The sequence below is a fragment of the Bifidobacterium breve DSM 20213 = JCM 1192 genome (assembly GCF_001025175.1).
Taxonomy (GTDB): domain Bacteria; phylum Actinomycetota; class Actinomycetes; order Actinomycetales; family Bifidobacteriaceae; genus Bifidobacterium; species Bifidobacterium breve.
In genome coordinates, this window is sequence record NZ_AP012324.1 from 1,837,901 (window position 1) to 1,895,571 (window position 57,671).

The following is a 57,671-nucleotide window of genomic DNA, read 5'->3' on the forward strand; positions in this document are numbered from 1 at the left end:
GAGCTTGAGCTGCGCGAAGCACTCCGCATCATCGAAGCATCGAGCGTGAACCCGGACGAGGATATCGATGTGGCCAGCTCGCATACAAATCTGGCGCTGACCTTGCTGACCGAGCACAAGCTGGAAGGCGCCCACTGGCACGCGGCCAAGGCATTGGATATCTATAAGACCGGTCATCTGGAGCATTCCGCACATTACGCCTCCGCATTGGCCGGCTACGCGCAGGTATGCTTTGCCGAAAAGCGATATGCAGATGCCGTCGCCGGGTACCGTCATGCGCTGGACGTGATCGAGGAATGCTACGGCAAGGACACCGATTACTGGCGTATCACCGAAGACAATCTGCGGCAGGCCGAGTCTCAGGCACAAGCCGCGGGTATCGATATCGTTCCGAATGACACTACGGATGCAACCACTGCGTCCGCACAGGAAGCGACCAACGCCGGCACCTCTCGCCAAAATTCCACCGATGCACCAGTCATGCCGACTGCCTTGGTATCCGATTCCGCCGCAACCGCCACTTCTGTAGTTGGAATTTCCGGCCTGAAACTGGCCCGCGCTTTCTGGACGCAGGTCGGCAAACCGATGATCGCAGCCAAATACCCGCAATACGTTGCTCGTATTGCCGTCGGTCTGGTGGGGCACGGATCGGAATGCTATGGGTTCGATGACGCATATTCGCAAGACCATGACTTCGGCCCGCGATTCTGCTTGTGGCTTTCCGATGAGGATTACACCGCCATAGGCGAGCAACTGCAGACCGATTATGACGCGCTGCCCCGAGACTTCAGCATTGACGCACAAGGGCATGCGGTATTCTCCACGAATACCTCGGCTATTGCAACAGACCATGGCACTCCCTCCCCCGCCACTCCACGCGCACAGGGCGCAAACCGACGCGATGGCGTGTTCCGTATCGGTGATTTCTTCGAGTCGATCACCGGATACCGCACCGCTCCGGCACAGACTTCGCCTCACGAATGGTTGATGTTGGATGAGGCCACACTGGCCGCCGCCACTAATGGCGAGGTGTTTGCAGACCCCACCGGGCAATTCTCCAAGACCCGCCAAGGATTCAAAGATATGCCGGACGATGTGCGACTGGCACTGATTTCCAAGCGTTTGGGCATGATCGCACAAGCCGGTCAATACAATCTGCCACGTTCGCTGAAACGTGGCGATGGCGCCGCCGCATGGCTGTCCATCCACGAGTTCGTGAATGCCGCCTCCTCATTGGTGTTTCTCATCAATGTGCCGATGGTGGCCGGCTATCTGCCGTACTACAAATGGCAGTTCGCGGCACTGCGCAAGCTGTCCAAATCGATGTTCGCGCTGCTGCCTGATGTGGCCGAACAACTGGAAAGCGTAATGCGTCTGAGCTCAGCGGCTTGCTACGGCGGCGCCGGTTTCGGCGAGGGCGGCAAGGGTTCCGCCCCGGCGATTGACCAAATCAACGGGATTGTGGAACATATCGCCGCAGAGATTGTCAAGGAACTCCAGAGGGAACACCTGACCACGTCAACCGAAACCTTCCTGGAATGGCAACGGCCTTACATTGAAGATCACATCGCCTCCGACGATCCAGTGCTCAAGAGTTTGTGAGGCTCGAAGATGACCGACAACCTTACCACCGACGAACTGCGTGAAACCATTGTGCACCATGAATGGAACCAATTTCAGCACACCAATAACGAGGGCGGCCGTGCCGCCTGCCAAGGCAATTGGCCGGTTTTCCACCAGATGCGTTTGGCCCAGTTCCTCACATGGGAACGGCCACTGCTCTCCAGCTACGCCGCTGATTTGGACGAAGCCGACCACGTTGGCCGCAATCTCGTCACCGAAAAATACGGCCGCATGATGGCCTCCACCGCACCCGACGACTTCGCAAAGAACATCGAACCGTACATTCCGCGCCTGACTGAATCTCGTGTGTCCAGGCAAGAACAGGTAATCGCCCAGCAAGTGGCGTGGGCCGCCGATTTCCGTTCGCGGTACCCAAAGCTTGGCGAGGCGATGCGCGTGCTGACCACCGCCGAGGACACGCCAACGACCACCTCATTTGAAACATATCTACGCGGCGAACTCGGCACATACTCCGACATGACTTTTGACCTCTATGAAGCGATGATCCGCGAACGAGCCGACACAACCCCTCAGCACAACATCACCGAAGAAACTTTGCTGAACACCGTGCAACTCGGCGGGTTCAGCACTCTTGACGAGGCCGAGGCGGCTCAACGCTGACGCTGCGCGCACCACAACTACAGGCTGAATAGACCCCAGAATGCCAGTGTAGTGCATGTAGCGAGCGCTGCCACCACCATGATGATGCCGGCCGCACAGCGAGCGCCCATGATGTCTGCGCGGTGACGCCATAACCGCTCCGCGACCACGGCGAACAGCAGTACCAGCACCACCGTCAATGCCTGCAATACCCGCCATCCGATGCCGAAAAGCCGCGGATGTGGCATAACATATACAGCCGCCACCCCTACGGCACCCATATACCCGTACAGCAGTACGGTAATCACCATTATCGCAACGCCTAAGCCGGCAATAGGCCCTGCAACACTACGGGGCATGGCCCGCCACGCCAACACAGGATTGGCATGCATCGCACGCCAATCGCGCAACGTGTACAGGCGGTTACCGTCAACAACTATTGCATTACGACGCCGGTGACGGTTGCCATCATCGTCAACATGCGTACCGGCATCTCTCCGATACGGCTGATTCCATCCGGCAGGCATGTTTCGTCCTGGTACACGCCGACCCAACGCACCGCGCATGCGCAGCCAATCCACAATATCCATGGCAATACCAAGTATGACCGCAATCAGCATAAGCACCGGCCCTGCAATCATGATGCCCGCCAACACACCAAGCGAGCCGATAATACCCGACTTGGTTTGCTGCGGTGCCGCAAACTGCTGATGAGGATGCACTCCGGCGATCTGTGGCGTGGCCCATCCGTCAGCCTGAGCGCCTGCGGCAATACCATTCACCCAGTTCTCCAACGCCTGCGTATACCCTTGCGCCAACGGTAGATTCAGCGTGAACAGTCCCTTGCCGGCCCGCATCTGATGGTTGCCGACAAAGTACCGCACAGTAACGTTCTCATTGCCTGCGCTGCGAGCCGCGTCAATGATGCGCTGCGCACCTTGCTCAATGGGCATGGCGGTGTCAGAAGCGCCGTAATTCACCAGAAGCGGCATGGTCAAAGAACGCAGGTAATGATCGGCATCGAAATCGGCATAGGCAAGATCAAAAGGAGCGTAGTTGAGCGACATGAGTTTGGCCGTGTCTTTGACCACAGGAGCGGGCGCGCCGGCTTCATGCATATAGGCGCTGACGGCCATGGCCATTTGCTCGCGACCTTTAAATACTGGTGCCGAAGTCAGGACGGCAAAAGCGATATCCTGCCGCTTGGATGCCAGAATCGTGGATATCCATGTGCCTTCGGATTCGGCGTAGATGCCGGTTTTTGCCGGATCGACGCCTGCAGTGCTACGCAACACATCCAAAGAACTGCTGTATTCGCGGGCGAATCGCTGGTAGTCGCGATGCAGCACGGTGTAATTGTCATTGCGCTTGGCCGGAACCAGCGTCACAATACCGGCGGATGCCATAGCGTTGGCAATGTCGCCGAAGTCCTCGGCCCCGCTGGTGCCGGATCCATGGATGAACAGGCAGGCCGGGCGACTGCCAGGCGCATCAATCGGCTCCCGCAAGATGGCCGGCAACGTGACTCCATCGTCCACTTCAATAGACAACTTCGTTTCACGAGTGCGATATCTGCCCTCATGCGGAATGTCCGCATGAGCAGGAGCAATAGCGGGATCAGGCGAGGAAACGGCAATATGATCGCTATAAGGCCGAGTGCTCCACTGCGGCATCATCGCCCAGCCAAGCAGGGAGAACACTAACGCAATCACCACCGCAATCGCAGCGATATTCAGCACTCGCCGCACTGTGATCCGCGTCATCCGTTCTACCTCCCCCACAAGCATAGAACGCCTTACTTCAGATATCGCATAGTACCGAAGTATGATTTCTTAGCCCCTCAGTCAGCTGTGCTCGCAAAGGGGCTTGCCAAACAATACGAGTTATTTTTTCTTCACGGCGCCCATAATGGCCCACACGATAGCTATGGCCACCAAGACCACGCCCACTATTGCGCAGACAATAGCCACCAACACCTGCGGATCAGCGGCGAACTGTGTGATCAGCATATCGGGGAACGTCACGCCGAAGAACAACCCCAGTGCGCCAATCAATACGCCCAATAGACCGAAAACAACGGTCAGTGTACTGATGCTGCTTTTCTTGGCAGGTTCCATCCTTGTGCTCGACTGAGACTGAGCATCCACATGCTGTGCGGATGAGGCGAATTCCGCATTAGGCGAAGTTCCAGATGCAGTCTGTTCATTCCCCGAGGAAGCGTTGCCCGCCGCATAGAGCGGAATGTCGCTTGCGGGCGGAATTGACGTATCGGCAACCGCCTCCAGAGGAATCGTCTTCTCGTGGTCGTCCGACACGATATCTTCAGATTCCTGATTGTCGTCAGCAGCCGGAATCACCGTCGTTGCCGAACCATCAGCCGCCGTAGTCATTGGCCGAGTCTCATCAATACTGCCGTCAACCACGGGCAGGGCCGAGGTCTCCACCGCATCTGCAGCTGTTGGCAGCACCTCGGTCTCAGCCGCCGTTTCATTATCGGGCGAATGCAGCACCTTGGTCTCGTCTGCATCGTCGGATACCGACAGCGGACGGGTCTTGGCCTGGTCTTCGATGGTCTTCAGTTCCTTGGTGTCGTCGCTCATCATTCTGCCTTTCCTGAGTCCTCGGTGTATCCGTTCGTCGTATCGAAGTTGTTCCTGAATTGCATATACGTCGACCCTTCCCAATCCGAGATATAGATCATATTCACCCGGGCGCCGGCCGAGAAGGGGATGTCTACGAGCAGCTCAGGGCCATTTGCCGGCATTTTGCTATCGTCCGTCATCCAGGCATAGTTGGTGTCATAGCTGTCGATGGAATACCCCTGATCGGTATCGGAAAACCCGATAAGGTCCACCGTGTCATATATCACCGCATACTTGCCGCCCATGCTGTTGCTGTACGTGTACCCGCGCCACGCACTGCCAATGCCGTAGGAGCACCCGTCAGGAAGAATGATGTGAACCTGAGCCTGAACCGCGGATATGGTGATGGTTCCCGCCGGGCAGTTGCTGATGGACGTATTGCCATTCGACAATTCCAGCTTATGAGGCGCATGGCTGCTTTCCCAATCCGACAGGTCAAGCACAGCCTGGCTGGAGTCGTAGTCGTCACCGGAGAACCATACGCCCCTCACGAGTTTATCGAATGTCCGTTGGCTGGAATCCGCATAAAACTGGTCGTTGACCTGCACCTGGTTCATACCATACGCGTCCACCGACGCATGGCCGCCAGCACTGGACAGCGTGATATCCGTGTAACTGATATTGGTATGCGTCGCATCGTAATGGCGGATGGCATACGTACCGCTCGCGATAATCATGCACATCGCGCAGGCTCCGGCCATCAAGCCCAGCGGAATCAGTCCACCTGCACGACGCCCCTTGAATCCCAGCACAATGACAATCAGACCCATCACCACGCATACTGCGGAAATCCATATGGTGCCCACGCGCACGATGCCACTGACGTCCATGTCATATTCCCAAATCACCGCCATAACGGCAGCGAAAGAAATGAAGGACAGTCCCAATACGCTCAGCACCACAACCGGGCCGGCCGGCTTGCGGCGGGTGGAGGAACGCGGCGCCGCAGCCGCGACAGGATTGGGCATTGCATACTTGCCCGCAGGGATGCCATCTACCGGCATCGCCGCAGAGCCGCTTGTGGGATTATACGGCCGCTGCCCCGCCTGCGGAACAGGCTGTGAAACATATGGAACCGACTGTGAAACAGGTTGTGAAACATATGGAGGCATCGTTGCAGACGGTTGCATAGAGGGGTTCGGTGCAAGGTTATTCGGATTATTCGGTCCGTTCGGATTATTCGGCGGCGCGGTGGACTGACCACCGTGGTACCCGAAACCGTATCCTTCCTGCTGACGAACACCGCTTTGCGCAATCAGCCACAGCACCAGAGCGGCGAGCGCAATGCACACCCAGCCGGCGCCTGGAATCAGCACAGCCACAGCCATAAACAGGAAGCAGCCAAGACAATTCCAATCCCACTGGCCTTCAATCAAATCTTCGGCGAGAATCTGCCCGCTGCGCACATCGGGAATGAGAAACCATCCCATTGCGTATAGCGCCGCGCCAAAACCAAAGAACAGCGTGGCCACAATCATCAGCGCACGCACTAATGTCGGACTCCAACCGAGACGCTGCGCGATACCACTGCATACGCCGCCAATCCAACGATCATTGCCGCGGATTAATCCGGAAGAACGCACCCATGTAAAGAAACGCCGCGGAGCTTTGCCCGGCTGCGGCTGTTGATACGAATTCATATGTGGACTGCTCATGCTTCCATTACACAGCCCGAACGCAACCACAAGGCTCGGGGAACACCCTGATTGTTCCCTGAACACCATGTAAAACCCCGGTTCCAAAGCCCTGAACGCGGCACAATAGAGATATGACATCAATTCCCGAACCGCTGCTGCCCGCGCGTATGCCGTTGACGCGACCCAAACGAGGCCGCTGGCTCACCGGCGTCTGCAAAGGCATCGCACTACATCTCGGCATTTCTGTGATGTGGGTTCGGCTGGCATTCATTGCACTGACCTGCTTGTATGGTGCCGGCATTATCGCCTATGTGTTCCTATGGATTTTCATGCCGGCCGGCGATCCTCAGGCTGTGGCAAGTGCGGAACATATACCAGTGGAGCAAGCTCCGCTCGCGCGGGGCAACCAGCCCGCACAGGCCGGCGTTGAAGACACGGCCGTCTCGGCTGAGTCATTATCCGAAGCCATCCAGCGCGCCCCGAAACCTGCGTTAGTGGCGTTGGCCGGGTTCGTGTTGCTGACCATCGGCCTGCTGCTGGTCGGCACCGGCGCTGATAGCCAACTCATCATTCCGCTGCTGCTTGGACTGGCCGGCATAGCCTTGGCCTGGATGAATCTAAGCCCGAACGGCACACAGCTGCTCTCCATGCTGGGTGGCATCGCACTCATTTTCATGGGATGGGCCATATATGTGTCGAACGTGACCTACGTCGGGTGGGGCACCTCGCCACGTCGCATCATGCTCAGTGGATTCATTATGATTGCGTGCATTGTACTGGCGGTGATGCCATGGGCGAATGCCATGCTACAAAGGCTTTCCCGCGAGCAGGCGTTGAAGGAGCGCGAGGAAGAGCGCGCGGACATGACCGCCCATCTGCATGATGGCGTGTTGCAGACGCTGGCGCTCATCCAACTGCATTCCGAAGACCCCGCCACTGTGTTCACCCTGGCGCGCGGGCAAGAACGCGAGCTGCGCGAATGGCTGTATCAGGAACGTTCCACATCGGATCGTTCCGTCAGCGCCGGGCTGAAGCAGATCGCCGCCGAGGTTGAGGACGAACATGGCAAACCGATTGAGGTGGTCACTGTGGGCGATGCCCATCCAAGCGCCCAGACCGATGCGCTGTTGGACGCCACGCGTCAGGCGCTGGTCAATGCCGTCACACATGGCAGCGAGCCGATCTCCCTCTACTGCGAAGCTACAGATACGACGGTCGAAGTGTTCGTGCGCGACCACGGCGAAGGATTTGATATCGATACAATACCGCCAGACCGATTAGGCATCCGTGAGTCGATTATCGGGCGTATCAAACGCCGCGGCGGTACAGTGGAAATCGTATCCAGAGCCGGCTGGGGCACCGAAGTGAGAATGCATATGCCGATTGCATTGAAATCGACACAAGGAGAGCATCGATGAGTGAAGCTGCAGCAGACCGCATTCGCGTGGCGGTAGTGGATGACCACGAAATGTTTCGCGCCGGCGTGATTGCCACACTGCGAGACTCTTTTGATATCGTCGGCCAGGCGGCGGACGTGCCCGGCTCGGTGGCGATGATTGCCCAGACCAAACCACAAGTGGTATTGCTGGACGTGCACGTGCCGGGCGGCGAAGGTGGCGGCGGTGCCGAGATCCTTACCAAGTCACGCGCCTACTCCCCCGCTACTGTGTTTCTTGCGCTGTCGGTTTCGGATGCGCCTCAGGATGTGGGTTCGGTGATTCGCGCCGGCGCCCAGGGGTATGTGACCAAGACGATTACCGGAGCCGATTTGATTTCCTCCATCAAGCAGGTGCATGAGGGCTATGCCGTGTTTTCGCCGAAGCTGGCCGGATTCGTGCTTTCTGCATTCCAAGGTGTGCCGGCCGCCGGAGCCGATGGTGCCGCGCCTGTGCATGACGAGGAACTGGACAGACTTTCCGCCCGCGAACAAGAAGTCATGCGATTGATTGCCCGCGGATACACATATAAGGAAGTTGCCGTGGAACTGTTCATTTCGATTAAGACGGTCGAAACGCACGTGAGCTCGGTGCTACGAAAACTTCAGCTTTCGAATCGCACCGAGCTCACGCGCTGGGCCGCCGATCGGCGGATTGTATGAGATATAAGAGAGCTCCCGTTGGCGGGAGCTGTCGGCGTAGCCGACTGAGGGTGGTCAACGTCATGCGGCACAAACCACCCTCAGTCTCACTTCGTTCGACAGCTCCCGCCAGCGGGAGCTAAAAATCACTCGGCGTCGCGGAAACCGTTGGGGTTCTTGGTCTGCCAGTTGAGGGAGGAAGCGGCCATATCGTCGATGGTCAACTCGGCCTTCCAGTCCAGCTCCTTTGCGGCCTTGGAGGCATCGGCATAGCATGCAGCAATGTCACCGGGGCGACGAGGCTTGATCACGTACGGAATCGGGTGGCCGGCAGCCTTCTCGTAGGCCTTGATGACCTCGAGCACGGAGTAGCCGTGGCCGGTACCCAGGTTGTAGACGAACACGCCTTCCTTGTCGATGTGGTCGATAACGGCCACGTGGCCCTTGGCCAGGTCGACCACGTGGATGTAGTCGCGCACGCCGGTGCCGTCAGGGGTGTCGTAATCGTCGCCGTAGACCTGAACGGCCTTCAGCTCGCCAACCGCGACCTTGGCCACGTACGGGGTGAGGTTTGCCGGAATACCCTTCGGATCTTCGCCAAGCAGGCCGGACTCGTGAGCGCCAACCGGGTTGAAGTAACGCAGCAGCACGATGGTCCAGGACGGATCGGCCACGTGAACGTCGCGCAGGATCTGCTCTTGGAACAGCTTGGAAGTGCCGTACGGGTTGGTGGTGCCGCCAGTCGGCGTTTCCTCGGTGATTGGCAGCTCCTTCGGGCTGCCGTACACGGTGGCGGAGGAGGAGAAGATGATCTTCTTGACGTTGTGCTTCTTCATCACCTTGAGGAGCACGAGCGTGGAGTACAGGTTGTTGTCGTAGTATTCGATCGGCTTGGCTACGGACTCACCCACGGCCTTGAGACCGGCGAAGTGAATGACCCAGTCGATGTTGTTTTCAGTGAAGACGCGCTCCATCAGAGCCTCGTCACGCACGTCGCCGTCGTAGCGCTTGACCGGCTTGCCGGTGATTTGCTCGACACGCTCAAGTGCCACCGGAGACGAATTGCCGTAGTTGTCCACGGAAATAACGTCATAGCCCTTGTTGAGCAGTTCGATGTCGGTATGGGTAGCAATAAATCCAGCGCCGCCCGTAACCAGAACAGTGGTCATGTTTCCTCCTTGGGAAGGATGTTGCCTTCGGTTTCCTTCGCTGCCAACTTTATCACAGATTGTGCCAAAATCGAACTTTTGCGCAAGTTTTCTGTTCGCTCGTGTTCATAAATGTGAACTATTGGCCGGGACTACGTTCTATTTCATGATGTCCGCAACGATGGCGTGCGTCTCATCAACCTTCTGCTCCATCTCCTGCACCAGCTTGATCTGGGTACGGGTACGTACCAGATTGTGCTCAGGATACTTCGTGGCAAAGTACACGTCGCCCTCCAGATAATCGGCGAGGAAACGCATGCCGCATTCCATGGTGAGCAGGTTGCCGCTGAAAGCCAACAGCTCGGCCTCGCGCTCGGTGATGCTGCCGCGCAGCTCCCCCACAAAACCTTCGGCGTAAGCACGGAACAGCTCGGTGCTGAAATGCACTTTGTCCAAATCTTTCTCATCTTCCAAAGCAGTGGAGGCTCCAAAGCGAATCGAATCACCGAAATCGAACAGCATTGAGCCCGGCATGATGGTGTCGAGGTCGATGATCGCACGCGCCTTTCCGGTGGTGGCATCCATGAGAATGTTGTTCAGCTTGGTGTCGTTATGAGTCACACGCAGCGGAATCGAGCCGTCCTTCAATCCATCCATCACGGTGGCGTACTGATCAGCATGGGCCAGATAGAAGTCAATCTCCGGCTGGCAGCTTGCGGCACGGCCGAGCTTGTCCGCGGCAAGGGCGGCCTTGAAATCCTCAAAACGATGAGGGGTGTCGTGGAAGTGCGCGATGGTCTCGGTCAACTGACCGGCATCGAACCCGGACAGGAAATTTTGGAAGTCGCCGAATGCCCTGCCGGCCTCACGGAATACATCTGGATTCGGCACGAGATTGTAAGACACGGTGTGCTCGATGAATTTGTATACACGCCATGCACCGCCATCGATCTCTTCCCACGTTGCGCCGGAAGTGGTGGGCACGATATCCAATGTCTCCTTGCCCCGAGCTTTGAGGGCAGAAGTAACTAGTTCGACATTGCGCATCAGATTTACCGTATCGGGGAAAATGCTGGTGTTCATCCGCTGCAGGATGTAACGGGGGCCATCAGTGACCACCAGATAAGTGGTGTTGATGTGTCCGTCGCCATAAGGCTCGACGCTGACGATATTGCCCTCCAGTGCGAAGTGTGAGGCGATGTCAAATAGTGTTTCCTGGTTTGCGGCCATGATGAGGTCCAATCTCCCTATAAAGCCGCAATAAGCGGCATTGCTTATTTGTTAAGTATATATACATAAATAGACATTGATATGATTTGCAACACCCGAGAACGAGCCACAACACCGTGGACGAACGCGCATACAGGGGTATCTGTTTTCAAAGATGCACATTCTGGCCGTTGCAGAATGCTATCTGCTTTCAAAGAGGTACCGCGATGCGGAAAACCCAAGTATAGATGTTGATATTTCAACGCCCATACTTGGATTTTCGACGAACTGGCACCCCTTTGAAAGCAGATAGCATTTTGCATGGGGACCGATGTACCTCTTTGAGGGGAGAAAGCCCTCTATTTTCCGCATTTCTCCCCTCAGTGGACTAACTTTGTCAGTCGTTGCGCCAGGCGATGCCGCTGGGCTGGAGGTCGAAGGTCTCGCTCGACCCGTCGGCCAGGGTCACGGTGGTCGTCTGCGGCTGGTCGGTGTTGTTGACCACGCAGTACAAGCCCTGTCCGGGGAAGTGGGCGACCTCGCACTCCGGGTTGCTGGAGCTCCACGCCGCGTACCGGTCCTCCTTGTGGCTGGCCCAGAACAGGGCACGTTCCAACAACCTGGCGTTGGCCGCCGAATACGGCAGGCCGGAGATATAGACGCCGCGGCCCTTGCCGTATTCGTTGGCCGCGAGCTGCACCTGGCCGTTGTCCGCGCGCAACAGGGTCACATCCTCGCTGACCGGATACGTATTCGCCACGGCTTCGCCGAAGTCGATGCCGCCCAACGGGGCGATGCCCTGGCCGCCGCCGCAGCCCGACAGGGGCGCACGGTAGCCGGCCCGCTCCCAGGCCCCGCGGGCCGCCGGGTCCACGGGCACGTCCGTGGTGATGAAATGCTCGGGTGTGACGGGCGGGAAGTACTTGTCCACCGACAGGGTCTGGAAGCGCTCCTCGTCCACGCCCAGCACGTCCGCCAGCTGGAAGAAGCGGCCCGCCTGGAAGCGCGGCAGCGAGCTCGGCTCGCCGACGCCCACCAGCGCGCCGCCGTCACGCACCCATGCGCGCAGGGTCTCCACGAGCTTCGGATTCGCCCACACGTCGCCACCGGTGAACGCCGTGTCCACCGGGCCGCCGTTGATGATCACGTCGACGTCCGGGTCGACGCCGTGCTCGAGGATGTCATCGAAGCTGACGAACCTGACGTTGACGCGCATGCCGGACAGGGACTCCAGGATCCCGTAATACGAGTACGTCTGCTTGTTGGGCAGCGCGTGCGCCACGGTGAACGCCATCCAGGAGCGCATCCTGCCCCACGAGTTCAGGATCGCCACGTTCAATTCGCCCTCGGCGGCCACCCCGTCGGTGCGATCGTGGATGTCGCGGAACTCGTCCGCGATGTGCGTGACGGTGTCCACGAACTTCGGGAACTTCGCGGCCAGGGACAGGTAGCCGCCGTAGCCCATGCGGGAGATCGGGGACCTGAGGATCGCGCGGCGGGCTTTGCGCCAGTTGTCGAGCCCCTCGATGCTCGGGTCGTTGCCCTCATAGAACGTGTCCGGGAAGAAGTACGGCAGGAAACGGCCCTCCGTGTATTTGACGCCGGGAATGTCCGCGATCATGCGGGTCGTGGTGCCGTCGCCGATCGAACCCACCACCGCATCCAAGCCCAGCTCGTCGAACCCGTCCTTGTAGGGTTCAGTGCCGATCCATTGGTCGCCCAGGAACATCATCGCCTCCTTGCCGGCCGCATGGGACATGTCCGCCAGCTGCTTGACGTTCTTGCGCACGAAGCCAGACAGGAAGTCGATCCAGTCGCGCTGGGCCTTTCTGGGCACACGCCATGCGCTGTTGTAGGCGCCACCATCCACAAAGTCCTCAGGACGCAGACGATATCCATATTCCTTCTCGAAGTCGTCCAAGGCACGCGGGCTCACGGTGCAGGCACAGCCGAACCAGTCGACCACCTTTTCGCGACGCTTGGCGTCGAACAGCAATGTGAACTGGTAGAAGAACGTGGTGAAACGCACCACATCAGTCTGCGGGCTGTCCTTCAGCCACCTCGCGAACGTGTCGAACACGAACTTTCGGGTGGCGGGATGGTAGATGTCGAACGGGATCTCGTGTTCCTTGTCGCCCCAGTCGTTGGTCAGATGGTTGTACATCTCGACCGGATCCCAGATGATGTAGGCCAGGAACGAAACCGTGTACTCGTGCATCGGCACGGCAGCGGTCACGTGCACGGTATCCTCGCCCGCGTCCAGCGTCCACTGTTCGGGCGGCACGACTTCGCCCGTCGTGCGGTCCACGACCTCCCAATACCTGTGCGAGTCCGCGTCACGGTTCGGCTTGAGCTGCTCCTCGAAGAAACCATCCATCAACGGCACATCCACCGCATCCGACTCCGCCAGGATACGATCCGTCAGCAGGTACACCTGTGGCGTCTCGTCCATATGCAGAGTGATCCACTCGTTATGCGCACGCGTCGGGAAATACGCACTGTATATCTTCTTGCCAAGAGCGAGCACATCCTCATCAAGATGCGTGCCATCCGAGTTGCGGATAGCATCTGCGCCCCACAATTCGGCAAGCTCCTTGGTCTTCTCAGCAAAATTCTCCTCACTCGGCAAAGTGAAGCGGCCAGTACTCATGAGTTCTCCTCTATAGAACGGTCGAATGGGAAAGCATGGCGACGAAATGCCACAACAAAAAATGGCCGGCGTCATCGCGGATTCTAGGGCCCTGACTGCGTAGATCCTTGACGCTACGGTGACGCCGGACGATTGCAATAATGTCACTCCGATAGAGAAGGGGCGTCGCCCGGCATCGGAAGGAGTGACATGTTATGCCGGGCGGTGGATTAATTAGCCCTTGACCGCACCGGCAGCCAAACCGGACTGCCAGTAGCGCTGGAGGCCGAGGAAGAGCACAATCACCGGCAGCACACCGAGCAAGGCACCCATCATCAGGGCACCACGATCGGTGAACGTAGACAGCGAGACCATGCCATACAGACCCAAGGTCACCGGCTTCAGGGTGTCGGAAGACACCATCATCAACGGCAGCACGAAGTTGTTCCACGTGGCCACGAACAGGAACAGGAAGATTGTCACCATTGCCGGAGCCAGCAGGCGCAGCACAATAGTGAAGAAGATTCGTGCCTCGCTCGCACCATCAATGCGGGCCGCCTCGAGCAACTCATCAGGCACCGAGCTCTGCGCGTACGTGCGGCCCAGGAAGAAGCCGAACGGGGAGACGCAGCACGGGATGATGATGGAGAGCATCGTGTTGGTCAGGTGCAGGGTGTGGAAAATCGAGTACTGCGGGATGGTCAGCAGTGCGGCGGGCATCAGCATGCAAGCCATGATGACGCCAATAGCCGCGTTCTTGCCGCGGAAGTTGAACTTCGCAGTGGCGTAGCCAGCCATCACAGACACGATGGTGCCGATCAATGCCGAGACGCCCGAATAAATCAGGGAGTTCAACACCCAGCGCCAGAAGTTGCCACGAGTCCAGCCAAGCAGCTTGGAATAGTTAGTGGCGATGGCATTGGGCAGCTGGTCAAGCGGCACAGCAAACCACATGCCGTTGCTACCGGTCATCTGGGCCGGCGTCTTGGTGGACGCGATGATGGCCCAGTAAATCGGGAACAGGAAGTAGATCAACACCAGTACCAGCAGCACCACGGTGAGGGTCTTCACGGCCGCGGACGGTCGCATGGAGCGAGGCAAATCGTGTTGCGCAGCCTGACGCTGCTTTTCGAGCTTGCGCTCGGCCTTTTTGCGGGCGCGTTCTTCAACGGTTGCGGAGCTCATTACTCGTTCACCTTCCTTTCGGCCAAGGTGTACAGCACGGCAAGCACACCTGCGATCAGAGCCATGACAATGGCGATGGCCGAAGCCGGACCGTCACCAGACGGGGTAATGCTGCCCTGAGAAGTGCTCATAGCCATCATCATCGGTGTATACGACTTGGAAATACCCGGATCAGCCGTAGACATGATCTGCGGTTCGTTGAACAGCTGAATGGTGCCGACGATGGAAAGCAGCATGGCCAGCAGGGCCGCGCCACGCACGTTCGGCAGCTTAATCTTCGTGGCGATCTGCCAACCATTGGCGCCGTCGATACGGGCAGCCTCATAGAGGTCATGCGGGATGGCCTGCAATGCGGCGAGGAAGATCAGCATGTTGTAGCCCGTGAAGGTCCATGTGGTGATGTTGGCCATCGAGCCGAGCACGATGTTCTTGTTGAAGAAGTCCACATTGACGCCGATGGCGGCAAGTCCCTTGACGATCGGCGAGATTTGGCCGTTGTACAGGTAGACCCAGATAATCGAGGCCACGACGCCGGGGATGGCGTAGGGCAGGAAGTAGCCCAGACGGAAACCGGTGACATGCTTGACCACGAACGAGTCGATGACGATGGCCAACGCCAGTGCGGCGATGATCATGATCGGCACCTGAATCAGGGTGTAGACCAGCACCCTGCCGACGCCGGACCAGAAGTTGCCGGAAGTAATAACATACTGGAAGTTCTGGAATCCTACGAATTTATTGACCAGCTCGCCACCGCCGTATGCGCCACCGCCCTCGGTGACCTGACGGAAGAAGCTGGAATAGATGGCCCAGATGATGGGCAAGATGAACACGAAAGCGAACAGGACGGCGAACGGTGCCATGAACGCCCAGCCGGTGCGGTTCTCGCGCTTCTGAGCGCCGGACCGCTTCGGCTTGGCGGCGGCACGCCTAGGTGCTTTGCCCTTCGCCTGAGTAGTGGATGCAGTCATAATACAAAACCTGTCTTTGCAAAAACAGTAAAACAAATAACAAGGACCACAGCGCCCTTGCAGCAATACCCCCAAACAATACGGAAGGCCGGAGTATGTGCCCCGGCCTTTCGCTATGATGATGCGAGGCATCGGAGGTCTTGGATGGCCGGCTATTTCAAGCCGGCCCGTTGACAAGACCTAGTGAGGTCACTCCTTGACGGACAGACCGAGGTTCTTCAGCGTATCCACCGAGGTCTTCTGAGCGGTGTCGAACACATCCGAAACCTTGGCAGAACCATCGGCAGCCTTGGCGGCGGTCTGTTTCATTGCAGCGCCGACTGCGGAGAAGCCAGGCATGTAGGTGAAGTCACCCATGTTGTCGTTCGCGGCCTTGAACTCAGCCATGACATCCTGTCCGCTGAAGTAGTCGGACCACTTCTGCGGGGTCTTGGCTTCCGCGGTGGTGGCGGCCACGACGAGGCCCTGGGAGACAAGGTCATCAACCTGGGTGTTGAACCAGTCAAGGAACTCCATGGCTTCGGCCGGGTGCTTGGAACCCTTGAGCACGGCCACACCGGAACCACCATCGGAGCCGGTCTTGGTGCCATTGCCGAACCAGTCACCGAGCTGGGTGACCTTCCACTCACCAGCACCAGTGCCACCGGCGGAATCGATGAACAGCGGGGCTTCCCAAGCGGCGGCCACGGTGCCGATCAGCTGACCGGACTGGATGGAGTTATCAAACGATGCATCCCAACGCGGGTTGGTGAGGGCGGCCTTGTTGTCGATCAGCTGCTGGTAGACATCGGCCACGGCCTTGGAGCCCTTGGTCTGGGTGTTGACAACCCAGGAGTTGCCGTCGACCTTGTACCACGGACCGGAAGCACCGGCCTGGCCGGACATCATCATCATGGCCTCATCAGGCTGGAAGGTCATGATGTACTTGCCCTGGGCAGCGGTCTTCTTGGCGGTCTCGATGAGCTCGTCAGCGGTCTTCGGCACGGTGATGCCGAGCTTCTCAAATTCAGCGGCGTTGTAGAAGTAAGTCAGCGGGCCGGTGTCCTGCGGCAGACCGTAGGTCTTGCCGCCCACCTGCATCAGTGCGAACGGGCCGGAAGCGAAATCGTCCTTGTACTTGGCGGCCTCATCGGTGACATCCTGCAGAAGGCCCTTGGTGAAGACCTCGGGAACCTCGGCGTAACCGACCTGAGCCAGATCCGGCGCATTGCCAGCCTTAACGTCGGTCTCGAGCTTCTTGATCATTTCGGAGGCATTGCCATCGAACTTGGTGGCCTTGACCTGAATGTTCGGGTGCTCCTTGTTCCACTTGGCCACAATGTCGTTGACCAAGGTCATGCCTTCGGAATCGGGCAGACGGTGCATATAGGTGATGTTGACCACACCGCCATCGCTGCCGGACTTCGTGTCGCCAGCAGTGTCGCTGCCGCCGCAACCGGCCAAACCAATACCCATTGCTGCTACCGCGGCAAGAGCAGCCACGATGCGCTTGTTGTGCGATACCATATCTCTACTCCTTCGATAATGGCGTCATCACTCCTCTGTGACGACTGTTAATCAGTTTAGGCGCTCAAATCTTTATTGTCAACCTAACTAACAATTTCTGCGCGCCCCAGTGGAATAGTGACATTAACCCGGTTTGATTCCTTATTATGCTCGTTTTGTCATTTTATTAATACTCCTTACAAAGCTACATACTTATGGTCTACCAGTGGACCATGCGTGAAATACGAAAAAGCCCCGGATTGCTCCGAGGCTCATCGTTCACAGGCGGACAGAGCGAGATTCGAACTCGCGGAGGGTTGCCCCTCAACGGTTTTCAAGACCGTCTCTTTAGACCGCTCAGACATCTGTCCTTATGCACATGCGCATGTGCACGATATTTGATTATACAAAAGGGAAGGATTTGGGGAGCGGACACAGTCGCACTCCCCCATAAGCCTTACATGCAGCTAATCTGCCAGCGGGCCTGATGATGAAATCAGGCCTCCCATTTAGTCGGCTCGATGACTTCCTTGCCGCCCATGTAGGCACGCATGGCCTTCGGAATCTCGATGGAGCCATCCTTCTGCTGATGGTTCTCCATGATGGCAACCAGCCAACGGGTGGTGGCCAGCGTGCCGTTGAGCGTGGAGACCGGGCGAGTGCCGCCGTCTTCCATACGCTCGCGGATGTTCAGACGACGAGCCTGGTACTCGGTGCAGTTCGAGGTGGAAGTGAGCTCACGGTAACGGTTCTGGGTCGGCACCCAAGCCTCACAGTCGAACTTGCGGGCGGCGGAGGAGCCGAGATCGCCGGCGGCGGTGTCGATGATGCGGTATGGCACCTCGACCTTGGCGAGCATCTCCTGTTCCATAGCCAGCAGGTGCTCATGCTCCTTGTAGGAGTCCTCCTGCTTGGCGTAGACGAACATCTCCACCTTGTCGAACTGGTGGACGCGGATGATACCGGAGGTGTCCTTGCCTGCGGCGCCGGCCTCGCGGCGGTAGCAGGAGGACCAACCGCAGTAACGCAGCGGTCCATTGCCGAGGTCGAGAATCTCGTTCTCGTGCATGCCGGCGAGCGCCACTTCGGAAGTGCCGACCAGGTACTGGTCATCGGGCTCACGCAGGCGGTAGATCTCGTCGGCGTGGGAGTTCAGGAAGCCAGTGCCGCGCATGACTTCGGGGCGCACGAGCGTCGGGGTAATGGCCAGCGTGAAGCCGTGCTCCTCAGCCTGGTCAACGGCCATAGTGAGCATGGCAATCTGCATGCGGGCCACCTGGCCACGCAGGAAGTAGAAGCGGGAGCCGCCCACCTTGACACCGCGGCGCATGTCGATGCCAGCCACGCCGGTGCCGAGGGTCAGGTGATCCTTGGGCTCGAAACCTTCAGCCGCGAAGTCACGAATCTGGCCGACCTTCTTGACGACCACGTAATCGTCCTCGCCGCCCTCAGGAGCTTCCGGCTCCACAATGTTGGAGAGCTTCCACATGGCGGTGGTGTATTCCTCGGCAGCTGCATCGGCCTTGGACTTGAACTCGGCGACCTTCTGGGAGAGTTCCTTGGTTTCGGCGATAAGCTTGGCCTTTTCGTCAGCCGGGGCAGAGGCGACCTTCTTGCCGATTTCCTTCTGCTGGGCGCGGGCCTCTTCAAAAGCCTTGAGCGACTCACGACGGACAGTGTCGGAGGAAAGCACTTCGTCGACGAGTTCCACGGACTCGCCACGCTTGCGCTGGGATTCCTTGACGATATCGGTGTGTTCACGAATGAATTGAATATCAAGCATGAGCACCAGACTAGCCCCGCAAGCCGACACCCTCAACAAAGAAATAATAAGGAGTAGAGCATGCTCTCTCATACATCTTTTACGGCCGATGAAACCGCACTCGGACGGTAGCAAATTCCACCAGACGGAATCAGGGTGAATAATAATCTCGCTTAGAGTGGGCGCATTCCGTGCAGGAACTGTTCACGTACTTCCTGAATGCAGCGAAAAGAAGCCGTCTCACGCTAACAATAGGAATCATGCCCCAGCCTGCGCTCACTGTATTTCTTGTTGTGGCCGCGATCGTTATCGTCGCGGTATGTGTTGCCATCATCGTCATCGCGTTGCGGGCGCACCGTCGCCGCAAACTGGCCGAGACATTGGAGAAACGCAGGGATGACGAGGTGCAGTATGCGTTCGTGGTGAACCCATCCAAGCCACAGGCCACCGCACGCAGGCTCCACATTCAGGAGTTCTGCAAAGCCAAGGGTCTGAATCGGGTGCGCTTCTACGACACCCAACTCGACAAGGACGGACGTGACTGTGCGCTCGAGGCGCTCGAAGACGGCGCTGACGTGGTGATCGCGGTCGGAGGCGACGGCACTGTACGCACGGTGGCAAGCGCCGTATCCGGCACCGGCCACGCACTGGGCATTGTGCCTATTGGCACCGGCAATCTCTTTGCCCGCAATATGGGCATTCCTGTGGACGATATCGATGCGGCCCTGACCGTGGCCACATCGCACGGATCGCGCATGGTGGACATGGGCCGACTCACGCTGCTCGATCATCCCGAGGACGACCACGGCCATGCGTTCCTGATTATCGCCGGCATCGGCTTCGACGCCGCCATGATCGACGACACCGATCCGGACTTGAAGGCGAATATCAGCTGGCTGGCATACTTCGTGGGCGGCGTGAAAAACCTGTTCGCCCCGAAATTCCGCGGCAATTTGACTGTCACCAGCGCCGACGGCTCCACACACACCACCAATAATCTTGCATTTCGCACGGTGATGGCCGGCAATTGCGGGCAGATTCCCGTATTCTCGCTCATGCCCGCCGCGTCCTATGATGACGGCATCCTCGATTTTGAAATCATCGACACCACCGGCGGCATCCTGGGTTGGGCCAACCTGTTCGGCGACGTAGTGCACCAAACCATTATCGGCAAGCCTGAGCAGAACCCACTGTCCACCAACTCGACCATTGAGCAGGTGCAAGGTCTGAGCGCGGAAATCGTATTGGAAAAGCCAGCCAAGGCCCAGGTAGACGGCGATATGCTGCCGGAGACCAAACACATCCGATTCTCAGTAGATCACCGGGCTCTGATCGTACGCGTACCCGATACTTCCGCACTGGAGAAAACCGCTCAGGTGGCGGCGCAGAACGCCACCGCTGATTTCGCAGAAACGACCGGCACCATCGAGCCGATTCGCTGATTCACTGGCCCATATGCGCCAGCTGCGGATGGTCGGGAATATCCGAGGAACGATTCTGATTCGTTTGATCCGTGACTCGTGCCACATGCAATGTCAGGTAGGCAACCTCGTCTTCGGTCAGCGTGGTATCGAGGCGCAGCTCAATAAGGGATGCGATAAGTCTCGCGCATTTCGAGGCTTTTGCATAGGAGCTCATAATCGAGGAAACGATTGCATCCGGCTCCCTGCTGAGCTGCTCATGCTGATGAATACGTACGAACAAATACCGAAGATGGGTGATGAAACGGCCGACATTAACCGAATGCTCATCCAGCTTGATGTTATAGGTGCTTTCGATGACAGCGAGCAACTGTTGGATGACACCGGTCATCATATACGTAGGAGAAAGGTCGCCTGTGGAGAAGCCGGCATTCACAAAATGCAGCGCAAAAGCAACGCTCTCGCTGGGATCCAGCGCATCGTCCAATCTACGGTTCAGCGCGGCGAGCAGTGCGCAGCCCTGCTGGTATTCACGCTTATACAGCGAACGAATTTCCGAGTTCAGCGGATACGGCACAGGCGGAATGCCGTTCTTGGCGCGGCGTAAAGCACCGCACACATGATCCGCGAGCGCCATGACCAACGTCGAGCTTTGTGCAGCCTCTGAACTCAGGCCAACCTCATCCATGGTCTCGGAAATGAGACGAATGATTTCAGGAGGAATATCGCCCAGCAACTGGGCCATATGGTCAGGGTCACGGCCTTGAGCCGGCACGAACACACGAGCCACTTTGGCATCGTCAACTGTCATGCCGGGCTTGGCCTTGAACCCCAGACCCCGGCCGGTAAGGATGACTTCGCGCCCCCGATCCTTCGCCAGGACGACGTTGTTATTGAAGACGCGAAGTATTTCCATGACATCCCTTCCGTTCGGGATCTTCGGGTTACGGTTGCGAACCGACCATGATTACTGTTCGATGGCGATGACTTCGTCACCGGCCGCGACGTTCACATCCGTCTTCGGAGTAACGGACTTGAGCGCTGCGGTGTTCAGTACCGTAACCAGCGTAGTGGTGCTGAATCCAGCCTTCTTGACTTCGTCGAGATCGACAGTCGCCAACAGGTCACCGGCATTCACTCGGTCACCCTTGGCCACATTCACCACGAAACCATTGCCATTCATCTTAACCGTATCAATGCCGACGTGTACCAGCACTTCAATGCCATCGTCGGTCTTGAGACCAAAAGCATGGCCAGTCTCAGCAACGGTCTGCAGCACACCGGACACCGGAGCCTTAACCGTGCCGTCAACCGGCTCGATGCCCACGCCCTCGCCGAGGGCACGAGAAGCGAACACCGGATCGCCGGCATCGTCAAGGGATACCACGTGGCCCGCAATCGGAGCGAACACGGCGGAAGTGGCGGTCGCAGCGGCAGCCGGGGCATCGGCAACGGCAACAGCGGCGGTTGCGGTAGCGGTGGTGGCGTCACCACCGTTCACAGCCTTGGCGGACTGAGCCGCGGCACGGGCCTTGGCTTCGGCTTTCTGCTCCGGAGTGCGGTAGTCAAGCATGATAATCATAATCATGGCGGTGAAGAACGACACTGCGATGGAGACGCCGTAAACCCACATCTGGTTGAACACCGGCACGGTGAGCAGCGAGGTGAAAGCGAATGCAGTGGTGGTCACGCCGTGCACGGTCTCGCCGGAGGCGACGGTGGCCGGGAAGAGCCAGCCCATGACGGCGATTACGACGCCGCCCACGCCGCAGCCGACCAGCATACGGGAGTAGATGAGCTTGTAACGCAGGTGGATGCCGTAAAGGCTCGGCTCGGAAACGCCACCGAGCAGGCCGGCGGCAAGAGCACCGATGGAGGTCTGGCGCATGTCCTTATCCTTGTCGCGGATGGAGAGGAACAGCACACCGGCAGTGGCACCGAAGCAGGCGAAGTTCCACACGCCCATCGGGCCCTGAATGAAGTCGTAGCCCAGGGTGTTGATGTTCATGATCATCAGGGCGTTCAGCGGCCAGTGCAGACCCAGCGGCACCAGGAACGGGTACAGCAGCGGGATTGCGATGGCGAAGATGAACGGAGCGTGAGTGTTCATCCAGGCGAGTCCGGCGCCGAGGCCGTTGCCGGCCCACACACCGATAGGTCCGATGATGAAAGCGGTGAGCGCACCGACGATGATCATGGAGAAGAAGGGCAGGAAGACCATCTGGACGCTGTCCGGAATGATCTTCTTCAGACCGTGGTACACGACCGCGAGCACGGCGACCATCAGCAGCGGCACGAACACGTTGCCGGAGTAGTCGGACAGCTGCATCGGCAGACCGAACACCGTGGCGGTGCAGGAGGAGGTGCCCAGCGTGGTGTTCTCCACGCACTTGACGGCGTCGCCCCAAGTCTTGGTGTCAGACAGGGATGCGAACTGCGGGGTCATGAGCATGCCCATGATTGCGCCGCCCAGCCACGGATCCACCTTGAGCTTCTTGGCTGCATTGTAGGCGACCATAATCGGCAGGAAGTAGAACACACCCTTCCAGATGGCCTGCACGAACACCAGGCCGGTGGTGGCGGTGTCGTTCGGAATCAGGCCCAGGGAAATGCACAGGTTGACAATTGCGATGATGATGGACGCGCCAAGCAACACACCCAGAATCGGACGGAAGGAGTCGGCCAGGTATTCGAAGAAGCTATCGAGCCATGCGACCTTGCCGCGAGCCTTGGAACGAGCGGCGGCCTTGACCTCCGCATCAGTCGGCTCATCGGCATCGTCGTCAACGGTGCCGGCGCCGAGACCAGCCATTTCTGGCAGGTGCATGATCTGCTCATACACGGAGGCGACCTGACCGCCGATAACGACCTGGTATCGGTCGCCGGACTGCGGCACGGCGCCCAGCACAAGCTTGTTGGCGTCGAGCGCGGCATTGTCAACCTTGCCGGCGTCATTGAGTTCAAAGCGCAGTCGCGTGGCGCAGTGCGTCAGCGACTTGATGTTGGCCGCGCCACCAACACTGGTGACGATTGCCTTGATATCGTCTTGATGCGACATCTCTTACTCCATTCCTTTTCCACGGTTAAGCCAGTACCTACCAGAGAAACCACCCTGTTCCTGAGCATCTGCGTTCCAGGAACCGGCAGTCACGCCAAATAACAGAAAAGACCTGAGATATGGACGCCATCATGAATACACATGACTACGTCAACATCTCAGGTCTTGCCTCAACATTTGAGTAGCAACCCTGCTAATTACTGACTGAACAGCGACTATAACGAGCTGATAACAATCCGGCAAATCACACATATGGTCAAAGCCCGCCTATACCTCGAAACATAAGACGAGAGTAGGGAAGAACAGGCTTTAATCAGCGATGAACATCCGGCGTGTCTTTCTTGGACGGTACATCCGCAATGAGACGGCACGCAAGCCTATGTTCAGGCTCTTTGCGCAAGCCGCGCGCCACCTTCATGCACTTATTCGCACAAAAGTTGACAACTTTTAACATAATCATGCCCAAAACGACAAAAAACGTGGCAGAATGAAAGTATGGTAGCAAACAATGCGGGTCAACCCGCCACCCCAGCAGATCTGATCAATGTCGATGAGGTTATCGGCAAGTACTATGACCTCGTCCCCGACCCCAGCGTTCCCGAGCAGCGTGTCATCTTCGGCACCTCCGGTCACCGTGGATCGTCTCTGAAGACCTCGTTCAACGAGGCCCATATCGTTGCCATCTCCCAGGCCATCGCCGAATACCGCAAGAAAGCCGGCGTTACCGGTCCGCTGTACCTCGGATCCGACACCCACGCGCTGTCCGGCCCGGCCAAGAAGACCGCCATCGAAGTGCTCGTCGCCAACGGCGTGCACGTGCGCATCGATTCTCGCGACGACTTCGTGCCTACCCCTGTGGTCTCTCAGGCCATCCTGACCCACAACCGTGCGGCCGACGGCACCCAGCGTTTTGAGGGCGAAGGCTTAGCTGACGGCATCGTCGTCACGCCGTCCCACAACCCGCCCACCGACGGCGGCTTCAAGTACGACCCCGTCACCGGCGGCCCGGCTCCGGCCGAAACCACCAACGCCATCGCCGCCCGCGCCAACGAGCTGCTTGCCGACTACAAGAACGTCAAGCGCGTGCCGTACGAGGAGGCCATCAAGTCCGAGTACGTCGAGGGCTTCGACTTCCGCGAGCACTACGTGGACGACCTGGAGAACGTCATCGACTTTGACGTGATTCGTTCTTCCGGCGTACGTCTGGGCATCGACCCGCTTGGCGGCGCTTCCGTGAACTACTGGCCGCTCATCAATGAGAAGTACGGCCTGAACATTGGCGTGGTGCGCCCTGAGGTCGACCCGACCTGGCGCTTCATGACCATCGATCACGACGGCAAGATCCGTATGGACCCCTCTTCCCCGTATGCCATGAAGGGCTTGGTTGACGAGCTCAACGGTGGCGCTTGGGACAAGTACGACCTGGTCGGCGGCACCGATCCCGATGCCGATCGTCACGGTATCGTCTGCCCGAACTGGGGCGTGATGAACCCGAACCACTACATCGCCGTGTGCGTGGAGTACCTGTTTGGAGGCAACCGTCCAGGCTGGCCCGAGGGTGCAGCCGTGGGCAAGACGCTGGTTTCCTCTTCCTTGATTGACCGTGTGGCCGCGTCGATTAACGCGAAGGTGCTGGAGGTGCCGGTCGGCTTCAAGTGGTTCGTCGACCCGCTGTTCAGCGGCGAGGTTGCGTTCGGTGGCGAGGAGAGCTCCGGCATGAGCTTCCTGCGCAAGAATGGCCGCGTGTGGACCACCGATAAGGACGGCCTGATTCCCGACTTGCTGGCCGCTGAAATCACCGCCAAGACCGGCAAGAACCCGGCCCAGCTGCATCAGGAGCAGGTTGAGCGCTTCGGCGAATCTTGGTACAAGCGCGTCGACACTCCGACCACGCTCGAGCAGAAGGCCAAGTTCGCGGCACTGTCCGGCGACGACGTGACCGCCTCCACCCTGGCCGGCGAGGACATCACCGCCAAGCTGACTGAGGCTCCCGGCAACCACGCCAAGATCGGCGGCCTGAAGGTCACCACCAAGGACAACTGGTTCGCCGCCCGCCCCTCCGGCACCGAGAACATCTACAAGGTGTACGCCGAGTCCTTTGTCTCCCCCGAGGCGCTGGACAAGGTGCTCGATGAAGCCACCGAAGTAGTCGACAAGGCCCTGGGCGAGTAAGGATTACTCAACAAGCCGCTCCGGCAAAACTCAGATGAGGGCTTGATTGTTGGTTTCCGCCAATAATCAAGCCCTCATCTTATTGGTCAGCGTTTTCATATGAAAATATGCATCTCAAGCGGCTCTGTACTGCTTTATCGTGGGACAACACGAAAAAATGGCCCTTTAGAAGATGTTGTCCCACATAATATGGGACGACATTGCAATAGATCGTTTTAAATTCATGTTGTCCCAACGGAGTCATTCCAAGAACCGCGGAAAACCGCCATTCTCACGACAATCGACGGAATCTCCTCCAATGCCGTGTGGGACAACATGGAAAAAACGAGCAAATTCACATGTTGCCCCACGCTGAATATCATCGCAGCAATGCTCGCATCGTATAGCACCCCAAGATACGAGCCAACAACGCTCCGAGAACGATTCGACCATCGACATTGACTCAATGGCTAAGACTCCGCAGCTCTGCAACAACATTCAAATTAGGAGGCATATAAGCAAACCAGAATCGCCCCCGTTGGCACCGCACCCAATCCTCTTTCCCGATGCTAGTGCACAACGCCCATCGCAACGCCGAGATACTTTAACCCTGCCGACGGAGCCGAGTCTCAGCCAACTGCTCAATAGACATAGCAATTACCTGAAAATCGAATACTGCACCTCGCAAAGCAAGAGCACGTGCCACATTGAATGAGAATTCAGCACATGCAGCCTCGTCCGCAAGATTAGCCGCCGTCGCCACGAACGTAATCCACTGCCGGGCAACCAACTTGGATCTTTTCTCTTGATCCCTACGCCACTGCGCTTTATTGGTGCGATGATGGTCGCCATCATATTCGATTGCGACCTTGAATTCGGGCCACGCCAAATCCAACGTTACAGGAGCCCCAGATCTAAAGGTCATGTCCGGAACTACATAATTCACCACCGGCTGAGGAATACCATGAGTCAGCAACGACAGTCTTTCCTCCGACTCTTTTGGCGAGTCCACACCAGGCATAATCAACGGCAACGCACGAACGCACATCGTTCGTCCTTTGAAACGAGGAAGCTCTTCTACAAACCGTATCAGATCATGATAAATGGTTACGGCATCACGGCCTTGAGACAACGCCGGCTGCCTACTCATGGCGGTAATGATGGCATCGCCAAGCACAATCAGCGTTCGTAGAGATACATGCGCCGAAAGTTGCGCCCATGTATGGAATAAATCAAGCGCATAAACATTTCGGCTGATTTCCACGACACCCGCTCGGGCCACGTGTTTCCAAATATGAGTGCACAAAGGTGAGTTCTTTACTCTGATCCGTTTGTTCTTAGCGCTGGAAACGGTATGCAACAACGACTCGTCAAGATCACAGTCAACGGGGAGCGGTACAGATTGAAGGACAAGGGACGTGGTCATACCGAAAAGCAGTTTTTTATTTAACCGCTTTGCTTCTTCAATGCAGCGCGCGATTGTCTCTCGTTTACGCTGGTCCAAGCTCTCGGACATGGAAGGCGTCATCGCACTGTCCGATCCGCTACTCACGGCGGTTGCGGGCGGAATCATGGACTCCGTTTCCCAGTCCTCTGGAGGCAAATCATACGCCGAAACCGGCATCATTACAGGTGCAGCACGATTTATACCATTGCTATTTACTCCATTCATGAGCCCACCATATAGGCACGCAAATCACGAAGGAAGCCAAATCGGGGTATGTGGTTCCAGCTTCGCCGCAATGCTGTAAATGTGGATAACTTGCTCGACAATCATGCCGATTTGACAGCGTAACTGTATTTGATATAGTTACAGTATCGATACTGTACACAGTACAGTTACAGTTGATTTGGCAAGGAGGAGTCCGTGAACGGAGACTATTCACTAGCAGTGCACGCGCTGGTCTATTTGGATCACCGCAATACGCACCTGCCCAGCCAGATCTTGGCCGAGAACATCTGTACCAACGCAGCTCGCGTGCGCAAGGTGATGCGCCCGCTGGCCGCAGCCGGTCTCGCCGCCACCAAGGAAGGCGCCGAGGGCGGATACGCGCTGGCTCAACCCGCCGCCGACATCACACTGAGCACAGTGGCCGAGGCCACCGGCACCACTTTTGTGGACGCGAACTGGAAACCGGGAGATATCCACGAGGAGTGCCTAGTGTCATCCTCCATGGGTGCGGTGATGGACGGCATTTACGATGGGCTGAACCGCACCTGCCTCGAGCAGTTGGCACACACCACCATTCACGACATCACCGAACAGATCTTCAGCGGCGCTAGCAGCCAAGCAAACTAGACCGCCCCGATCAGTTTCGGCCCTTCGCAATTCCCGAGGAATGCAGTAGCATCACAGCCCGCTACACACCTGCAAATGGTCAGGCTGCAACATCCGCGAACAAGGAATTCATGCCGGCACCAGCGCACCGCACGCACCGCAGACCCCGGCATCATCGCAACGAATCACACGGCGTGCGCCACAACTCAGCACGCCTACGCCACACACAAGGGAACACCGTTGACCGCGAACACGGTCGCCCCCCCCCCGCAAATTGTTCACACCTCACACAAGGAAGCATTCCATGACCACCAACACCACTTTCTCCCCCACCATCACCACAGATGTCCTGATTATCGGATTCGGCAAAGGAGGCAAGACATTGGCGACCAAGCTCAGCGCAACCGGCCATAAAGTCGTCGTCGCAGAAGCGAGCGCCAACATGTACGGCGGCACCTGCATCAATATCGGGTGCCTGCCATCCAAGTCGTTGATTCTTTCTGCCGAACAGGCGAATCGAACCGGAGAAAGCCTGACGACCGAAACTCGCGAGACGGCATTCAAGAACGCAATCGCAGAAAAGCGCCGCGTCACCTCCATGCTGCGAGACAAGAATTATCACAAGCTCGCCGACCAGGACAATATCACCGTGCTGACCGGCCACGCTCGATTCATCGGACCGCACAGCGCGGAAATCGCCACTGCCGATGGGCCAGTAACCGTAACCGCCGGCAAAATCTTCATCAACACCGGCGCCACGCCGCACATCCCGGATATTCCCGGCATCTGCACTACACCCGGCGTGTACACCAGCACTGGTCTGATGGATATTGACGAGATTCCACAACGATTGGTGATTATCGGCTCAGGTTTCATCGGACTCGAGTTCGCCTCGATGTTCGCCGACTTCGGATCGGCGGTTACCGTGCTGCAGCATAGCGCCGAGTTCCTGCCACGCGAGGATGCGGATATCGCCACTGCAATCCGGGAACAGCTGGAGGCCCAAGGCGTCAAATTCCTGTTCCATGCAGAGACCAAAGAAATCGCACCGGCGAGCGCTGGCGGCGTCCGACTTTCCGTCGCGGTAAAGGGCTCAACAAAAGCCACACCAGAGAAGAACGCCTCGGCCAATTCCACGACCACACCACTGCAGGAAACATACGAAGCAGACCAACCGACTTCAGCCGCCCACCCTTCCGAGGCTCAATTCTGCCTGACTGCGGATGCCGTTCTGGTGGCCACCGGCCGCACGCCAAACATCGAAGGCCTGAATCTCGAAGCAGCCGGCGTGGAGCTCACCGAACGCGGCGCGGTGAAAGTGGACGAGTTGCTGCGCACCACCGCACCGGATATCTGGGCTCTGGGCGACGTGAACGGAGGTCCTCAGCATACGTATATCTCGCTGGACGATTACCGCGTGGTGTTCTCGCAGCTCAACGGCTCCGACCGCCCATATACGGTGAACGATCGGAAGAACATACCGTCGAGCACTTTCCTGCACACGCCGTATTCACGCGTGGGCCTGAATGAGCGGGAGGCATCAGCCGCCGGGCTCGATTATGTGGTCAAGAAACTGCCGGTGGCCGCCGTGCCGAAAGCGCAGGTGATGCGCCAGCCGGAGGGTCTGATGAAGGCGATTGTGGAGCGCGGCACCGGCCGTATCTTAGGTGCTATGCTGCTCTCCGCCGAATCGCACGAGGTGATCAATATCGTCAAACTAGCGATGGACCTCGGTGCCCCGGCCAGCACCTTACGCGACATGATCTTCACACATCCGACCATCGCCGAAGCATTGAACGACTTGTTCGCGTAGCGGCTATCGCCCATCACCCAGCATCCCACCCAGTGCGATAGGGTGGGATGCATGACGATTGTTGTATCTACTGACGGTTCCGCACTCGGCAATCCGAACGGACCGATGGGCTGGGCGTGGGCCGATCACGACAAGAACGCAGGCGGTACTGCCGGTCATGAGCATGACGATCACGGCTATGGTGCCGGTGGCGCCACCAACGGCACCAACCAAATCGGCGAACTGTGCGCGGTGCTCGAGGCGCTGCGCGCGCACCCCGGTTCAGAGCCGCTGCTCATCGAATCCGACTCGCAGTATGCCATCAACTGCTCAACCACTTGGGTCAGGGGTTGGAAGAAGAACGGCTGGAAGAACTCGCAGAAGAAGCCGGTGAAGAACGTCGAGCTCGTCAAGGCTATCGACCGCGAGATATCGCAGCGCCCCGGACCGGTGAACTTCAAGTGGGTCAAGGGCCATGCCGGCAATGAAGGCAACGAGCTGGTCGACGAGTTGGCACGCACGTACGCCGGAGACTGCCGTTCGGGCGCACGCGATGGCTACCTGCCAATCGAGGGCTGGCAGTCGCTGCTAGGTTCTGAATACGCGCGTGGTACCGACGTGCCACCGGACGTGCAATTGGTACTGGATGGCAAAGCGGATGCGACAAGTCTGCGCAAGCCGGTCGCAGCCGACCCCAATACCGCACCGGGAGGCACCCCCCACCAAGTCAAGCCTTCATTGGAAGAATTACTGACCGAGCCGGAGGGAGTGCCGGATTGGGGCGACGACACGCCTACCGCCGAGGCGCCCGCCATAACAATTGACGAGAAGTCCGTCAGCAACGCGGCAACCAACGATACGCCACGTAACGCAACGTCCTCACCCAATGCGGCACAATCGCCGGCAGCCGAACAAACTCCAGCTGCATCAACATCAAAAGCAACAGCCGCCCCGACTCCCACGCAGCCGGCACAACCAGCCGCGACCACCCCAACGGCCACCCCCAGCGGCCTGACGGTTTCAGGTGCCTTGCGCTTCTCCCCCGCGCCGAAAACCAGCCCGTATTTTAACGGCCAGCCCATGCCCATCAGAGGCAGTATCGAGGTGCAGGGATACGTGGACGGCGACGGCAACTTGGTCATCACCAATGCGCCATTCACGCGACACTAACACTGAACCACACGAATACATACCGCAATCGGACACGATGTCACAAAATCGCTCATTCGCGTTAGGATAAGGAGTAAGGCTTCACGCCGTTAATCCATGCGGCGGAAGCAAGGATGGCAAAGGAGAAACCATGGATAAGGCACAGCAGGATGCGCTGAAGAAGGCGGCCGGCATCGAAGCCGCCAAGCTCATCGAAGATGGCATGATCGCCGGTCTCGGCACCGGTTCGACCGTTAAGTTCCTGGTAGATGAGCTCGGCCGCCGTCATCAGGAAGAAGGCCTCGAGTTCACCGGCGTGACTACTTCCCGCCGCACCCAGGCTCAAGCCGAAAGCTACGGCATCAAGATCGTGGACATCGATGACGTGGACCACATCGACGTGACCATTGACGGCGCTGACGAGGTCGACAAGAACTTCAACGGCATCAAGGGCGGCGGCGCTGCCCTGCTGTGGGAGAAGATCGTGGCCACCAACTCCAACCAGATCGTGTGGATCGTGGACGAGTCCAAGGTGGTGGACACCATCGGCAAGTTCCCGCTGCCGGTCGAGGTCATCCCGTTCGGCGCCGGCCATGTGATCAAGAAGTTCGAGGAGCGCGGCTACAAGCCGGTGCTGCGTCTTGACGCCGAAGGCAAGGAAGTGCGCACCGACGAGAACAACTTCGTGGTGGATCTGCACCTGGAGCGCATCGATCACCCGCAGGAGCTGGCCGAGGACCTCATCAACACGGTCGGCGTGGTGGAGCACGGCCTGTTCCTCAACATGGTAGACAAGGTCATCGTCGGCGACCCGAACGGCCCGCGCGTGATGACCAACGCCAATAAGTGATCGTTCGCATCACTCAAGCTTCTCAAGGCCGCATCTGCATCTCGCAGGTGCGGCTTTGTTGTATTGCACGAACCAACTTTCGTCTCGCCGCGTGGCAGGAACGCACCGGTCTTGACGGCATCGAAGCAAAAGAGAAACCCCGTGACCGTAACGATCGCGGGGTTTCCAATGCCTTGAATGCAGGTAAGACTACTTGCGCTGGTGGCGGGTCTTACGCAGCAGTTTGCGGTGCTTCTTCTTGCTCATCCGCTTGCGGCGCTTCTTGATGACAGAACCCATCTGAAGCCTCCATTCCGATTAATCGTAAAAGTTGCAACTCGCCCAATAGTACACGTGTTGCCAGACAGAGGGAACACGCACGCACAATTGCGCAACCCACCGGCGGCGACAACGGCAATCACCGGCATATTTGCGCAATACATTGCGCTTTACAGCGGGAACTTCTGGTAGAAACGCTCGACGGCGGCCTTGGCGCCGGTGGCCCGGAACACCACGGTATCGTTCTGCCAGATAGCCACGGCGTTCTTGTCGTCCAAGGCATCCACCTTAACCGTGTAGGAACCGGTGGTGCTGCCGGAGACCTTCACATTGCCGGCAGCCAATTCATCACCGGTCTGAGCCGAAGCAAGAGCGTCATACTGGGTCTTGGCATTGTCGGAAGCGGACCACTGAGCAATAATCAGCGTCACATCCTTGGCCTTGTCTCCGGTGGAATATGTAAGCGTGTACTCTTCGAGCGGCGTGGCAGCGGTCCAAGTGGTGGAAGCCTCGGCCTTGGTGCGCGCATAGTTCAACACGCTATCCGGCATGGCCTTCAGCAGTTCAGTGGCATCATCCGGCAAAGCCGTGGCCTCGATGGTCGGCTTGGTGGGCTCGGCCGATGCGGCGGCCTGCTGCTTGCCCTGAACACTGGTTTCGTCCTTCTTAATGGCCCAACCCGGCCATACGAAAGCCGAAAGCACTGCAAGAATAATGACGACCGCAGCGGCGACCACTACTGCAATCAGCTTGCCATGGGACTGCGTAGATGAAGAGTTCTCAGTATTAGTCATGGCTTTGATTCTCTCACAGCCGCGTGACGCTGGCGACTATGTCGTTCCTGATTGAGGTGAATATATCGTGAATCGGTAGAAATCTACCGCTTTGTATATCACCGGCTACTGTTGAAGGTATGGCGAAATCAAGTGTGCAGTACGTGTGTTCCGAATGCGGATGGAACGGCCCGAAGTGGTATGGCCGTTGCCCTGAATGTGGGCAATGGGGAACGGTCGAGGAGTTTCATGAAGCCCGTCCGGCTGCGGGTTCACACACCGCTGCGCCCGGGCGGACATCACGCACACGATCGGCGGCCGTGCCGGACACCGCGCGTGCCGCAGCCAAGCCGATTACCGAAATCGGTACGGAAACCGTGGAACGCTTGGGCACGGGGTTTTCCGAATTCGACCGTGTGCTGGGCGGCGGTGTAGTGCCAGGTTCGGTAACGTTGATTGCCGGTGAGCCCGGCATCGGCAAGTCAACACTGCTGCTGCAGACGGCCGGTAATATCGCCAGGGCAGTGGCTGAAGGCCAGACAATCAACGCTGCCGGGAGAGGCCAATCATCGCATCGGCCTTCCGGATTAGCCTCGACTCGCGCTCACACGGTGCTCTATATTTCCGGTGAGGAGTCACAGGCACAGGTGCGTCTACGCGCCACCCGCATTAATGCAGTGGAACCGAATCTACTGCTTGCCGCCACCACCGATCTGGCTACCGTATTGGGCTTAATAGAGCAGAACAAACCGGCACTGGCCATCGTCGATTCGGCACAGACCATTGTTTCGCAGGAAGTCGATGGCATCTCGGGCGGTTCCACACAGGTGCGAGAGGTGGCAAGCGCCCTGATCGACACCGCTAAAACTCTCGATATCCCCGTGTTTTTGGTGGGTCATGTGACCAAGGACGGCTCGATTGCCGGGCCTCGTACCCTCGAGCATTTGGTCGACGTGGTCTGCCAGTTTGAGGGAGACAGCGAAACGGCCCTCAGAATGCTCAGAGCAGCGAAAAACCGTTTTGGCCCGACCGATGAGGTGGGGTGCTTCGACATGAGCGGCGAAGGCATCGAAGAAGTCACCGACCCCGCCGGACTGTTCTTGTCTGGAGATGGCCCGGAATCAGCCAATGACGCTCCCGTGGAGGGCACATGCGTGACATTCACGCTGGACGGCCATCGCAGTCTGCCTATCGAAGTGCAAGCATTGGTCACCAATTCAGTGCTGCCTACGCCAAGGCGTGCCGTCAATGGCGTGGATCCCAGCCGCATTGCCATGTTGGTCGCCGTGCTGTACCGGCACAGCAAACTCAATCTGCTTTCCAACGATCTGTATATTTCCACCATTGCCGGGGGTCAGGCCAAGGAGCCCGGTTCGGATCTGGCCATTGTTGGAGCGCTGGCAAGCGCGGCCACATCGAAGCCGATTGCCCGCTCCACCTGTGCCATCGGAGAAATATCGTTGACCGGGCAGGTTCGTCCCGTACCGCGTATGGAATATCGTTTGCGCGAGGCAGCACGCCTCGGGTTCACTACGGCGGTCATTCCACCCTTGCGCAAACCGGTGCATGTTGATGGGCTGAAACTCGTCGAGGCGAGCACGCTTGCCGATGCGCTTCATGCATTAGGCGTACGGAAGTAATGGGCAGTATCAAGCGGTAAGGCGCTTGGTTTCCTCCACATTGCGCTTGAGTTCCGCAACCAGCTGGTCCGGTCCATCGAACTTGACTTGGGGGCGCAGGAAACCCACGAATTCCACGCGAACATTGTGCCCATACAGGTCGAGCCAGTCATCGGTGATGGCATATGCCTCGACCACACGCTCGTGAAGTCCGGTCTTCTCGCTGAAAGTAGGCTTGGTGCCGATGGAAATGGCGGCAGGCCAACGGTTGTCGCCATCCACCAGCCAGCCGGCATAGACGCCGTCCACAGGAATGTATCCCTGTGTTTCCGAGCCGAGATTGGCGGTGGGGAATCCGATGGTACGGCCTCGCTCCTCGCCGTGCACCACTTTGCCTTCGATGGCGTGCGGCACGCCCAAAATGGCATTGGCGTCTTGAATGCGCCCGTGGGCAAGCAGATAGCGCACATTAGTGGAACTCCAGGCGCGCATGGCCTTGGCTTGGTTCTTCTTGCTCCAGGCACGGCGCTCGGCCTTGGTGGCATTGGCCAGCGGGTCGGCAGGCTCGCCCCATTCGGTCGGGGCTTCGGGCCGGAAATCACGCGGAATACGCACTTCGCCAGGACCACGGTCATCAACCACATCAAGTTCAAAGACACCGGTGGCGGCGGCGAGGTTGGCGATATGCTTGACATCGCCTGCGCGTCCCTTGCCCATGGCGGCGTCCTGGCCAAGTACCAACGTGCGCATGCCGAGCTTGCCGGTCAGCTGGCCAAGGAAAAAGATGTAGGACTTATCCGCAAAAGCCAGCGTGTAATGAACCACCAATACATGATCCACGCCAAACTCTTCAAGACGACGCAGACGCTCGTCAATGCCGGTCAGCGCATCGGCATCCACATTGCTCTGTGTCGGTTCCTCACCGTTGTGCGCGCCGGCCCAGCCGTGCACGAACGCAGGACGCGGATCAAACAGAATGACGATGGAAAACGCGTCATGCCGATGAGCGAGTTCCACCACACGGTTGATCACGGCCTGATGACCCAAATGCATGCCATCAAATGCGCCCAGCGTCACCACGGCCTTCTTGTCGTTGCTGAACGAAGGCCAGGCAATCGAGCCTTCGGCGTCAGGAGTCAAGTGCGTGATTTCCATAAGTTGTGTGGTTCCTTTATTCGTGCATTCAATCAAGTCTCGCTGTACGCGAGTTTACGCGAGGGGGAATACGGTGATCGGCTTGGCCTGATGGCCATTCGCCCTCTCGATGATGGCCACCACATCATGGGTTTGCGGCACGATGGCGGCGGCAGGCTCATGAATCGTGCGCTCGATGCGACGCCCAAAACGCAGCTCCGCAGCTTCCTTCGACGTAATGTCAAGAGCGGGCATGGCGCTGCGGGCGGCCTGTTCCATGGTCAATGAGCGACCAATCAGCCATGCGCATCGACCAGCGCCGTCAAACCCTTCCGGGGTGTCGAGCACGCACTTATTGCGAGTGATGGTTTCGCCTTCGCGATTGGTAAACGTTTTCTGCTCGGTATGAGCCGTGATCGTATGGGTCTGCGTCTCGCTCACCGCATCAGGCGAAAGAAGCCCGCTGGTGTCGTCCGGCAGGGCGAAGTTGCCGACTCTGGTGCGGCGCAAACGGGTCAGATAACCACCGACACCCAACTTGTCGCCCAAGTCACGGGCCAATGCGCGAATATACGTACCCGACGAGCAGCTGACGCGTACATCGACGTCCAATACTGAAACCATTCCGCGCTCTTGCAACGCTTCATCAGACTGTTTCCCCGTCACGAATCCACTGCGAATAGCCAGCACAGTGAATTCGCTGATAGTGACCGGACGTGGCTTAAGCTCCACATCCTTGCCTTCGCGGGCCAAGTCATAAGCCCGCTGACCATTGATTTTGATGGCGGAAAAAGTGTTGGGAATTTGCTCGATATCGCCGGTGAAGTTGGCGGCGATAGTGCGAGTGAGTAGCTGCTGCCACGAGGAAGCTGGCAATGATGATGGTCCCTCGCTATGACCACCTTCAGTCAGCTGCGACGACAGCTCCAGCCAGCGGGAGCGGACTTCGTCATCGACAAGCACCTCGCCTTCGGCATCGTCGGTGGTGGTGCGCAAGCCGAGACGAATGGTGGCCTCATAGGTTTTATCATGTGCAACGATGGCATTGAGCAGACGCGTGGCATGGCCGAATGCGATGACCAACGCTCCGGTGGCCATCGGATCAAGTGTGCCGGCGTGACCGACTTTCTTGATATGCAACGCGCCGCGCACGGCGGCCACTGCATCGAAACTGGTCACGCCTTGCGGCTTGTCGATGACGAGCAGGCCGCTTGGAGTTGTTTGAGGCATATGCGGTGTTCCCTTTATCCATGCCTTCGGCATGGTCTCTCCCTCTACCCCCCCCTGGGGCACCTCCCTCGTCAGAGGGAGGTTGCGGGGAAACTACTCTTCGTCGGAAGAGTATTCCTCATCGTTGAGGTCTTCATCTTCCGGCTCGTCGTCGTGCTTATAGGGGTCGGCGTCGCCGGCGTAGTGAGCGGTGGCGCGGGCGCGCGCAAGATCCTCATCGCGCTTCTTGGCCATAGCCAAAATATCTTCGATCTCGTGGGCCTCGCCGGGCACTTCATCGAACACAAACTGCAGTTGCGGGGTCAGGCGCAAGCCGGCCTTGTGGCCCACCAAAGTACGCAGATGTCCCTTGGCCTGATCGAGAGCCTGCTGGGCACGCTTACGTTCGCCATCCTCGTGGCCTTCATGACCAAGCTGGGTCCAGTAGATCTTGGCGATCTGCAAATCATTGGTCACACGCACTTCCGTGACGGTGATGCTGGACAGTCGCTTGTCGTGCAGCTCATGCTCGATGGACGAGGCGACCACACGCTGAATCAGAGCCGCAATACGCGCGGCACGTGGGTTGGTTCCTGCCATGGGAATTTCCTTTTCTGTCGTGTTTCTAGCTCCCCCTCCTAGGGGGATCTGTCGTCGTTAGACGACTGAGGGGCTGAGCCGTTAAGCGAACAGCCCAGTGGGCTGTTCGTAGGCGAAGTAGCGGCGATAGCCGCAAATCAAGTGAATACAAAAATAGAGGAGGCACCCAGCAAAAACCGGAGCCCCCTCAGTCTGCTTCGCAGCCGGCTCCCCCTAAAAGGGGGAGCCGGTAAAAGTGAGGGGCTCTCCTTGAGGAGAACCAGAATGACTACTTGCGCTCGACTTCCTGCATCTCGAAGGTCTCGATGATGTCGCCAAGCTCGATGTCGTTGAAGGTGCCGAGGTTGATACCAGCCTCGTAGCCTTCCTTGACGGACTGCACATCGTCCTTGAAACGACGCAGCGAAGAAATCTCGAGGTCGTTGACCGTGGCCACGCCATTGCGCAGAATACGGCACTTCGTACCACGCTTGACCTCACCGTCCTGCACCATAACGCCGGCGATGTTGCCGAACTTGGAGGAACGGAAGATCTCGCGGATCTCGGAGTGGGAGGTGACGACCTCTTCGTATTCCGGCTTGAGCATGCCCTTGAGGGATGCCTCGATGTCTTCGATTGCGCGGTAGATGACCGAGTAGTACTTGATCTCCACGCCTTCGCGCTCGGCGAGGTCCGCGACCTGACGGTTCGGACGCACGTTGAAGCCGATGATGACGGCCTTGTCGACCGTGGCAAGGTTGACATCGTTCTGGGTAATCGCGCCGACGCCGCGGTGGATGACCTGGATGCCGACCTCGTCGGACACCTCGATCTTCATCAAGGAATCCTCGAGCGCCTCGACCGAACCGGACGAATCGCCCTTGATGACGATGTTGAGCATATCGATCTCGGACTCGGCGAACTTCTTCTTGAAGTCCTCAAGGGAGACGACCTTGCGACGCTTGGCCAGCTGAGCAGCGCGCTCGGTAGCCTGACGCTTCTCAGCAATCTGGCGGGCGGCACGATCATCGGAAGCCACCAGGAACAAGTCGCCGGCGGTGGGCACGGAGGTCAGGCCCAGCACCTGGACAGGCGTGGACGGGCCAGCCGCATCCATGGCACGACCGTTTTCGTCCAACATGGCACGCACACGACCATACGAGGTGCCGGCCACGATGGCATCACCCACGTGGAGCGTACCGGACTGCACCAGCACGGTGGCCACGGCACCACGGCCCTTGTCGAGTCGGGCTTCGACGGTGGCACCACGGGCGTCCATGTCGGGGTTGGCGCGCAGATCAAGCTCGGCATCGGCCGTGAGCAGCACGGCTTCGAGCAGCTTATCGACGTTGGTGCCCTGCTTGGCGGAGATATCGACGAACATGGTGTCGCCACCGTACTCCTCAGGAACAAGACCGAACTCGGTGAGCTGGCCACGGACCTTCTCCGGGTTGGCACCGGGCACATCGATCTTGTTGACGGCCACGACGATTGGTACCTTGGCGGCCTGAGCATGGTTGATAGCCTCAACGGTCTGAGGCATCACACCATCGTCAGCTGCGACCACAAGGATTGCGACGTCGGTAAGCTCGGCACCGCGGGCACGCATAGCGGTGAACGCCTCATGGCCAGGGGTATCAAGGAAGGTGATTTTGCGAGGTTCGCCCTCAAGATCCACCGTGACCTGGTATGCACCGATACGCTGGGTGATGCCGCCGGCCTCACGTGCGATGACGTTGGTCTTGCGGATGGTATCCAACAGTCGGGTCTTACCATGATCGACATGGCCCATGACGGTGACGACCGGCGGACGAGGTTTCAGATCCTCATCATCCTGCAGCTCTTCCTCGTCAAGGTTGATGTCGAACTGCTGCAGCAGCTCCTTGTCTTCCTCCTCGGCGGAAACGAGCTGGATGTTCCAGCCGATTTCCTCACCCAGGATCTGGAAGGTCTCTTCGTCCAGGGACTGGGTGGCGGTAGCCATCTGGCCCAGGTGGAAGAGCACGGTGACCAGTGCGGCCTGGTTGACGTTAATCTTCTCCGCCAGATCAGCCAAGGAAGCACCCTGACGCAGGCGGATGGTCTGGCCGTTGCCGTTGGGGATGCGAACGCCGCCGATGGTCGGTGCTTTCAGCTCCTCATACTCATGACGCTTTGCCAGACGGTTCTTACGGGCCTTAGAGGACTTGCCGCCCTGACGGCCGAAAGCACCAGCAGTACCGCCGCGACCACCGCGGCCACCGCCGCGTGCGGGACCATTGCTCGGGGCTCCGCCGCCCTGGAAGTTGTTGCCGCCGCCTTGGCCGCCACGGAATCCACCGCGAGCGCCGCCGCCTTGTGCGGCACCGCCCTGACCCGGACGGTTATGACCCCATTGGCCGGGACGAGGACCGCCCTGACCGCCTTGGCCCGGACGACCACCGCGGAATCCACCACGGCCTTGACCCTGACCCTGGCCTGGACGACCGGGACGGCCGCCACGACCACCTTCAGTGGTCGGACGAGCCATCGGATGCGGGCGCGGAATATCGCCCGGAGTCGGAGAGTGCATGCCCTGCTTACGGGAGAACGGGTTATTGCCCGGACGCGGACCCTGCGCATGCGGGCGCGGAATCGCGTTGGAAGCGTTGCCTCCAGCAGTCGGACGAGAACCGCCCTGGCCACCACGGTTGTTCTGGTGCTGACCGGGCTGGCCACCGTTCGGACGCCCCTGGCCCTGACGATTACCGTTCGGACGGCCTTGACCCTGACGGCTCGGACGACCGCCGTTATCGTGCTGATTATTGTGACGTGCGGGGGCCGGAGCCGCAGGACGTTCCGCCTGCGGGCGCGGGCCCGGAGTTGCTGCAGCCGGTGCGGCACCCTGATGTGTTGCAGCGGCAGCCGGCTTGTGCTGTGCCGGCTTGGCCGCAGGCTTCTGTGCAGAAGCCGCGGGCTTGGCATCGCCCTTATCGTCCTTGTCGAACGCGGCCTTCAGACGACGCGCCACCGGCGGTTCAATCGTAGAGGAAGCGGACTTAACGAATTCACCCATGTCCTTGAGCTTCTCAAGAACGGTCTTGCTATCGACGTTCAAGTCCTTAGCCAGTTCGTATACGCGTGGTTTCGCCACTAATTACTCCTATCTGTGACCACGCGTACATGGGCGTGGTCAGTTGGTGATGACGGCAAGCCTACCCTGTCTCATCGTGCGACCATGATCGTGTTACCTCGTCTCTGGTGTGGGAAATTTTGCGCACACTGCGCCAACCCACATACGCCAATCCAGCATACTCATAGCGCTGGATAGCACGGAATAGCGCGAGCCGCGTCATTGTTGACGCGGCTCGCAATGTATATCCGCCGGCTACTCGGAATCATTCGATCCGGAAGCCGGGCTCTCCCAAGCTATTCGGCCTGTGCTGCAGCCTGCTCGGCAGCCTGTTCTTCAGCGACCTTCTTGGCATGCGCCTCGGCGGATTCGATGCCGATCTTCCAGCCGGTGAGCTTGGCGGCCAGACGAGCGTTCTGACCTTCCTTGCCGATGGCAAGAGACAGCTGATCATCGTGGATGAAGGCGATTGCGGTCTTGTTCTTCTCGCTGATCACCTGTACGCCGGTGGCCACGGCCGGAGACAGCGCGGCAGCCACGAACTTGGCCGGATCATCGGAGTAGTCGACGATGTCGATCTTCTCCGGTCCGAGGTTCTCCATGACGGCACGCACGCGAGCGCCGCTGGGGCCGATCAGAGCACCCTTCGGGTTGACGCCATCGGTGTTGGCCTTGACCGCAAGCTTGGTGCGGGCACCGGCCTCGCGGGCAATCGCCATGATGGACACGGCACCGGAAACCAGTTCCGGCACCTCGCGTTCGAACAGCTTGCGCACCAGTTCCGGGTGGGAGCGGGAGACCACGATTTCCGGGCCCTTGATGCCGCGGGCCACATTCACCACGTATACGCGGATGCGTTCGCCGTGACGGTAGCGCTCACCCGGCACCTGCTCGCGGCGAGGCAGAATGGCTTCGACCTCACCCATGGCAACATGTACGTTGGTGGGATCGGAAGCATCCTGCTGGATGATGCCGGTAACCAGCTTGCCCTTTTGTCCGGAGAAGGCGCCGAACACCTTCTCATCCTCGACTTTGCGGAACAGTTGGGTGATGACCTGACGCGCGGTTGCGGCGGCGAGTCGGCCAAAGTCGTGCGGGGTGTCGTCGTATTCCTCACCCAGTTCCGGCGCGGGGTGCGGATCGTCTTCAGTGGGTTCGACCGGAATATCGTCGGCCGCCCACACAGTAAAACTGCCGGCGCGCTCATCGAGTTCCACACGGGCGTGCTTGGCCGCATGCGGGGTCTTGAGGTAAGCAAGACGAAGAGCCTCTGCCAGCGCATCGTCCAAGGTTTCGGGGTCGATTCCTTGCTCGGCGGCAAGCTTATGCATTCCTGTCAGGTCCAGTTCCATCGATCCGTACCTCCTATGAAGTTATGTGGCGAATGGCCTTGAGTGGTCACAGTTAGCTATTAGTGTAGATTTCCATGCAGACACGCTCCCCCTTGACTGGTTTCCGCCGACTCATGGCCGGCGTATGCGCGGGTGCGTTCATATGTTCGCTTTCTGCATGCTCGATGCCTCGATTGGCGGACCGAGCCGAAGCGGAACGAACGATGAGTCCCTGCGAGAGCGCGCTGACGTTGGCGAACTTTGCCACGACTCCGGCCAAGGGCACTCCGCTCATGGTGCAGTACGGTAACGGATTGGCCGCTCCCCTGGCATGGATCGATGTTGCCGGACACTGTTCCGGGCGCTTTGCCGAAGGAACGTTGCGCAACGCCCAGACCAAGCAACGATTGACCGTGCTGGCCGGCAAATTCGGACACAGCACGCCAGAAGTCACGCCGGCCCGTCTTGATGGCATCACTTCCGCAACCATCGACCGATCGGCATTGGATGCAATGGCTATTGCCGAGGACCGCGCCGGATTTGCCCTCGAAGTGTTGGCCGCCCGCGGGGTGACAGCCGGTGCAACACTCACATTGAGCGACATGCATAAGACCGCCGGACAGCAGTTGGTGTCGCTGGCGAATAAGCGCTTCAGCGATTCTGGTTCAACTGCCGACGCCGGCGACAGCCAAGACCCACGGCAAAAGGTCTATGCCATCGACCAGTTGCTGGCCGATCCGACCACCATCGAAGACAAGGCCAGCGGACAAACCGTGCCTACGGCTTCCGCCATCGAAATGGATTGCGCCCGTGCTGAAATCAAGGCCGTGGCCGATTCCACCTCCCAATCCGACAGCGATACCTTGCTAGTGCTTGCCGCCCTGGCCGCCAAGCATGCATACACCGCATTCCAGCTTGGTTATCCCTCCGGAGACTCCGCTTTGTTTGCGTAGGGATATAGACGGCACAGGCAGATCGCCCGATTACGCGCAAAAAACAGGAACTGCACGTTACCGAGCGAGCTTGGTCGAGGCACGCTCCACCACGGTGAAATCGGTGGTGTAGGTGCGCGCCGGCCCGGAATATCCTTCAATGCGTTCGATAAGCATATCCACGGCATGTTTGGCGTAATCATCCACATGCGGATCGATGGTGGTCAGCGCCGGCACCGAGTACTCGGATTCCGGCACATTGTCGAAGCCGATGAGTTGTACATCGGCCGGTACTCGCAGCCCACGCCGCTGCAATTCGTGAATAGCACCGAGCGCGATGGCATCGTTAAGACACAGCACCGCCTGAGGGCACGGCAACGAATCCAGCATGGATGCCGCGGCCTGCACACCGCCATGCTGATTCCAGCCGAGCAGAGGAATGACATACCGCCAATCCACGGTCAAACCGCGCTCTTCATGAGCCTGCACATACCCCTGGATACGCAGCGACTGCGTGCCGTCGCGCTGATCGTGAACGTCCTCCCAACCATGCATGCCGGGTAAGGCGCCGATAACGGCGATGGTTCTCACACCTGTGTCCAGCAAACGCCCGACCGCGAACCGCACCGCCTCGGTGTTCGGCATGGTCACCTGATCGCATTTCCCATACGACAGGTAGTCGCCGCCCAACACCACCGGACACGGCTGCTGAAGTACCTCACCCTTGTTCTCCAGCGCGCGTTCGGTAAAGAAAATCCACCCATCCGCACCCAGCCGGTATGTTTCCTCGATATTGTCGGACAGACCCATGCCACCCGAGCCATAGGTATTGATGATGACGCCATACTCGCGTTGCTTGGCGAACTCGATGACAGGCAATGCGGCTACCGCACCAACGCAAAGCCCCCGAAGTGCAAGACTTCGGGGGCTTGGTTGCGGATGAAGCGAGATTCGAACTCGCGGAGGCTTTCACCTCACACGCTTTCGAGGCGTGCTCCTTAGACCGCTCGGACATTCATCCATGCTGCCCAAAAGGCAACTTGTTTATTATGCCACATTCCGACGACGCGGCAAGTCGGGGTTTTGCGAGTCTACGCCACCTGTTCATGCACGGAGGCATTGACCCACTGGGTCTGCTGGACGTTGTAGCCGGAGAATATGCCGATGTCGAGCATGCAGTCGCGGTAGTCGCGGCCGTGGGCGATGGTGATGTAGTTGTCGTCCACCAAACGATTATGCGTGGGATCCAAGCCGACCCATCGGCCATCCTGATAGACCTCAACCCAAGCGTGAGTGGCGCCTTCTCCCCCGAGCAGTCCTGCAATGTACCGGGCGGTCAGTCCAACATGCCGGCACACGGACAGCATCACATGCGCATAGTCCTGGCATACGCCTTTGCGCTGCGCCAAGGCCTGTTCGGCGGTGGTGCGAATCGTGGTGGATCCGGGAGTATATACAAAAGCTTTGTACACCTCGTCCATCACTTCGGCAGCCTGCTGCACCGGCGTAGCATCAGCAGGCAGCGCGGCAAGACGATCACGGCATACAGCAATCATCGCCTCTACGTATGGGCCAGGAATGGTCAGCGCAGAATTGAACCGGTAGAGCGGCTTGTAGATTTCCTTCTTGATGTGTTCGTTGTCCACAAAGGCGATGCCGGTCACCGAATAGCTGAACATGTCGTGCGGCTCGGGCGCAAAGCCGGTCATCACCACGGAATCAAAGGAATCGATGGTGGTTTCGAGTTCAGTCTCTGGCTGAATCTTCACTTCGACGTCAATCACTTGCTGGCGCGGACCGGTGGCCGGTATGCAGCGCAACTGGAACCTGTGGTCGGTGACCGGCGAGCTGAAGGACAGCTTCATCTCATAGTCGAACACGAGTTTTTTCACGACGTCTCCTGCACAATACTCACGCACCAGCGGCCGGCACATTTCGGGATAGCAGCACTACAGATACAGTGGCCGCCGCACCCGCTCGCAAAAATGTAGCGGGCGCATACGGCTTGAAGCCATACCACCATACCATTGCAACCTGTCAGGGGCGCTTGGCATCCATGTTCATGGAGCTGAGCGAGCCCATGTCCTTGATGGCCAAAGCGCTGACTCTGCCGGAATAATCGTCAAGGTACTTCTTCAGAGAATCGGCCACCTCCTGATATCCGCGAGACGGCAGCTGGCCGACAAGCCAACTCAGTCCGTCGGCGAAACAGCTCGGCAACGGCATACCGTCGAGAATCATCGAATAGGAGGCCAGCTTCTTCAGCGGGGCTTCCATTTCTTCCATCGTGAGCCCAAAACGGGTGTACAAATCGATGCGTTCCAGATACTTGCCGATGAAGATAAAGGCCTTTAGCGTGGGATCGACTGGCGAATTCTCGATGCCGCCCCAGAAGGCGAGCATGTCATCGGTGATGTCTCGCTGGTTGTAGATGTCCTCGGCATCGGCTGCATGCTTGGCGGCATCTGTAATGTTGGTCATCGCCAGTTCGACGTATTGCAGCAGTCGGGAGCTCAGTTCCGGGCGCAGAATCACGGCATTGTTGAACGCGGAAGTAACTGCGGAACGCACGGAGTCCGGGTTCGAGCCGTCGTACAGGAAGCTTTCCACGAACCCATCAAAGTCCTCGAAGTCCTCGGGCAGATCGAGGGCATGAGCGAAGGGCCGGAAGGCGTCTACATCAGTGTCCATCACACGGTCATAGAACGGGAAGAACTGGTTCAGGGTGGTGAAGGCACGTTCGGTGTATCGGCCCAACCAATACAGATTGTCCGCTTTAGAAGCGGTGACCAAGGCCAGCGAATGGTGACGCGACTGACTCAGCAGGTTCGCCATCTGCACCTCTGTACCGTATTCGTGTTCCACTCCGGTCTCCGGCGCCAACACCCACGTATCCTTGAATCCACCGCCCTGCGACGAGTTGACGATCATCTGGCCAGGCACGGACGAATAACGGGTCAGGCCCGAATACCACACATGCGTGTTCTTGCCGGTCACCACGAAGGCGCGCAGATCGCATTTGCGCGGCGACATTTCGCCGGTCTTCGGATCGACCACGTCGATATCGCGGAACTGAATGACCTCCTGTGCAATGAATCGACGTGGCTCCTCCTTAATGCGGTCGGCCAGTTCCTCACGTGCGGCGGCATCCAGCGACGAGCCGAACACCACACCATAGCCGCCGGCCTCGGCCACATCCTTAATCACCAGCTCGCCCATACGATTCAGGACTTCCTTACGGTCGGCCTCAAACATAGGCATGTAGGTGGGAGCGTTGTGGAGGATGGGCTCTTCGCCGAGATAGTACTTAATCATCTGCGGCACGAAGTAGTAGATGGCCTTGTCGTCGGCCGCGCCGTTACCGGGAGCATTGACGATGGCCACATTGCCGGCACGGTAGGCGGACAGGAGCCCGGGCACACCAATCACGGAGTCGGGGTTGAAGGAGAACGGATCGAGGAACTCGTCGGAGAGACGGCGGTAGACCACGCCCACACGGTGACGCTTGCCGGCGTAATCCAAGAAATAGACCTTGTTGTCCACCACTTCAAGGTCTTCAGGGAAGGCAAGTGCGGCACCGGTTTTCTCAGCCAAGTAGGCATGTTCGAAGAACGCGGAATTGTATCGGCCTGGCGTGAGGACCACGACGATACCTTCAGTAGAGACGAAATCCATGGCTTTGCGCAGTAGACACGGATATTCACGGTTGTCTCGGATACGCACGTCACGGAACAGTCGTGGAGAGATACGGCGTTCGATATCGCGTACGAACAGCGGGTAGCTGGCACCGGACGGAATACGCAGGTTGTCTTCCAGCACCCACCAGCGACCGTCCTCACCCTGGACCAAATCCTCACCGGCGATATGCGCGAAAATGCCACCGGGAGGGGTCACACCGTTGACCTGCGGGAAGTATCCGACAGACGTGTAGACGTATTCCTCCGGCACCACACCGTCATGAATGATGGCCTTGTCCGAATAAATGTCTTTCAGGTAGGCGTTGAGTGCGTTGACACGCTGCTTCAGGCCTTTCTCAAGCTCATCAAACTCGTCGGATTCGATAATGCGTGGTACAGGATCGTATGGAAACAAACGGTCGTGGTATTCGCCGTTCTTGTAGATGCCGAAGCGCACGCCGTTGCGGGACAGCTCACGGTTGATTGCCTCACGGCGATTCACCAGTTCGTGGGCCAGTCGGCGTGCCGCGGATTCAATCATCGTACCTGCTCCTTGCTCTGACGGCTGCAGGCTTGCCATGCTTGAGGCGCACGCTGACGCCGCAAGCCGCAACCGGGTTTGATGGTTTCAACCTAGGCGGCACCCGTTTCAGCAAATGTGCGGGTTTGTTACGGGCAGGTCACTTGCAGGTCCATGAAATCTACAAAGTACGTACGGCACGAATGGCTTCGGCACGAGCAGCCAACTGGTCATCCGCCGGATATTCGATATGTTCCAGAGTCAGCCCTTGCGGTGCGATTGGCCCGCTTGACCCCTCTCGCACCGGATTGGCCATCTTGTCCGCAAACCATTCCAGCGTTTTGCGCCCCGAACCAACCTTGATCGAGGAACCGACCAGCGAACGAACCATATTGCGAGCAAAAGCATCGGCCACAATCGTGAATACAACCAAGCCGGATTCCAGCGACGGCGTCCGGTATGCCTCGTTCTCAGCCAATACGTCTGGCACCAACGAGGCAACCGGCACTCGGCGCCAGTAGGCCGTCTTGACTTCACGAATCGTGGTACCACCCGGATTCGGCGTGGCAAACGAACCAAAATCATGCAGGCCAATGGTCATGGCGGCAGCGGCATTCATCGCATCCAAATCCAGCGACTCATCCACGCGCAGTACACAGCCGCGCAGCCGGGGGTCCACTTCGGATGAACGGTCGGCAACACGGTACACATACGTGCGCTCCAACGCGGAGAACCGCGCATCGAATCCCTGCGGCGCAATGGCGATGCCGTGAATCACAATGTCAGCAGGCAACACGGCCTTAAGCCTGCGAGCCAATGCTTCGGTCAGCGGCACATCCATATGCCCCTGGCAACGAGCAAGTGTTTCATCAGACACATCCAGATGCGCCACCTGATGCGAAGCGTGCACACCGGTATCCGTACGACCGGCCACAGTCAGTCGCAGCGGCTCTCTCTCGTCACCGACCGGCACACGCAGCACCTTGTGCAACGCATCCTCAATAGTTCCCTGCACCGTGCGCAGCTCAGGCTGCTTGGCCCAGCCGTAGAATCCGCCGCCGTCATAGGCAAGGTCGATGCGTAGTCGTGTCATAGTCCATCATCTTAATGATCACGATGATAATTCGACTTTTGATGCGATGCCGGCATACAGAGACGAACCAGCATACAGAGACGAACCGGCTATGGTCGAATAACGCAAAGGGCTGGAACCCAAATGGATTCCAGCCCTTTAAGCTAGCTATGCGACCTAGCGGTCAGCTCACTCGGCCTTCTCGGCTTCAGCGGCTTCCTCAGCAGGAGCCTCAGCGGCAGCGGTCTCCTCGACCGGAGCCTCAGCAGCTTCAGCAGCCTCGGTCTCGACGGCCGGAGCCTCTTCCTCGGCAACCTTAGTGGCAGCCTCGGCTTCCTTCACGACAGCCTTCTTGGCAACCGGCTCGGTGACGAGCTCGATGATGGCGGCCGGAGCGTTATCGCCAACGCGCGGAGCGATCTTGACGATACGAGTGTAGCCACCTTCACGCTGCTCCATCTGCTCAGCGATCTGGGTGAACAGAATGTGCACCACAGACTTGTTGCGGATGACGCGCATCACGCGACGGCGAGAGTGCAGATCACCGCGCTTGGCGAAGGTGATCAGGCGCTCAGCCAGCGGACGAAGACGCTTGGCCTTCGGCAGCGTGGTGGTGATTTGGCCATTCTGGAACAGGCTGGTCGCCATGTTTGCCAGCATGAGGCGCTCGTGCGCAGGGCTGGAAGCCAGACGCGGGCCCTTCTTAGGTGTAGGCATGGGTTTACTCCTTATTGTCCGAAGCAGGCAAGCAGGTGGGCATGTGCCCGAGCATCCGCTTGCCATGCGAACAGACGGTTAATCAAAAGCGACGAATCACTCGTCTTCCGGCGAGAAGAAGGTGCCGCCTTCGAGGTTATTGGTGTCGAAGGCCATCGGCGAAGACTTGAGGCTCAGACCCAGAGTCTGCAGCTTCTCCTTGACTTCGTCAATCGACTTCATACCGAAATTGCGGATGTCGAGCAGATCCTGCTCGGTGTGGGAGACGAGCTCACCGATGGTGTGGACACCCTCACGCTTGAGGCAGTTGTAAGAACGCTGCGTCAGGTTGAGATCCTCAATCGGGACGGCCATCTCGGGGTTGGTCTCCTCGGCCACCGGGGCCGGACCGACCTCGACGCCTTCGGCCTGGGCATTGAGCTCGCGGCACAGGCCGAAGAGCTCCACCAGGGTCGAACCGGCGGAAGCCACCGCATCACGCGGGGAGATGGCGGGCTTGGTCTCCACGTCCAGAATGAGCTTGTCGAAGTCCGTGCGCTGTTCCACACGGGTGGCCTCGACCTTGTAGCTCACCTTGAGCACCGGGGAGTAGATGGAATCGACCGGAATACGGCCAATCTCATCGGTGTCCTGCTTGTTCATCTGGGCAGGCACGTAGCCACGGCCACGCTCAACGGTGAACTCGATCTCGAGTTCGCCGTCCTCGGCGAGGGTAGCGATGTGCTGCTCCGGATTGGCAATGGTGACGCCAGACGGCGGGGTGATGTCCCCGGCAGTAGCCTCGCCCTTGCCGCTCTTGCGCAGGTACATGACCACAGGCTCGTCATACTCGCTGGTGAGCACGATGCCCTTGATGTTGAGCAGGATCTCGGTGACGTCTTCCTGAACACCCGGCAGAGTGGTGAACTCATGCAGGGCTCCGGAGATACGCACGGAGGTCACGGCAGCACCCGGGATCGAACTCAGCAGCGTGCGACGCAACGAGTTACCGAGCGTGTAGCCGAAGCCAGGCTCGAGAGGCTCGATGGTGAAGCGAGAGCGCTGCGGATTCAGAGATTCCTCGGTCAGAGTCGGACGCTGTGCAATAAGCACTGTGGTTATCCTTTCAGCTTGAACTCGGTGGTGCACTCACCGGCTAAGCGGTTTTGGATGGATTGGTATTGCTGAGTGCTCAGACGCGACGACGCTTCGGAGGACGAACGCCGTTGTGGGCTTGCGGGGTGACGTCGGTGATGGAACCGACCTCGAGGCCCGCGGACTGCAGGGAGCGGATAGCGGTTTCACGACCGGAACCCGGGCCCTTGACGAACACGTCGACCTTCTTGACACCGTGCTCCATCGCCTTGCGGGCGGCGGACTCGGCAGCCATACCAGCGGCGTACGGAGTGGACTTACGGGAGCCCTTGAAACCGACGTCGCCACCGGATGCCCAGGACACCACGGCGCCAGACGGATCGGTGATCGAGATGATCGTGTTGTTGAAAGTGGACTTGATGTGAGCCTGGCCGACCGGGACCGACTTGCGGTCACGACGACGGGGCTTACGAGCGGCTTGCTTAGGCGCTGCCATTGACCCTCGTTTCCTAGTAACGAACTTATTTGTTGACGTCCGAACGATGGGATGGAACTCATCCCGTGGCTCGGAGCATGCCACCTATTACTTGGTGGCCTTCTTCTTTCCGGCGACTGTACGCTTCGGGCCCTTGCGGGTACGGGCGTTGGTCTTGGTGCGCTGACCGCGCACAGGAAGTCCCTTACGGTGACGCTGGCCTTGGTAGCAGTTGATCTGAATCTTGCGACGAATATCTGCATCGACTTCACGACGCAGGTCACCCTCGATCTTGTAGTTAGCTTCGAGGTAGTCACGCAGCGTAATCAGCTGCTCGTCGGTAAGATCCTTGACGCGGATGTCCGGGTTAATACCGGTCGCGGCAAGCGTTTCCTTGGCACGAGTACGACCAACACCGAAAATGTAGGTGAGGGCGATCTCGATGCGCTTCTCATTGGGGATGTCGACTCCGGCAAGACGTGCCATTGCGATTCCTTCTTGTTGCCGTAGGTCTTGCACCCACTCGTCCGGTTTCCCGGCACGGGCCTACGTACCCGTGGTTCAGTGTCGTTCCCTTGCGGGAAGCACTGTGAGAGAGTGCCTTATTTACTTAGTGCCGCTGGAGAATCTGCTCTCAGCCCTGACGCTGCTTGTGGCGGGGGTTGACGCAGATCACCATGACGCGGCCGTGACGGCGGATCACGCGGCAGTTTTCGCAGATCCTCTTCACGCTAGGGCTGACCTTCATGGTTATCCTTTTCTTGTGTACCTTTACTTGTAGCGGTACGTAATGCGTCCGCGGTTCAGGTCGTAGGGGCTCATTTCCAGCACGACACGGTCCTGCGGCAGAATGCGAATGTAATTCTTACGCATCTTGCCGGAAATCGTGGCGAGCACGATGTGCTTGTTCTCGAGTTCGACGCGGAACATTGCGTTGGGCAATGCTTCCACTACCTGTCCTTCGACCTCAATCACACCGTCTTTTGCCATGCGCCTCTAGTCCTATTCCGTTGGATGATTACTGTGGCATATCCGAAGACACACCAACTGTCAACTATATACGCACATACCCCTATGCGACACTCGGCGTGTCGCATAGGGGTATGTACGAAATGTTGTGGTAGCCGCTAGGCTTGCCGCCTCTACTGCAGGTGGCTGATGATGCGGCGGCTGATCTCGTCGATGTCGCCGACACCGTTGACCACGACCAGCAGACCGCGGGACTCGTAGATGTCGAGCAGCGGGGCGGTTTCCTTCTCGTAGGTTTCCAAACGCTTGGCGATGGCCTCCGGGGTGTCATCAGCACGACCCTGCTCGGCGGCACGCTTCTTCATGCGCTCCAGCAGCACGTCACGGGCGGCTTCGAGAGCCACCACGTGGTCGAGCGGAGTGCCGAGGTCGGCCAGCATTTCGTCAAGTGCGGTGACCTGGGCGGCGTTGCGCGGGTAGCCATCAAGAATCCAGCCGTTGGCACAGTCTTCCTTGGCCAGACGATCCTTGACGATCTTGTTGGTCAGGGAATCCGGAACCAGCTCGCCCTTATCGGTGTAGCTCATCGCTTCAAGACCGAGTTCGGTCTTGTTCTTGATGTTGTAGCGGAAGATATCGCCGGTGGAGATGGTGGGGATGTTGAAGTGCTCAGCGAGCAGCGCAGCCTGGGTGCCTTTGCCCACGCCTTGAGGTCCCATGATGAGCAGACGCATGGTGGTCTCCTTTTATGTTGGAAATTAATACGGCTTTGGCTCCCTTGTTAAGGGAACCATTGAGTTATATGTGGGAGGAAACGGATTGCTCCGTCAGTCGACAGCCCACAGGGCTGTCTCCTTCCTCGCGCTGACGCCTGCTGAGCGGGCGTCAGCCTTCCTTATGATCCACGTTCTCGAGCAGGAAGCCGGTGTACTGGAACTGCTCGGTCTGGGCCTTGGCCTGACGCAGGGTGTCAAGGCCGACGCCGGCGATAATCAGGATGGTGGTACCACCGAACGGCAGCTTGGCATTGAGTCCGAGGGCCATGATGAGCACGGTCGGAATCAGGGCCACGAACAGCAGGTAGACGGCACCGACGGTGTTGAGTCGGTTCATCACGTAGGTCAGGTAGCGGCTGGTGGCGTTGCCGGCGCGGATGCCGGGGATGAAGCCGCCGTACTGCTTCATGTTGTCTGCGGTCTCGTCCGGGTTGAACGTGATCGAGGTGTAGAAGAAGCAGAAGAACACAATCATCAGGGCATACAGCGCGATGTACCACACCGAAGTGGTGTTCGCGAGGTTGCTGTTGATCCACTTGACCCAAGACTGGTCGGACTTGCCGAACTGGGCGATCAGGGTCGGGATGGCCAGAATCGAGGAGGCGAAGATGGGCGGAATAACGCCGGACATATTGATCTTAAGCGGCAGGTAGGTGGAGGAGCCACCGTACATCTTGCGGCCAATCATGCGTCGGGTGTACTGCACCGGCACGCGGCGCTGGCACAGTTCCACGAAGTCAACGAAGATGAGGATGACCACGAGCACGCCCACAACGATGCCGAACTTCAGCCAATCGCCATCAGTGCCGTTGGTGCCGTAGCCAATCTCCCACAGCTGCGGCAGGAAGCCGGAGCATATGGACATGAAGATCAAGATGGACATGCCCTGGCCGATGCCCTTGTCGGTCACAAGCTCGGCCATCCACATGATCAGGCCGGTGCCGCCGGTCATGATCAGCACCATGACCACGAGGTTCCACACGGAGCCGTCCGGAATGACCTGGTCACACTTGTAGTTGAACAGGGCGCCGGAGCGAGCGGTGACCAAAATGGTGGTGGACTGGAGTACAGCCAAACCAATGGTCAGGTAACGGGTGTACTGGGTGAGCTTGGCCTCACCGGACTGACCCTCCTTGTGCAGGGCCTCGAAGCGCGGAATAACCACACGCAGCAGCTGCACAACGATGGATGCGGTGATGTACGGCATGACGCCCAGCGCGAAGATGGACAGCTGAAGCATAGCGCCACCAGAGAAGAGGTTCACCAATCCGATGAAGTTCTCCTGTGAGGCGCTACCAGTGGTGGCCATGCACTTGTTCACCACGTTGTAGTCCACGCCCGGCGTCGGAATGAACGAACCGATGCGGTAGACGATGATGATGAACAGGACGAAGAGAATCTTCTTCCTCAGCTCTTTGGTCTTCAGGGCCTGGATTAGTGTCCTCACCTGGGTTTCCTCCCACTAGCGCGCACTCGACGCGCGAAATACACAAACTATCGAACGAGCATAGTCTAACGTGCCTACTTCAGACAACTGTGCGTCTCGTCAATGCTTGCTGAATATGACTTTATGGACAACGCATCTCCCCGAAAATCGGGGTATTGTATCGGCGCCAGCGAATGTAGGACTTGATGTTGAGACCGCATCACTGCGCGCGGAACGCCATCAATGATCTCGATAGGTCATAGTGATAGCAGTGCCCCCGACCACCAGATAGGCGGACGGGGGCACAGAGCTATATTCAGCGTTTCGCGCGGACTAATCAGTCCTCAACGACGGAGCCGCCGGCAGCTTCGATCTTGGACTTGGCGGAAGCCGAGGCCTTGACACCCTTGAGGGTGAATGCCACGGTGGTTTCGCCTTCGCCCAGAACCTTGACCGGAGCGTTGCCACGGACGACGCCCTTGGCAACCAGATCCTCGGCAGTCACTTCGCCGCCCTGAGGGAAGACCTCAACGAGACGAGCAATGTTGACCACCTGGAACTCCACACGGAACGGGTTCTTGAAGCCACGGAGCTTCGGCAGGCGCATGTACAGCGGCAGCTGGCCACCTTCGAAGCCAGGACGCACGTGAGTGCGCTTGGTCTGGCCCTTGGCGCCACGACCGGAAGTCTTGCCCTTGGAGCCTTCACCGCGACCCACGCGGGTGCGGTCCTTCTTGGCGCCCGGGGCGGGCTTCAAATCGTGCATCTGCAGGATTTCGTTATCTGCCATAATCAGTCAACCTCCTCAACGGTGACCAGGTGACGCACGGCGTTCACCAGACCACGGTTGGCCGGGGTATCCTCGCGGATCACGGTCTTGCCGATCTTGTTCAGGCCGAGGGTCTTGATGGTGGCGCGCTGAGCCGGAGTACGGTTCACGATGCCGTGGTGCAGGGTAATCTTCAGGTTCTTAGCCATGAGTATCACTCACCATCCTTCTCTTCAGCGGCCTTCTTGGCAGCCTCTTCACGAGCCTTGCGAGCCTCATCGATACCAGCGGCACGAGCGCGCAGCAGGGCATCGGGAGCGACCTCGTTGAGGGCCAGACCACGACGGGCGGCGATCTCCTCGGGCTCTTCGAGCTGCTTGAGAGCATCGACGGTAGCGCGCACCACGTTAACGGCGGTGGCGGAGCCCATCGACTTGGTCAGGACGTCGGTGATGCCTGCGCATTCCATGACGGCGCGCACGGAGCCACCGGCGATTACACCGGTACCCGGGGCAGCAGGACGCAGCAGAACAGTGCCGGCGGCGTCGTGACCCTGAACCGGGTGGGTGATGGTGCCACGGACGCGAGGCACAGAGAACATGTGCTTCTTGGCGTCCAGCTGGCCCTTGGCGATGGCGGCCGGGACTTCACGGGACTTGCCGTAGCCGACACCCACGGTGCCGTTACCGTCGCCCACTACCACGAGAGCAGCGAAGCTGAAGGTACGACCACCCTTGTGGGTCTTGGACACACGGTTGATGGTCACCACGCGATCGAGCAGTTCGTCGCCGCGGTTTTCCTCACGACGGTTACGACGCTCGCCACGACGGCCTTCACCGCGCTGGCCACGACGACCCTTGCGGTCCTCGTTGTTGGATTCGGTCGCCACAGTGTTCTGAGTTTCTTCAGCCACTTGGGTTTCCTTAGTTTCGTTGTCGCTCACAGTGCAAGACCTCCCTCGCGGGCGCCATCAGCAACGGCTGCGACGCGACCGGTGTACTTGTTGCCACCGCGGTCGAAAACGACCTCGGTGATGCCGGCAGCCTTGGCCTTATCGGCGATCAGCTCGCCGACCTTCTTGGCGGCCTCGGTCTTGGTGCCCTTGAAACCGGCAAAGTCGGCCTGCAGGGTGGAGGCGGACACGAGAGTCACGCCCTTGGTGTCGTCGACCACCTGAGCAACCATGTGACGGTTGGAACGGGTGACCACCAGGCGCGGACGCTCGGCGGTACCGGAGATGCGCTTGCGGATACGCACGTGACGGCGCTTGAGAGCAACCTTCTTGCCTTTTCCGAGAATAGCTACGCTCATATCACTTACCAGCCTTTCCAGCCTTGCGCAGGATGCGCTCATCGGCGTACTTGACGCCCTTGCCCTTGTAGGGTTCCGGAGCGCGCAGCTTGCGGATGTTGGCGGCGACCTGGCCCACAGCCTGCTTGTCAATGCCCTCGACAACCACGTGGTTGGCATCGGTCACCTTGAGGGTGATACCTTCGGGCGGGTTGACGGTGATGGTGTGGGAGTAGCCGAGGAAGAACTCGATGCCCTGACCCTTGGCGACGGCGCGGTAACCGGTGCCGACGATCTCAAGAGTCTTGGAGTAGCCATCGTGCACACCCTTGACCATGCCGGCCATGATGGAACGAGCCAGACCGTGCTTGGCACGGGTCGGACGCAGGTCATCAGCCGGGGTAACGATGATCTCGTTGCCCTCAACGGCAGCGGTGATGCCTTCCGGAATCACGTAGGAATCAGAACCCTTGGCGCCCTTGGCCGAGAAATTCTGACCTTCAATCTTGACTTCAACGCCAGCGGGGATGGCGATGGGGAGCTTACCAATATGCGATGCCATGTTTCAGCTCTCCTTTCTCACCACACGAAGGCGACAATTTCGCCGCCAATGCCCCGGTCGAGGCATTCCTTCTGAGTCAGCAGTCCCGAGGAAGTCGAGATGATGGCGATACCCAGGCCACCGAGCGGCATCGGCAGGGAGTCGGACTTCGCATAACGACGAAGGCCCGGCTTGGAGATGCGCTTGATGCCCTGAATGGAACGCTCACCGTTCGGACCGTACTTGAGGGTGACCTCAAGAGTCTGGCCGACCTTGGCTTCCTTAGCGGTGAAGTCCTTGATGTAGCCTTCGCGCTTCAGGATCTCGGCGATGTTCGCCTTGAACTTGGAGTACGGCATATCCACGGTCTCGTGCTTTGCCGCGCTCGCATTACGCAGACGCGTAAGCATGTCTGCGATCGGATCTGTCATTGTCATTTGGGCTTGTTGCCCTTTCTCGCTATGGTTTCCGCCGCCCTCACGCTTCTTCTAGAAGCGATTGGGCCGCGGACCTTCAGCGTCGATGTTTACCAACTGGACTTCGTAACGCCGGGCAGTTCACCGCGGTGAGCCTTCTCGCGAAGGCAGATGCGGCACAGGCCGAACTTGCGGTAGACGGAGTGGGGACGACCGCAGACCTGGCAGCGCGTGTAAGCGCGCACCTTGAACTTCGGCTTGCCGGCCGCCTTGTTCTTAAGAGCGGTTTTTGCCATATCAGTTCTCCTTGAAGGGGAAGCCGAGGTGCTTCAAGAGCGCGTAAGCTTCCGTGTCGTCCTTGGTGGAGGTCACCACAGTGATGTCCATACCGCGCACGTGATCGATCGAATCAGGATCGATCTCATGGAACATGGACTGCTCGGTGAGACCAAAGTTGTAGTTGCCCTGGCCATCGAACTGGTGACCGTTGATACCGCGGAAGTCGCGGATACGGGGCAGCGCAAGGGTCAGCAGACGATCCAGGAACTCCCACATACGGTCGCCGCGCAGGGTGACGTATGCACCGATGGCCTGGCCTTCACGCAGGTGGAACTGCGCAACGGACTTCTTGGCCTTGGTGATCTTCGGCTTCTGGCCGGTGATCAGGGTGAGATCCTTGACGGCGCCTTCGATGAGCTTGGAGTCGCGAGCTGCGGCACCGACGCCCATGGAGACGACGACCTTCTGCACACGAGCAACCTGCATCGGGTTGGAGTACTTGAACTCCTTCTCGAGCTCAGGGATGATCTGCTCGTTGTACTTGACCTTCAAGCGCGGGGTGGCCGGCGCTTCGACAGTGGTATCGGTCATGCCAGCTCCTTTCCGGACTTCTTGGCGACGCGTACACGCACGGCCTTGACCTTGCCGTCACGCGCCTCTTCCTTAACAGTGATGCCCACGCGGGTCGGCTGCTTGGTCTCCGGGTCGATGACCATCACGTTGGAGCGATGGATCGGAGCCTCAGTGGAGACGATGCCAGCCTGCTGGCCCTGCTGCGTGGCGCGCACGTGCTTCTTGACGATCTGCACGCCTTCGACGATCAGTCGGTCGTTGTCCAGCACCTGCTTGACAGTGCCTTCCTTACCGCGATCCTTGCCGCGAATGACCTTGACCAGGTCGCCGCTCTTAATCTTGGCTGCCATGTCAGATCACCTCCGGGGCGAGGGACACGATCTTCATGAACTTGTGCTCACGCAGTTCACGACCAACCGGTCCGAAGATACGAGTGCCCTTCGGTTCACGGCCGGAGCCGAGAATAACGGCGGCGTTCTCGTCGAACTTGATGTAGGAACCATC

General features: G+C 58.7%; 54 protein-coding genes and 2 tRNA genes (2 of these 56 running past the window's edge). 12 read left to right on the top strand and 44 right to left on the bottom strand.

The features are described 5' to 3' along the window. A protein-coding gene (locus BBBR_RS08030) for a DUF4037 domain-containing protein (protein ID WP_003829961.1) crosses the window boundary here: on the top strand, positions 1 to 1,602 show its 3' portion. It extends 600 nt beyond the left edge of the window; only the last 1,602 of its 2,202 coding nucleotides appear in the window; its start codon lies off the left edge, out of view; it ends in the stop codon at positions 1,600 to 1,602. Positions 1,603 to 1,611: 9 nt separating this feature from the next. After that, positions 1,612 to 2,244 carry a DUF4125 family protein gene (locus BBBR_RS08035; protein ID WP_003829960.1) on the top strand — a complete coding sequence of 211 codons (633 nt, stop codon included), beginning with the start codon at positions 1,612 to 1,614 and terminating at the stop codon, positions 2,242 to 2,244. Positions 2,245 to 2,261: 17 nt separating this feature from the next. Here the strand turns inward: BBBR_RS08035 and BBBR_RS08040 are convergent, their stop codons facing one another. The 3 genes from BBBR_RS08040 to BBBR_RS08050 all read right to left on the bottom strand — a co-directional run bounded on the left by BBBR_RS08040 (position 2,262) and on the right by BBBR_RS08050 (position 6,505). Beyond that, positions 2,262 to 3,986, bottom strand: a complete 1,725-nt coding sequence (locus BBBR_RS08040; protein ID WP_032738307.1) for an alpha/beta hydrolase family protein — start codon at positions 3,984 to 3,986, stop codon at positions 2,262 to 2,264. A 120-nt stretch (positions 3,987 to 4,106) separates the two neighbouring features. Next, positions 4,107 to 4,826 (bottom strand): Asp23/Gls24 family envelope stress response protein, encoded by a 720-nt coding sequence (locus tag BBBR_RS08045; RefSeq protein WP_003829958.1) that lies wholly within the window; start codon positions 4,824 to 4,826, stop codon positions 4,107 to 4,109. After that, positions 4,823 to 6,505 (bottom strand): PspC domain-containing protein, encoded by a 1,683-nt coding sequence (locus tag BBBR_RS08050; RefSeq protein ID WP_025332433.1) that lies wholly within the window; start codon positions 6,503 to 6,505, stop codon positions 4,823 to 4,825. The genes BBBR_RS08045 and BBBR_RS08050 overlap by 4 nt, the downstream gene beginning before the upstream one ends. Positions 6,506 to 6,633: 128 nt before the next feature. Between BBBR_RS08050 and BBBR_RS08055 the strand changes: the two genes are divergently transcribed. Further along, a complete protein-coding gene (locus tag BBBR_RS08055; protein ID WP_025332434.1) occupies positions 6,634 to 7,920 on the top strand; it encodes an ATP-binding protein in 1,287 nt (428 codons plus the stop codon). After that, the gene (locus BBBR_RS08060) at positions 7,917 to 8,600 is read left to right on the top strand and encodes a LuxR C-terminal-related transcriptional regulator (protein ID WP_003829955.1); all 684 of its coding nucleotides are present in this window, start codon (positions 7,917 to 7,919) and stop codon (positions 8,598 to 8,600) included. The genes BBBR_RS08055 and BBBR_RS08060 overlap by 4 nt, the downstream gene beginning before the upstream one ends. A 125-nt stretch (positions 8,601 to 8,725) precedes the next feature. Here the strand turns inward: BBBR_RS08060 and galE are convergent, their stop codons facing one another. The 8 genes from galE to serS all read right to left on the bottom strand — a co-directional run bounded on the left by galE (position 8,726) and on the right by serS (position 18,989). Then, complete coding sequence (gene galE, locus BBBR_RS08065) at positions 8,726 to 9,748, bottom strand: UDP-glucose 4-epimerase GalE (protein ID WP_003829954.1); 1,023 nt, start codon at positions 9,746 to 9,748, stop codon at positions 8,726 to 8,728. Positions 9,749 to 9,886: 138 nt separating this feature from the next. Further along, on the bottom strand, positions 9,887 to 10,957 hold the full coding sequence (gene nahK / locus BBBR_RS08070; RefSeq protein ID WP_003829953.1) for an N-acetylhexosamine 1-kinase: 1,071 nt from the start codon (positions 10,955 to 10,957) through the stop codon (positions 9,887 to 9,889). 376 nt (positions 10,958 to 11,333) lie between these two features. Beyond that, entirely contained in the window at positions 11,334 to 13,586 is a 2,253-nt protein-coding gene (gnpA, locus tag BBBR_RS08075) for a 1,3-beta-galactosyl-N-acetylhexosamine phosphorylase (protein WP_003829950.1), read from the bottom strand. A gap of 213 nt (positions 13,587 to 13,799) precedes the next feature. After that, positions 13,800 to 14,750, bottom strand: a complete 951-nt coding sequence (locus BBBR_RS08080; RefSeq protein ID WP_003829949.1) for a carbohydrate ABC transporter permease — start codon at positions 14,748 to 14,750, stop codon at positions 13,800 to 13,802. Further along, positions 14,750 to 15,721, bottom strand: coding sequence for a carbohydrate ABC transporter permease (locus BBBR_RS08085; protein ID WP_003829947.1), 972 nt, complete (start codon positions 15,719 to 15,721; stop codon positions 14,750 to 14,752). The genes BBBR_RS08080 and BBBR_RS08085 overlap by 1 nt, the downstream gene beginning before the upstream one ends. Before the next feature lie 189 nt (positions 15,722 to 15,910). Continuing rightward, a complete protein-coding gene (locus tag BBBR_RS08090) occupies positions 15,911 to 17,227 on the bottom strand; it encodes an ABC transporter substrate-binding protein (protein ID WP_003829945.1) in 1,317 nt (438 codons plus the stop codon). Positions 17,228 to 17,492: 265 nt separating this feature from the next. Continuing rightward, positions 17,493 to 17,577 (bottom strand) — tRNA-Ser (locus tag BBBR_RS08095). 125 nt (positions 17,578 to 17,702) lie between these two features. Beyond that, the gene (gene serS / locus BBBR_RS08100) at positions 17,703 to 18,989 is read right to left on the bottom strand and encodes a serine--tRNA ligase (RefSeq protein ID WP_014484237.1); all 1,287 of its coding nucleotides are present in this window, start codon (positions 18,987 to 18,989) and stop codon (positions 17,703 to 17,705) included. A gap of 239 nt (positions 18,990 to 19,228) precedes the next feature. On the opposite strand from serS, the gene BBBR_RS08105 reads away from it, so the two are divergent. After that, the gene (locus BBBR_RS08105) at positions 19,229 to 20,410 is read left to right on the top strand and encodes a diacylglycerol/lipid kinase family protein (protein ID WP_032738306.1); all 1,182 of its coding nucleotides are present in this window, start codon (positions 19,229 to 19,231) and stop codon (positions 20,408 to 20,410) included. 1 nt (position 20,411) lies between these two features. On the opposite strand, the gene BBBR_RS08110 is transcribed toward BBBR_RS08105, so the two are convergent. After that, positions 20,412 to 21,305, bottom strand: a complete 894-nt coding sequence (locus BBBR_RS08110) for a PRD domain-containing protein (protein ID WP_003829939.1) — start codon at positions 21,303 to 21,305, stop codon at positions 20,412 to 20,414. 51 nt (positions 21,306 to 21,356) lie between these two features. Beyond that, the gene (locus BBBR_RS08115; protein WP_003829937.1) at positions 21,357 to 23,447 is read right to left on the bottom strand and encodes a glucose PTS transporter subunit IIA; all 2,091 of its coding nucleotides are present in this window, start codon (positions 23,445 to 23,447) and stop codon (positions 21,357 to 21,359) included. Between the two features lie 495 nt (positions 23,448 to 23,942). On the opposite strand from BBBR_RS08115, the gene pgm reads away from it, so the two are divergent. Beyond that, positions 23,943 to 25,619, top strand: a complete 1,677-nt coding sequence (gene pgm / locus BBBR_RS08120; protein WP_003829934.1) for a phosphoglucomutase (alpha-D-glucose-1,6-bisphosphate-dependent) — start codon at positions 23,943 to 23,945, stop codon at positions 25,617 to 25,619. 583 nt (positions 25,620 to 26,202) lie between these two features. Here the strand turns inward: pgm and BBBR_RS08125 are convergent. Beyond that, positions 26,203 to 27,270, bottom strand: a complete 1,068-nt coding sequence (locus tag BBBR_RS08125) for a hypothetical protein (protein WP_032738305.1) — start codon at positions 27,268 to 27,270, stop codon at positions 26,203 to 26,205. Positions 27,271 to 27,465: 195 nt separating this feature from the next. Between BBBR_RS08125 and BBBR_RS08130 the strand changes: the two genes are divergently transcribed. The 4 genes from BBBR_RS08130 (at position 27,466) to rpiA (ending at position 31,667) form a co-directional block, all read left to right on the top strand. Further along, a complete protein-coding gene (locus tag BBBR_RS08130) occupies positions 27,466 to 27,897 on the top strand; it encodes an RrF2 family transcriptional regulator (protein ID WP_014484242.1) in 432 nt (143 codons plus the stop codon). A 283-nt stretch (positions 27,898 to 28,180) separates the two neighbouring features. After that, complete coding sequence (locus BBBR_RS08135; RefSeq protein WP_003829929.1) at positions 28,181 to 29,689, top strand: FAD-dependent oxidoreductase; 1,509 nt, start codon at positions 28,181 to 28,183, stop codon at positions 29,687 to 29,689. Positions 29,690 to 29,794: 105 nt separating this feature from the next. Continuing rightward, positions 29,795 to 30,838 (top strand): ribonuclease H family protein, encoded by a 1,044-nt coding sequence (locus BBBR_RS08140; protein ID WP_003829927.1) that lies wholly within the window; start codon positions 29,795 to 29,797, stop codon positions 30,836 to 30,838. Positions 30,839 to 30,968: 130 nt separating this feature from the next. Continuing rightward, complete coding sequence (rpiA, locus tag BBBR_RS08145; protein WP_003829925.1) at positions 30,969 to 31,667, top strand: ribose-5-phosphate isomerase RpiA; 699 nt, start codon at positions 30,969 to 30,971, stop codon at positions 31,665 to 31,667. Positions 31,668 to 31,856: 189 nt separating this feature from the next. Here rpiA and BBBR_RS10460 read toward each other — a convergent pair whose 3' ends face one another. Beyond that, positions 31,857 to 31,946, bottom strand: a complete 90-nt coding sequence (locus tag BBBR_RS10460; protein ID WP_004268639.1) for a 30S ribosomal protein bS22 — start codon at positions 31,944 to 31,946, stop codon at positions 31,857 to 31,859. A gap of 149 nt (positions 31,947 to 32,095) precedes the next feature. Then, entirely contained in the window at positions 32,096 to 32,719 is a 624-nt protein-coding gene (locus tag BBBR_RS08150) for a hypothetical protein (RefSeq protein ID WP_003829922.1), read from the bottom strand. Positions 32,720 to 32,838: 119 nt separating this feature from the next. Between BBBR_RS08150 and BBBR_RS08155 the strand changes: the two genes are divergently transcribed. Beyond that, a complete protein-coding gene (locus tag BBBR_RS08155; RefSeq protein ID WP_032738303.1) occupies positions 32,839 to 34,338 on the top strand; it encodes a DNA repair protein RadA in 1,500 nt (499 codons plus the stop codon). Positions 34,339 to 34,347: 9 nt separating this feature from the next. Here BBBR_RS08155 and ribF read toward each other — a convergent pair whose 3' ends face one another. From ribF to nusA, 5 genes are all read right to left on the bottom strand, one after another. Next, entirely contained in the window at positions 34,348 to 35,472 is a 1,125-nt protein-coding gene (ribF, locus tag BBBR_RS08160) for a bifunctional riboflavin kinase/FMN adenylyltransferase (RefSeq protein WP_003829920.1), read from the bottom strand. Positions 35,473 to 35,526: 54 nt separating this feature from the next. Beyond that, positions 35,527 to 36,681: a tRNA pseudouridine synthase B gene (locus BBBR_RS08165; protein WP_032738302.1), complete on the bottom strand. Its 1,155-nt coding sequence runs from the start codon at positions 36,679 to 36,681 to the stop codon at positions 35,527 to 35,529. Positions 36,682 to 36,774: 93 nt separating this feature from the next. Then, positions 36,775 to 37,260 (bottom strand): 30S ribosome-binding factor RbfA, encoded by a 486-nt coding sequence (rbfA, locus tag BBBR_RS08170; RefSeq protein ID WP_003829918.1) that lies wholly within the window; start codon positions 37,258 to 37,260, stop codon positions 36,775 to 36,777. 268 nt (positions 37,261 to 37,528) lie between these two features. After that, the gene (infB, locus tag BBBR_RS08175; RefSeq protein ID WP_032738301.1) at positions 37,529 to 40,351 is read right to left on the bottom strand and encodes a translation initiation factor IF-2; all 2,823 of its coding nucleotides are present in this window, start codon (positions 40,349 to 40,351) and stop codon (positions 37,529 to 37,531) included. Between the two features lie 275 nt (positions 40,352 to 40,626). Beyond that, positions 40,627 to 41,682, bottom strand: a complete 1,056-nt coding sequence (gene nusA, locus BBBR_RS08180; protein WP_003829915.1) for a transcription termination factor NusA — start codon at positions 41,680 to 41,682, stop codon at positions 40,627 to 40,629. A 203-nt stretch (positions 41,683 to 41,885) separates the two neighbouring features. On the opposite strand from nusA, the gene BBBR_RS08185 reads away from it, so the two are divergent. Beyond that, positions 41,886 to 42,614 (top strand): hypothetical protein, encoded by a 729-nt coding sequence (locus tag BBBR_RS08185; RefSeq protein WP_025263245.1) that lies wholly within the window; start codon positions 41,886 to 41,888, stop codon positions 42,612 to 42,614. Between the two features lie 57 nt (positions 42,615 to 42,671). Here the strand turns inward: BBBR_RS08185 and BBBR_RS08190 are convergent, their stop codons facing one another. From BBBR_RS08190 to rplN, 23 genes are all read right to left on the bottom strand, one after another. Then, positions 42,672 to 43,472, bottom strand: coding sequence for a LacI family DNA-binding transcriptional regulator (locus tag BBBR_RS08190; protein ID WP_003829913.1), 801 nt, complete (start codon positions 43,470 to 43,472; stop codon positions 42,672 to 42,674). A gap of 57 nt (positions 43,473 to 43,529) precedes the next feature. Continuing rightward, a tRNA-Ser gene (locus BBBR_RS08195) sits at positions 43,530 to 43,614 on the bottom strand. Positions 43,615 to 43,684: 70 nt separating this feature from the next. Further along, the gene (locus tag BBBR_RS08200; RefSeq protein WP_032738300.1) at positions 43,685 to 44,485 is read right to left on the bottom strand and encodes a transglutaminase family protein; all 801 of its coding nucleotides are present in this window, start codon (positions 44,483 to 44,485) and stop codon (positions 43,685 to 43,687) included. 145 nt (positions 44,486 to 44,630) lie between these two features. Further along, a complete protein-coding gene (locus BBBR_RS08205) occupies positions 44,631 to 46,811 on the bottom strand; it encodes a circularly permuted type 2 ATP-grasp protein (protein ID WP_032738299.1) in 2,181 nt (726 codons plus the stop codon). A 160-nt stretch (positions 46,812 to 46,971) separates the two neighbouring features. Next, positions 46,972 to 47,883 carry a tRNA pseudouridine(38-40) synthase TruA gene (gene truA / locus BBBR_RS08210; RefSeq protein ID WP_003829910.1) on the bottom strand — a complete coding sequence of 304 codons (912 nt, stop codon included), beginning with the start codon at positions 47,881 to 47,883 and terminating at the stop codon, positions 46,972 to 46,974. Between the two features lie 168 nt (positions 47,884 to 48,051). Next, positions 48,052 to 48,579, bottom strand: coding sequence for a 50S ribosomal protein L17 (rplQ, locus tag BBBR_RS08215; protein WP_003829909.1), 528 nt, complete (start codon positions 48,577 to 48,579; stop codon positions 48,052 to 48,054). A 96-nt stretch (positions 48,580 to 48,675) separates the two neighbouring features. Next, positions 48,676 to 49,671, bottom strand: a complete 996-nt coding sequence (locus BBBR_RS08220; protein WP_003829908.1) for a DNA-directed RNA polymerase subunit alpha — start codon at positions 49,669 to 49,671, stop codon at positions 48,676 to 48,678. A 79-nt stretch (positions 49,672 to 49,750) separates the two neighbouring features. After that, the gene (gene rpsK / locus BBBR_RS08225) at positions 49,751 to 50,149 is read right to left on the bottom strand and encodes a 30S ribosomal protein S11 (RefSeq protein ID WP_003829907.1); all 399 of its coding nucleotides are present in this window, start codon (positions 50,147 to 50,149) and stop codon (positions 49,751 to 49,753) included. 87 nt (positions 50,150 to 50,236) lie between these two features. After that, complete coding sequence (rpsM, locus tag BBBR_RS08230) at positions 50,237 to 50,614, bottom strand: 30S ribosomal protein S13 (RefSeq protein WP_003829906.1); 378 nt, start codon at positions 50,612 to 50,614, stop codon at positions 50,237 to 50,239. 148 nt (positions 50,615 to 50,762) lie between these two features. Beyond that, a complete protein-coding gene (gene rpmJ / locus BBBR_RS08235; protein WP_003808136.1) occupies positions 50,763 to 50,876 on the bottom strand; it encodes a 50S ribosomal protein L36 in 114 nt (37 codons plus the stop codon). A gap of 23 nt (positions 50,877 to 50,899) precedes the next feature. Beyond that, the gene (gene infA, locus BBBR_RS08240; protein WP_003808114.1) at positions 50,900 to 51,118 is read right to left on the bottom strand and encodes a translation initiation factor IF-1; all 219 of its coding nucleotides are present in this window, start codon (positions 51,116 to 51,118) and stop codon (positions 50,900 to 50,902) included. A 152-nt stretch (positions 51,119 to 51,270) separates the two neighbouring features. After that, complete coding sequence (locus BBBR_RS08245; protein ID WP_003829904.1) at positions 51,271 to 51,831, bottom strand: adenylate kinase; 561 nt, start codon at positions 51,829 to 51,831, stop codon at positions 51,271 to 51,273. A gap of 151 nt (positions 51,832 to 51,982) precedes the next feature. Further along, the gene (gene secY, locus BBBR_RS08250; RefSeq protein ID WP_003829903.1) at positions 51,983 to 53,320 is read right to left on the bottom strand and encodes a preprotein translocase subunit SecY; all 1,338 of its coding nucleotides are present in this window, start codon (positions 53,318 to 53,320) and stop codon (positions 51,983 to 51,985) included. 316 nt (positions 53,321 to 53,636) lie between these two features. Further along, positions 53,637 to 54,089, bottom strand: coding sequence for a 50S ribosomal protein L15 (gene rplO, locus BBBR_RS08255; RefSeq protein WP_003829901.1), 453 nt, complete (start codon positions 54,087 to 54,089; stop codon positions 53,637 to 53,639). Positions 54,090 to 54,091: 2 nt separating this feature from the next. Continuing rightward, the gene (rpmD, locus tag BBBR_RS08260; RefSeq protein WP_015439202.1) at positions 54,092 to 54,277 is read right to left on the bottom strand and encodes a 50S ribosomal protein L30; all 186 of its coding nucleotides are present in this window, start codon (positions 54,275 to 54,277) and stop codon (positions 54,092 to 54,094) included. Positions 54,278 to 54,282: 5 nt separating this feature from the next. Beyond that, the gene (gene rpsE / locus BBBR_RS08265) at positions 54,283 to 55,011 is read right to left on the bottom strand and encodes a 30S ribosomal protein S5 (protein WP_003829899.1); all 729 of its coding nucleotides are present in this window, start codon (positions 55,009 to 55,011) and stop codon (positions 54,283 to 54,285) included. Then, entirely contained in the window at positions 55,008 to 55,379 is a 372-nt protein-coding gene (rplR, locus tag BBBR_RS08270; RefSeq protein WP_003829898.1) for a 50S ribosomal protein L18, read from the bottom strand. The genes rpsE and rplR overlap by 4 nt, the downstream gene beginning before the upstream one ends. 1 nt (position 55,380) lies before the next feature. Beyond that, complete coding sequence (gene rplF / locus BBBR_RS08275) at positions 55,381 to 55,920, bottom strand: 50S ribosomal protein L6 (protein WP_003829897.1); 540 nt, start codon at positions 55,918 to 55,920, stop codon at positions 55,381 to 55,383. A 17-nt stretch (positions 55,921 to 55,937) separates the two neighbouring features. Continuing rightward, positions 55,938 to 56,336, bottom strand: a complete 399-nt coding sequence (gene rpsH / locus BBBR_RS08280) for a 30S ribosomal protein S8 (RefSeq protein WP_003829896.1) — start codon at positions 56,334 to 56,336, stop codon at positions 55,938 to 55,940. An 89-nt stretch (positions 56,337 to 56,425) separates the two neighbouring features. After that, entirely contained in the window at positions 56,426 to 56,611 is a 186-nt protein-coding gene (locus BBBR_RS08285; RefSeq protein ID WP_003814530.1) for a type Z 30S ribosomal protein S14, read from the bottom strand. 1 nt (position 56,612) lies between these two features. After that, complete coding sequence (gene rplE, locus BBBR_RS08290; protein WP_003829895.1) at positions 56,613 to 57,185, bottom strand: 50S ribosomal protein L5; 573 nt, start codon at positions 57,183 to 57,185, stop codon at positions 56,613 to 56,615. Continuing rightward, positions 57,182 to 57,517 (bottom strand): 50S ribosomal protein L24, encoded by a 336-nt coding sequence (rplX, locus tag BBBR_RS08295; protein WP_003829894.1) that lies wholly within the window; start codon positions 57,515 to 57,517, stop codon positions 57,182 to 57,184. The genes rplE and rplX overlap by 4 nt, the downstream gene beginning before the upstream one ends. Before the next feature lies 1 nt (position 57,518). After that, positions 57,519 to 57,671, bottom strand: partial view of a 50S ribosomal protein L14 gene (rplN, locus tag BBBR_RS08300; RefSeq protein ID WP_003829893.1) — the 3' portion only. Its footprint extends 216 nt past the window's final position; 153 of the gene's 369 nt are visible here — the last part of the coding sequence; its start codon lies beyond the right edge, outside the window — the gene reads right to left on this strand; it ends in the stop codon at positions 57,519 to 57,521.

Coding starts and splice junctions, on each gene's coding strand:
- BBBR_RS08035 (WP_003829960.1), top strand. CDS start 1,612: ATGACCGACAACCTTACCACCGACGAACTGCGTGAAACCATTGTGCAC.
- BBBR_RS08040 (WP_032738307.1), bottom strand. CDS start 3,986: ATGACGCGGATCACAGTGCGGCGAGTGCTGAATATCGCTGCGATTGCG.
- BBBR_RS08045 (WP_003829958.1), bottom strand. CDS start 4,826: ATGATGAGCGACGACACCAAGGAACTGAAGACCATCGAAGACCAGGCC.
- BBBR_RS08050 (WP_025332433.1), bottom strand. CDS start 6,505: ATGAATTCGTATCAACAGCCGCAGCCGGGCAAAGCTCCGCGGCGTTTC.
- BBBR_RS08055 (WP_025332434.1), top strand. CDS start 6,634: ATGACATCAATTCCCGAACCGCTGCTGCCCGCGCGTATGCCGTTGACG.
- BBBR_RS08060 (WP_003829955.1), top strand. CDS start 7,917: ATGAGTGAAGCTGCAGCAGACCGCATTCGCGTGGCGGTAGTGGATGAC.
- galE (WP_003829954.1), bottom strand. CDS start 9,748: ATGACCACTGTTCTGGTTACGGGCGGCGCTGGATTTATTGCTACCCAT.
- nahK (WP_003829953.1), bottom strand. CDS start 10,957: ATGGCCGCAAACCAGGAAACACTATTTGACATCGCCTCACACTTCGCA.
- gnpA (WP_003829950.1), bottom strand. CDS start 13,586: ATGAGTACTGGCCGCTTCACTTTGCCGAGTGAGGAGAATTTTGCTGAG.
- BBBR_RS08080 (WP_003829949.1), bottom strand. CDS start 14,750: ATGAGCTCCGCAACCGTTGAAGAACGCGCCCGCAAAAAGGCCGAGCGC.
- BBBR_RS08085 (WP_003829947.1), bottom strand. CDS start 15,721: ATGACTGCATCCACTACTCAGGCGAAGGGCAAAGCACCTAGGCGTGCC.
- BBBR_RS08090 (WP_003829945.1), bottom strand. CDS start 17,227: ATGGTATCGCACAACAAGCGCATCGTGGCTGCTCTTGCCGCGGTAGCA.
- serS (WP_014484237.1), bottom strand. CDS start 18,989: ATGCTTGATATTCAATTCATTCGTGAACACACCGATATCGTCAAGGAA.
- BBBR_RS08105 (WP_032738306.1), top strand. CDS start 19,229: ATGCCCCAGCCTGCGCTCACTGTATTTCTTGTTGTGGCCGCGATCGTT.
- BBBR_RS08110 (WP_003829939.1), bottom strand. CDS start 21,305: ATGGAAATACTTCGCGTCTTCAATAACAACGTCGTCCTGGCGAAGGAT.
- BBBR_RS08115 (WP_003829937.1), bottom strand. CDS start 23,447: ATGTCGCATCAAGACGATATCAAGGCAATCGTCACCAGTGTTGGTGGC.
- pgm (WP_003829934.1), top strand. CDS start 23,943: ATGGTAGCAAACAATGCGGGTCAACCCGCCACCCCAGCAGATCTGATC.
- BBBR_RS08125 (WP_032738305.1), bottom strand. CDS start 27,270: ATGAATGGAGTAAATAGCAATGGTATAAATCGTGCTGCACCTGTAATG.
- BBBR_RS08135 (WP_003829929.1), top strand. CDS start 28,181: ATGACCACCAACACCACTTTCTCCCCCACCATCACCACAGATGTCCTG.
- BBBR_RS08140 (WP_003829927.1), top strand. CDS start 29,795: ATGGGCTGGGCGTGGGCCGATCACGACAAGAACGCAGGCGGTACTGCC.
- rpiA (WP_003829925.1), top strand. CDS start 30,969: ATGGATAAGGCACAGCAGGATGCGCTGAAGAAGGCGGCCGGCATCGAA.
- BBBR_RS10460 (WP_004268639.1), bottom strand. CDS start 31,946: ATGGGTTCTGTCATCAAGAAGCGCCGCAAGCGGATGAGCAAGAAGAAG.
- BBBR_RS08150 (WP_003829922.1), bottom strand. CDS start 32,719: ATGACTAATACTGAGAACTCTTCATCTACGCAGTCCCATGGCAAGCTG.
- BBBR_RS08155 (WP_032738303.1), top strand. CDS start 32,839: ATGGCGAAATCAAGTGTGCAGTACGTGTGTTCCGAATGCGGATGGAAC.
- ribF (WP_003829920.1), bottom strand. CDS start 35,472: ATGGAAATCACGCACTTGACTCCTGACGCCGAAGGCTCGATTGCCTGG.
- BBBR_RS08165 (WP_032738302.1), bottom strand. CDS start 36,681: ATGCCTCAAACAACTCCAAGCGGCCTGCTCGTCATCGACAAGCCGCAA.
- rbfA (WP_003829918.1), bottom strand. CDS start 37,260: ATGGCAGGAACCAACCCACGTGCCGCGCGTATTGCGGCTCTGATTCAG.
- nusA (WP_003829915.1), bottom strand. CDS start 41,682: ATGGAACTGGACCTGACAGGAATGCATAAGCTTGCCGCCGAGCAAGGA.
- BBBR_RS08185 (WP_025263245.1), top strand. CDS start 41,886: ATGAGTCCCTGCGAGAGCGCGCTGACGTTGGCGAACTTTGCCACGACT.
- BBBR_RS08205 (WP_032738299.1), bottom strand. CDS start 46,811: ATGATTGAATCCGCGGCACGCCGACTGGCCCACGAACTGGTGAATCGC.
- truA (WP_003829910.1), bottom strand. CDS start 47,883: ATGACACGACTACGCATCGACCTTGCCTATGACGGCGGCGGATTCTAC.
- rplQ (WP_003829909.1), bottom strand. CDS start 48,579: ATGCCTACACCTAAGAAGGGCCCGCGTCTGGCTTCCAGCCCTGCGCAC.
- rpsK (WP_003829907.1), bottom strand. CDS start 50,149: ATGGCAGCGCCTAAGCAAGCCGCTCGTAAGCCCCGTCGTCGTGACCGC.
- rpsM (WP_003829906.1), bottom strand. CDS start 50,614: ATGGCACGTCTTGCCGGAGTCGACATCCCCAATGAGAAGCGCATCGAG.
- rpmJ (WP_003808136.1), bottom strand. CDS start 50,876: ATGAAGGTCAGCCCTAGCGTGAAGAGGATCTGCGAAAACTGCCGCGTG.
- infA (WP_003808114.1), bottom strand. CDS start 51,118: ATGGCAAAAGACGGTGTGATTGAGGTCGAAGGACAGGTAGTGGAAGCA.
- BBBR_RS08245 (WP_003829904.1), bottom strand. CDS start 51,831: ATGCGTCTGCTCATCATGGGACCTCAAGGCGTGGGCAAAGGCACCCAG.
- rplO (WP_003829901.1), bottom strand. CDS start 54,089: ATGGCAGATAACGAAATCCTGCAGATGCACGATTTGAAGCCCGCCCCG.
- rpmD (WP_015439202.1), bottom strand. CDS start 54,277: ATGGCTAAGAACCTGAAGATTACCCTGCACCACGGCATCGTGAACCGT.
- rplR (WP_003829898.1), bottom strand. CDS start 55,379: ATGAGCGTAGCTATTCTCGGAAAAGGCAAGAAGGTTGCTCTCAAGCGC.
- rplF (WP_003829897.1), bottom strand. CDS start 55,920: ATGGCATCGCATATTGGTAAGCTCCCCATCGCCATCCCCGCTGGCGTT.
- rpsH (WP_003829896.1), bottom strand. CDS start 56,336: ATGACAATGACAGATCCGATCGCAGACATGCTTACGCGTCTGCGTAAT.
- BBBR_RS08285 (WP_003814530.1), bottom strand. CDS start 56,611: ATGGCAAAAACCGCTCTTAAGAACAAGGCGGCCGGCAAGCCGAAGTTC.
- rplE (WP_003829895.1), bottom strand. CDS start 57,185: ATGACCGATACCACTGTCGAAGCGCCGGCCACCCCGCGCTTGAAGGTC.
- rplX (WP_003829894.1), bottom strand. CDS start 57,517: ATGGCAGCCAAGATTAAGAGCGGCGACCTGGTCAAGGTCATTCGCGGC.